This window comes from Paenibacillus sp. 2TAB19 (assembly GCF_052115185.1).
Lineage (GTDB): Bacteria > Bacillota > Bacilli > Paenibacillales > Paenibacillaceae > Pristimantibacillus.
Genome location: NZ_JBFRGE010000041.1, coordinates 1 through 53,598 on the forward strand (window position 1 = coordinate 1; position 53,598 = coordinate 53,598).

Annotated in this window: 39 protein-coding genes; 12 read left to right on the plus strand and 27 right to left on the minus strand. The window is 46.9% G+C overall.

Annotation, left to right across the window (positions count from 1 at the left end):
- Nucleotides 1–236: 236 nt before the first annotated feature.
- Nucleotides 237–521: a hypothetical protein gene (locus AB4Z33_RS18415; RefSeq protein ID WP_442051308.1), complete on the minus strand. Its 285-nt coding sequence runs from the start codon at nucleotides 519–521 to the stop codon at nucleotides 237–239.
- 787 nt (nucleotides 522–1,308) lie between these two features.
- Here AB4Z33_RS18415 and AB4Z33_RS18420 point away from each other — a divergent pair.
- The 3 genes from AB4Z33_RS18420 (at nucleotide 1,309) to AB4Z33_RS18430 (ending at nucleotide 5,379) form a co-directional block, all read left to right on the plus strand.
- On the plus strand, nucleotides 1,309–3,078 hold the full coding sequence (locus AB4Z33_RS18420; RefSeq protein ID WP_442051309.1) for a sensor histidine kinase: 1,770 nt from the start codon (nucleotides 1,309–1,311) through the stop codon (nucleotides 3,076–3,078).
- Nucleotides 3,053–3,814, plus strand: coding sequence for a response regulator transcription factor (locus AB4Z33_RS18425; RefSeq protein WP_442051310.1), 762 nt, complete (start codon nucleotides 3,053–3,055; stop codon nucleotides 3,812–3,814). Before AB4Z33_RS18420 ends, AB4Z33_RS18425 begins: the two co-directional genes overlap by 26 nt.
- Before the next feature lie 62 nt (nucleotides 3,815–3,876).
- Nucleotides 3,877–5,379 (plus strand): ABC transporter substrate-binding protein, encoded by a 1,503-nt coding sequence (locus AB4Z33_RS18430; protein ID WP_442051311.1) that lies wholly within the window; start codon nucleotides 3,877–3,879, stop codon nucleotides 5,377–5,379.
- Nucleotides 5,380–5,434: 55 nt separating this feature from the next.
- Here the strand turns inward: AB4Z33_RS18430 and AB4Z33_RS18435 are convergent, their stop codons facing one another.
- The 6 genes from AB4Z33_RS18435 to AB4Z33_RS18460 all read right to left on the minus strand — a co-directional run bounded on the left by AB4Z33_RS18435 (nucleotide 5,435) and on the right by AB4Z33_RS18460 (nucleotide 12,299).
- Nucleotides 5,435–7,069, minus strand: coding sequence for a response regulator transcription factor (locus tag AB4Z33_RS18435; protein WP_442051312.1), 1,635 nt, complete (start codon nucleotides 7,067–7,069; stop codon nucleotides 5,435–5,437).
- 7 nt (nucleotides 7,070–7,076) lie between these two features.
- Nucleotides 7,077–8,822, minus strand: a complete 1,746-nt coding sequence (locus AB4Z33_RS18440) for a histidine kinase (RefSeq protein ID WP_442051313.1) — start codon at nucleotides 8,820–8,822, stop codon at nucleotides 7,077–7,079.
- A 106-nt stretch (nucleotides 8,823–8,928) separates the two neighbouring features.
- Nucleotides 8,929–9,084 carry a DUF6903 family protein gene (locus tag AB4Z33_RS18445; RefSeq protein ID WP_442051314.1) on the minus strand — a complete coding sequence of 52 codons (156 nt, stop codon included), beginning with the start codon at nucleotides 9,082–9,084 and terminating at the stop codon, nucleotides 8,929–8,931.
- A gap of 9 nt (nucleotides 9,085–9,093) precedes the next feature.
- Nucleotides 9,094–9,963: a carbohydrate ABC transporter permease gene (locus AB4Z33_RS18450; protein ID WP_442051315.1), complete on the minus strand. Its 870-nt coding sequence runs from the start codon at nucleotides 9,961–9,963 to the stop codon at nucleotides 9,094–9,096.
- Between the two features lie 14 nt (nucleotides 9,964–9,977).
- Nucleotides 9,978–10,868, minus strand: a complete 891-nt coding sequence (locus AB4Z33_RS18455; RefSeq protein ID WP_442051316.1) for a carbohydrate ABC transporter permease — start codon at nucleotides 10,866–10,868, stop codon at nucleotides 9,978–9,980.
- An 81-nt stretch (nucleotides 10,869–10,949) separates the two neighbouring features.
- On the minus strand, nucleotides 10,950–12,299 hold the full coding sequence (locus AB4Z33_RS18460) for a carbohydrate ABC transporter substrate-binding protein (protein ID WP_442051317.1): 1,350 nt from the start codon (nucleotides 12,297–12,299) through the stop codon (nucleotides 10,950–10,952).
- A 340-nt stretch (nucleotides 12,300–12,639) separates the two neighbouring features.
- Here AB4Z33_RS18460 and AB4Z33_RS18465 point away from each other — a divergent pair, with 340 nt between their 5' ends.
- Entirely contained in the window at nucleotides 12,640–14,046 is a 1,407-nt protein-coding gene (locus AB4Z33_RS18465; RefSeq protein ID WP_442051318.1) for a carbohydrate ABC transporter substrate-binding protein, read from the plus strand.
- Here the strand turns inward: AB4Z33_RS18465 and AB4Z33_RS18470 are convergent.
- Nucleotides 14,043–14,936: a helix-turn-helix domain-containing protein gene (locus AB4Z33_RS18470; protein ID WP_442051319.1), complete on the minus strand. Its 894-nt coding sequence runs from the start codon at nucleotides 14,934–14,936 to the stop codon at nucleotides 14,043–14,045. The genes AB4Z33_RS18465 and AB4Z33_RS18470 overlap by 4 nt on opposite strands.
- 174 nt (nucleotides 14,937–15,110) lie before the next feature.
- Between AB4Z33_RS18470 and AB4Z33_RS18475 the strand changes: the two genes are divergently transcribed.
- On the plus strand, nucleotides 15,111–16,868 hold the full coding sequence (locus AB4Z33_RS18475) for a beta-galactosidase (RefSeq protein WP_442051320.1): 1,758 nt from the start codon (nucleotides 15,111–15,113) through the stop codon (nucleotides 16,866–16,868).
- 101 nt (nucleotides 16,869–16,969) lie between these two features.
- On the opposite strand, the gene AB4Z33_RS18480 is transcribed toward AB4Z33_RS18475, so the two are convergent.
- Nucleotides 16,970–20,242 carry an immunoglobulin-like domain-containing protein gene (locus AB4Z33_RS18480; RefSeq protein ID WP_442051344.1) on the minus strand — a complete coding sequence of 1,091 codons (3,273 nt, stop codon included), beginning with the start codon at nucleotides 20,240–20,242 and terminating at the stop codon, nucleotides 16,970–16,972.
- 391 nt (nucleotides 20,243–20,633) lie between these two features.
- Between AB4Z33_RS18480 and AB4Z33_RS18485 the strand changes: the two genes are divergently transcribed.
- Nucleotides 20,634–21,146, plus strand: coding sequence for a MerR family transcriptional regulator (locus AB4Z33_RS18485; RefSeq protein ID WP_442051321.1), 513 nt, complete (start codon nucleotides 20,634–20,636; stop codon nucleotides 21,144–21,146).
- Between the two features lie 4 nt (nucleotides 21,147–21,150).
- Nucleotides 21,151–22,062 carry an SRPBCC family protein gene (locus AB4Z33_RS18490; RefSeq protein ID WP_442051322.1) on the plus strand — a complete coding sequence of 304 codons (912 nt, stop codon included), beginning with the start codon at nucleotides 21,151–21,153 and terminating at the stop codon, nucleotides 22,060–22,062.
- A 249-nt stretch (nucleotides 22,063–22,311) separates the two neighbouring features.
- Here the strand turns inward: AB4Z33_RS18490 and AB4Z33_RS18495 are convergent, their stop codons facing one another.
- Nucleotides 22,312–22,944 (minus strand): TetR/AcrR family transcriptional regulator, encoded by a 633-nt coding sequence (locus AB4Z33_RS18495; RefSeq protein ID WP_442051323.1) that lies wholly within the window; start codon nucleotides 22,942–22,944, stop codon nucleotides 22,312–22,314.
- Nucleotides 22,945–23,058: 114 nt separating this feature from the next.
- On the opposite strand from AB4Z33_RS18495, the gene AB4Z33_RS18500 reads away from it, so the two are divergent.
- Nucleotides 23,059–23,997, plus strand: coding sequence for a COX15/CtaA family protein (locus tag AB4Z33_RS18500; RefSeq protein WP_442051324.1), 939 nt, complete (start codon nucleotides 23,059–23,061; stop codon nucleotides 23,995–23,997).
- A gap of 33 nt (nucleotides 23,998–24,030) precedes the next feature.
- Nucleotides 24,031–24,801, plus strand: coding sequence for an alpha/beta fold hydrolase (locus AB4Z33_RS18505; protein ID WP_442051325.1), 771 nt, complete (start codon nucleotides 24,031–24,033; stop codon nucleotides 24,799–24,801).
- A 310-nt stretch (nucleotides 24,802–25,111) separates the two neighbouring features.
- Here the strand turns inward: AB4Z33_RS18505 and glmS are convergent, their stop codons facing one another.
- The 8 genes from glmS to AB4Z33_RS18545 all read right to left on the minus strand — a co-directional run bounded on the left by glmS (nucleotide 25,112) and on the right by AB4Z33_RS18545 (nucleotide 35,143).
- Nucleotides 25,112–26,944: a glutamine--fructose-6-phosphate transaminase (isomerizing) gene (glmS, locus tag AB4Z33_RS18510; protein WP_442051326.1), complete on the minus strand. Its 1,833-nt coding sequence runs from the start codon at nucleotides 26,942–26,944 to the stop codon at nucleotides 25,112–25,114.
- Nucleotides 26,945–27,581: 637 nt separating this feature from the next.
- Nucleotides 27,582–28,922 (minus strand): phosphoglucosamine mutase, encoded by a 1,341-nt coding sequence (gene glmM / locus AB4Z33_RS18515; protein ID WP_442051327.1) that lies wholly within the window; start codon nucleotides 28,920–28,922, stop codon nucleotides 27,582–27,584.
- A 62-nt stretch (nucleotides 28,923–28,984) separates the two neighbouring features.
- Nucleotides 28,985–30,382 (minus strand): CdaR family protein, encoded by a 1,398-nt coding sequence (locus AB4Z33_RS18520; RefSeq protein ID WP_442051328.1) that lies wholly within the window; start codon nucleotides 30,380–30,382, stop codon nucleotides 28,985–28,987.
- Nucleotides 30,375–31,223: a diadenylate cyclase CdaA gene (cdaA, locus tag AB4Z33_RS18525; protein ID WP_442051329.1), complete on the minus strand. Its 849-nt coding sequence runs from the start codon at nucleotides 31,221–31,223 to the stop codon at nucleotides 30,375–30,377. Before cdaA ends, AB4Z33_RS18520 begins: the two co-directional genes overlap by 8 nt.
- Nucleotides 31,224–31,430: 207 nt before the next feature.
- A complete protein-coding gene (locus tag AB4Z33_RS18530; protein ID WP_442051330.1) occupies nucleotides 31,431–32,069 on the minus strand; it encodes an anti-sigma factor family protein in 639 nt (212 codons plus the stop codon).
- A gap of 228 nt (nucleotides 32,070–32,297) precedes the next feature.
- On the minus strand, nucleotides 32,298–32,855 hold the full coding sequence (sigW, locus tag AB4Z33_RS18535; RefSeq protein WP_442051345.1) for an RNA polymerase sigma factor SigW: 558 nt from the start codon (nucleotides 32,853–32,855) through the stop codon (nucleotides 32,298–32,300).
- An 11-nt stretch (nucleotides 32,856–32,866) separates the two neighbouring features.
- Nucleotides 32,867–33,790, minus strand: a complete 924-nt coding sequence (locus tag AB4Z33_RS18540) for an EamA family transporter (RefSeq protein ID WP_442051331.1) — start codon at nucleotides 33,788–33,790, stop codon at nucleotides 32,867–32,869.
- A gap of 186 nt (nucleotides 33,791–33,976) precedes the next feature.
- The gene (locus tag AB4Z33_RS18545; protein WP_442051332.1) at nucleotides 33,977–35,143 is read right to left on the minus strand and encodes a S1C family serine protease; all 1,167 of its coding nucleotides are present in this window, start codon (nucleotides 35,141–35,143) and stop codon (nucleotides 33,977–33,979) included.
- Nucleotides 35,144–35,331: 188 nt separating this feature from the next.
- Between AB4Z33_RS18545 and AB4Z33_RS18550 the strand changes: the two genes are divergently transcribed.
- The gene (locus tag AB4Z33_RS18550; RefSeq protein WP_442051333.1) at nucleotides 35,332–36,558 is read left to right on the plus strand and encodes a peptidase; all 1,227 of its coding nucleotides are present in this window, start codon (nucleotides 35,332–35,334) and stop codon (nucleotides 36,556–36,558) included.
- 88 nt (nucleotides 36,559–36,646) lie between these two features.
- Here AB4Z33_RS18550 and ppc read toward each other — a convergent pair whose 3' ends face one another.
- From ppc to AB4Z33_RS18595, 9 genes are all read right to left on the minus strand, one after another.
- On the minus strand, nucleotides 36,647–39,451 hold the full coding sequence (ppc, locus tag AB4Z33_RS18555) for a phosphoenolpyruvate carboxylase (protein ID WP_442051334.1): 2,805 nt from the start codon (nucleotides 39,449–39,451) through the stop codon (nucleotides 36,647–36,649).
- A gap of 339 nt (nucleotides 39,452–39,790) precedes the next feature.
- Nucleotides 39,791–40,504: a GDSL-type esterase/lipase family protein gene (locus AB4Z33_RS18560; protein ID WP_442051335.1), complete on the minus strand. Its 714-nt coding sequence runs from the start codon at nucleotides 40,502–40,504 to the stop codon at nucleotides 39,791–39,793.
- A 37-nt stretch (nucleotides 40,505–40,541) separates the two neighbouring features.
- Nucleotides 40,542–41,651, minus strand: coding sequence for a glycoside hydrolase family 88 protein (locus AB4Z33_RS18565; RefSeq protein ID WP_442051336.1), 1,110 nt, complete (start codon nucleotides 41,649–41,651; stop codon nucleotides 40,542–40,544).
- 30 nt (nucleotides 41,652–41,681) lie between these two features.
- Nucleotides 41,682–43,319 carry a response regulator transcription factor gene (locus AB4Z33_RS18570; RefSeq protein ID WP_442051337.1) on the minus strand — a complete coding sequence of 546 codons (1,638 nt, stop codon included), beginning with the start codon at nucleotides 43,317–43,319 and terminating at the stop codon, nucleotides 41,682–41,684.
- Nucleotides 43,320–43,326: 7 nt separating this feature from the next.
- Complete coding sequence (locus tag AB4Z33_RS18575; RefSeq protein WP_442051346.1) at nucleotides 43,327–45,048, minus strand: sensor histidine kinase; 1,722 nt, start codon at nucleotides 45,046–45,048, stop codon at nucleotides 43,327–43,329.
- A 55-nt stretch (nucleotides 45,049–45,103) separates the two neighbouring features.
- Nucleotides 45,104–45,982 carry a carbohydrate ABC transporter permease gene (locus tag AB4Z33_RS18580; RefSeq protein WP_442051338.1) on the minus strand — a complete coding sequence of 293 codons (879 nt, stop codon included), beginning with the start codon at nucleotides 45,980–45,982 and terminating at the stop codon, nucleotides 45,104–45,106.
- 14 nt (nucleotides 45,983–45,996) lie between these two features.
- On the minus strand, nucleotides 45,997–46,896 hold the full coding sequence (locus AB4Z33_RS18585; RefSeq protein ID WP_442051339.1) for an ABC transporter permease: 900 nt from the start codon (nucleotides 46,894–46,896) through the stop codon (nucleotides 45,997–45,999).
- A gap of 96 nt (nucleotides 46,897–46,992) precedes the next feature.
- Entirely contained in the window at nucleotides 46,993–48,732 is a 1,740-nt protein-coding gene (locus AB4Z33_RS18590) for an extracellular solute-binding protein (protein ID WP_442051340.1), read from the minus strand.
- Between the two features lie 182 nt (nucleotides 48,733–48,914).
- On the minus strand, nucleotides 48,915–51,134 hold the full coding sequence (locus AB4Z33_RS18595) for a GH92 family glycosyl hydrolase (protein ID WP_442051341.1): 2,220 nt from the start codon (nucleotides 51,132–51,134) through the stop codon (nucleotides 48,915–48,917).
- A 150-nt stretch (nucleotides 51,135–51,284) separates the two neighbouring features.
- Between AB4Z33_RS18595 and AB4Z33_RS18600 the strand changes: the two genes are divergently transcribed.
- Complete coding sequence (locus tag AB4Z33_RS18600) at nucleotides 51,285–52,142, plus strand: helix-turn-helix domain-containing protein (RefSeq protein ID WP_442051342.1); 858 nt, start codon at nucleotides 51,285–51,287, stop codon at nucleotides 52,140–52,142.
- A 992-nt stretch (nucleotides 52,143–53,134) separates the two neighbouring features.
- The gene (locus tag AB4Z33_RS18605; RefSeq protein WP_442051343.1) at nucleotides 53,135–53,395 is read left to right on the plus strand and encodes a translation initiation factor 2; all 261 of its coding nucleotides are present in this window, start codon (nucleotides 53,135–53,137) and stop codon (nucleotides 53,393–53,395) included.
- Nucleotides 53,396–53,598 lie beyond the last annotated feature (203 nt).

The window sequence follows — 53,598 nt, forward strand, 5'->3', positions numbered from 1 at the left end:
ATGGTTATACAACTTACTGAAATAATTAAAGCAATCAATAGCAGTCTTCTTTTGATGATGTTCCAATATCGTTTTAATTCCAAATCTTTTCCTCCGTTACTTGTTCAGTCTATGGGCTTGCAAGTAATGATTCATAACGAGAATATAATGGATACATTATTCAAAACGAGAACTTTTCGCCGTGAGGAATTGTTGATGCATCCCGCGTCATCAATTCTCGGTTCTTATATGGCCTTTTATCTCCCCATCTTCATAAAATCATCCACTGTACCGCCGTTTATGACATGCTGCATCATATCCTCTGAGCCTGCTTCAATTTCATTTTTCTTTAACAGAAGCGATACGAGCTCCGCCATGTCGATCAGCTCGTCCTTCGGATTATAGCCGGTTAATACAAGCAGTTCGGCCAATGATCCCCCATATCTCGTCATATTCTGATTGGCTATCGAAGGATCATCGGATAATCTTTTCAAAAACTGCTTTAGCCGTAACCGTTTTTGCTCCTGATTCAAATCGTCCATTTCAATGAAATCCTCCATTTCCAAGCTTACTCGTTCTTATTCGTAAGTTCAGATTGCTACAGATCGACATATTACACAACATTAATTAGGAGGTTCTAATATTAGTAATATCTAATTTTTGGTTTGTTTCGTAAAGTCTTTGAAACTAGTATGGCACAGATTATACAAATTCTTGAGGGAATAAAGACATGTTGTGCTTTAGACATTCCTTCTCATTTTGATATTAATTCTCATAAGGACTTACTCCTATTTTATCCAATTTTCCGATCTTATACCTTTGCATTTCATTGAAAAAAAATAGAAAATTATCGAATGAAAGCGCTTTATGGTTTTCATGTTCATTCCGATTAAAGACTCATTTCAGTATAGTTTTAAACTGACCGAATCCCTTGTGGAATAAAGATTGTAATCTACTTCCATTTGTATTCAACCGCCCTTTTTCCATAAAAAAAGGCCATGATTTCAACGCTGACCCAGGACTTACGTCCAGTGTCCTATAAAAACCTGACATGGAAATGCATTCGACAATATTTGCAAACGATATTTTTAGATTGTTATAAAAAATGAAAGCGATTTTTTGTCTAAAAAAAAGAATAAAAGGAGCTGTTTCACTCCAAATGAGTATGCTCAATCTCTTAAAACATCGATATTTGATAAAAGATGACATTTATTAAATCACATTTTCGATTGACTCTTATTTCTTGCTACCTATGAAGCTTTGCCTAATCATGATAAAGTAGTGTGGTAAATACGTACTTATGATGAGCTGCTGCAATCGAGGTGTCCGATGAGCTCTTTTCTGCAAATTAAAATTTATCGTTATAAGTTTATTGCCTACGTCGTCTTCGTCGTGACCATCGGTCTCGCGCTTGGCACGCTGACCTGTGCCATGCTCCTGAACCAATGGATTGGCGATGCCCGTCTAGAGGCTGCTAATGCTTTCGCGGGCGTAGAGAACGAGCTTCAGTATGATGCCGACCGGATTGAGGCCTATATGCAGCGCATCTACTCCAATCATAGTTTGATGGATGATGCTCGCAGCTTTCTAAGCAGCAGTGCCGAAGGATACTTAACCGATAGTTTGCAAAACAGCCAATTCTCTAAGCCGCTCGTATCTTTTCCGGAGGATATTAAAACCTACCTGTACAGCTGGGCGCAAGGCGGAATAACGCAGGTTAGTCTGCATACCGGCCAATACGGCAATGTCGTACGCTTTAACGATAACGGAATTGCAAGCTTCCTATTCGGTCTTCCTAATACAGACGAAGCATTCCACGATACGATTCTCAAGGGTTTCGTATATCGCAAGAAACTATCGGATCTGGCGCTGGGCTCGGGCTCTAAGGAATTAGGGGAGCTCCGCTTCTTGGTCAGCAGTGATCAAATCTTTGAATCTATCCAAAATTATCGCTTGGGCAAGGCCGCTGCAATCAGCGCTTCCGGGGAGATCTATCTGATCGGTAACGAACAGGATCAAGTCTTGAAGGAAATAGCCCTTCAAGCGGCGGCGAACGGACAAAGTCACGGTTATATTTCGAATGGATTTTTTGAGCATAGCTTCTATATTACGTTCCCGTCCACGAAGTTCAATTTCAAATTCGTAAGCATCGTTGATTTATCCATGCTCATTCGACAGCATGCCAACATGCTGATCACCATCTTTCTGATCGTTATAACGACTATGATTAGCGTTCTGCTGCTCATTGTGTACAACCTGCGGGATGATTCCCGGTTCCTGCACCGTATCATTCAATCAATTGGACGCGTGAAAACAGCCAACTTCACCCCTAATCGCCCTGCCCGTTATCGCCGTAATGAATACGGCATGATCGCTCGGGAATTAGACGATATGATTCAACAGTTGGATAAGCATATCCGCAATGAATATTTGCTAAAACTCAAACAACAAGAGACTGAAATGAAAGCGCTTCAAAACCAAATCAACCCTCATTTTCTCTATAATACGTTAGAGGTTATCCGCTCCACTGCCCTTGTTAATCAGGACCGGGACACCGCTGATGCCATTGCTACGCTGGGAGCGCTCTATCGCGAAATCGTCAAAAAAGAAAATATTATTACGATCGCAAGCGAGCTGGAATTGCTGCAGAAGTACCTGGAGATTATGGAATTCAAGTATCCGGAACGTTTCTTTTACCAACTTAATGTAGACCCGGCAATACTCTCGATCCCCACCGTGAAATTTTGGATGCAGCCTTTGGCGGAAAATTTTTTCATCCATGGCTTTAACCCCAGCAGCGAGTTTAACTTGTATGTCGTGAATGGCTGGGAAGCCGAACAGCATTATGTAATGGAATTCGTGGATAATGGGCGCGGTATCCATGCCGACCGTTTGCAAGCGGTACGAAGCACGCTGTCGAGCCATGACGATCCTTCTTCCGGAAGTATCGGTTTGCGCAACGTATACACAAGGCTTCACTTCTTTTACGGAAAAGGCTTTTCTATAGAAATTGGGAATAACGAGGAAGCTGGCGTTAAGATTTCTGTACGAATTTCAAAAGAGGTGATTGAACATGTACAAACTGTTGATTATCGATGACGAGCCTCAAATTTTGGAGGGAATGAAGCGAATTCTGGACTGGAAGCAATACGGTTTCAGTCGGATCGATACGTGCGAATCTACGGACGCGGCCATGTCCATGGTTGTAGATCTGCAGCCGGATGTCGCCATATTTGATGTGTGTATTGGCAAAAATCTCGGCTATGAAGCGATCTACAGACTCAATGAGCTCCACATCCCTACCAAATATGTGATCATGAGCGGTTACAGTGAATTCAAATATGCCCAAGAAGCCATTCGTTGCGGTGTCAAAGACTATTTGCTCAAGCCTGTTGACCGTACAAAGCTGCAGCAAGTGATCGAGAAAATCATAGTTGAAGATCTGGGTGGTACGATCGGCAATACAAGCTGCGAGAGTATGAACAAAGATCCTGTACTTGGCGTAAGCTACGACCGCTTATCCAAGCTGGCCAACCGCATTCTGCTCATGATCAAGACGGAGTATGCTCAGAATATTACCTTGAAATCAGTCGCAGAGCGCTTCCAGATGAACAGCACTTATCTTGGACAACTATTTCTCAAGGAATCCGGAATGAAGTTTTCGGAATACCTCATGGCTTACCGCATGTTCCTGGCGCAAGAACGAATTCAAACGTCGGACGAAAAGATTTCTTCGATCGCGCTTTCCGTCGGCTATAACAATCTTAATTATTTCTATACCCACTTCCATACCTATTTCGGAAAATCCCCCTCCGATCTGAGGGGAAAAGGGTAGCAACAAGCTTGGCGGAAAGGAGGATATCGATGCTAAAGTACCCTAGACTCAGATATATCTTCATGGCAATCGGTATTATACTGCTGCTCACAGCGTATACGACCGGTTGCTCCCGGCAGCCTGGCAGAAATAACGACGATGTGTACGAAGGCGATACTGTCAATTTGATTTATTATACGATCGGAGAGCCGGACAAGGATCTGAAGCTCGTCAATGATAAAATCAATGAAATGCTGGCTCGCAAAATCGGCGTGACGATCACCTATATCAAGATTGGCTGGCAGGAGTACGAGGATCGGCTGAACACGCTTATATCCGCCGGTACTCCCTTCGACATTGCTTTTGCCCCCAACTATGCAGCTACCACTACGCGCGGCGCTTGGCTGAGACTTGATGACTATCTGACTAGTCTGGGCAAGGATATGTACGACGCCATTGACCCGACCTTCTGGCAGGGGGTGCAAATGAATGACGGAGCCATCTATGGCGTGCCGACCAATAAAGAACTGGCCGTGCGCGATCATTGGATGTACCCTGCTTCCATTGTCAGCAAGTACAATATCGACATTTCCAATTATAATACGCTGGAATCGCTAGAACCTTTGCTTCGGATGATTCAAGAGAATGAGCCTGCCTATGTACCCATGGAGCTAGATCGAGATTCACACAATTTCTTCGCACTCTATGGCTACGAATATATCGTGAACCATAAGGTTCCCTTAATGGTGAAATCACTGGACCCTGACGCCAAGGTCGTCAATATTTTCGAAACCAAAGAAGCACGGCAAGTATTAGACACTCTGCGGCGTTATTATAAGGAAGGCTTCATTAACAAAGACGCGGCGCTCCGTGAGCCAGGAGGACTTAAGCGCGGAGATAAAGTGTTCTGGAAGTCGTCCGGCGGCGGACCGCTCTCGGAGACGACTTGGAGCAAGGATCGCGGCTACAAGGTTGTATCGAATCCGGTAACCCCTAGCGTCGTGACTACGGAATCGGTCCGCGGCGGAATCATGGCTGTCAATGCCAACACCAAGCATCCCATTGAAAGCATGAAGTTTCTGAATCTGCTCAATACCGACCCGGAAATTCGAAACCTATTCAATTATGGTATCGAAGGGGTGCATTATACGCTGAATGACCAAGGACAAACGACCCCCATTCCAGGCAAAGACAGCCACGGCAACCCGATTCCGGACGAGCCGGCGAGCTATGCAGGCGTCCAATATACACAGGGCAATTGGTTTATTCTGAGAACCATGGGCGGCGATACCCCTGAACCCCTCGATAAATGGGAGCTGTTCCGCGAATATAATGCGGAGTCGATCAAGTCCGCCGTTCTCGGCTTTACTCCCGATTTATCCAAGCTGACCGCTCAAATCGATAACATTGAGATGGTTTGGAGGAAATATTATGCAAGCCTCATGACCGGTACCGTCGATGTTGACTCGATCCTCCCCAAGTTTAACGAGGAGCTGGGGCAAGCAGGCATTGAGGAGGTAGTTAAGGAAGTTCAGAAGCAGCTGGATGCGTGGCGGGATGAGGCGGGTGCTGTAACGGGTCGTTAACATCAAATGGGCTGTCTGGGACAGCCCATTCATCCGATCGTTTTCACTTGATCTCTTACGACGATTGATATTTTTGTTTCTTTTGCTGGCTTGCTTGCGTGACATGGCTTTTATAATCGGTAGGCGAGACGCCGAACTGTTTTTTGAACATCCTACTAAAATAAAATTGGTCGCTAATTCCTACTAGCGCAGATATCTCCTTGATGTAAGTGTGGCCTTTCATAATTAATTCTGCCGCTTTGTTCATCCGTACATTGTTTATATATTGAATGAGGCTGAGTCCCATTTGATCCCTAAATACGCGGCATAAATAGTTTTCGCTGAAATTAACGTGGTCGGCAATCATTTCCAACGTGATCTTATCCCGATAATGTAACCCAATATAGGTTATGACATCGGCTATTTCTTTCCTGGTCACAGCCGAATCAAGAGAACTTGGAACATCCGTCCAGAAGCTCAAATCTTCTAAAGCTTCCATAGCAATAGCTAATAAAGCACCCGAGCTTTTACAATCCCAAACCTTGTTTTTATTCCCCTCATATTGCTCGGCATTCGTCACTGTTATTTTATTGTCGCATAACGGGATATAATCCAAGCATTTATTGATAAATGTTTGGAGCGCCAAAGGGTGAATCCTATTCTGATGGGCTTGTTCTGTAAAGGTTTTTAGCATCAACATAATTGAAGCGCTATCATCCTTATATAAATAGTGCAAAATGGATTTGGAGAAATCCACATAGTTAACAAAATCCATGTCATGTTTGAGGTCTATATCATGATAAAAAATAACGGAATGTGCCTCGTAAAAATTAATATGGATAGCATCTTTGCAAGCTTGATACATTTGTCTAGCCTCTGGATAACCTGCTATTTCCGACGAATATACAATAACAGGCTCCAGCGTCATGTACATTTGTATGAGTGATTGTATCCGGTGCACAAAGGTCAACGGCTCAAATTGACATTGAAGCAGCCGTTCCTTAGCTATCAGAACAATAATTGCATTGGCCTCTACTTGAAAGACCTCTACATCCTGTTCGGATTCCATTAAATCAAGAATCATGTTCTCGATGAATGACATCGAAATATTAAATTTCTGCCCTTCTTTGGCTGTAGACCTATCTAAATGGATATAAAATTGGTAGCACGTTTTGCTTGATAAATGCAATTGAACCGCATTGTTTTGTAAAAGATGCTCCATGTCATGATAACTATTTGTAAAATACTCTTTTAACATCGTGTTTTTGACGCTCTTCAAATTGCTGCGCAACTCTTGCTCTCTCGTTACTTGCTCTTGTAAAGTAAGCTGTTGATCTTGAAGGAGCTTTGCCGTCTTCTGAAGCTGCTCGATCAGCGCTTCCGTCTTGATGCTAATTTTCAACATATAATCGACCGCGCCAAGAAGCAAGGCTTCGCGCACAAGCTCATATTCGCCGAAATTACTGGCTACAATGATTTTCCCCTTATAGCCGAGCTCATTCAGTTCTCTTATGAGCTGAAGCCCATTCAAATTCGGCATTTTCAAATCTGTAATAATGATATCCGGATTTAGTTCTTTCACTAAAACCAATGCTTCATTTCCGTCTGAGGCTGTACCGCAGATAGGAAACCCAAGGCCATCCCAATCAATCATCGTACGCAGAGCAATTTTTACAATAGGCTCATCATCTACAAGCAATACATGGAACATATAAAAATTAACCCCCTTCAGACATTTGAATAGGAATAATCATTCTGCAACAAGTACCCTCGCCTACCACGCTTGAAATGAATAAACCATATTGATCTCCGTAATGGAGTTTAATTCGTTCATTCACATTGTTTACTCCAATGCCTGACAGCTTATCCGAATGATCGGCAGCACGGTCTAAATTCGTATCAAACCCTTTACCGTTATCCGTAATATCTATGTGAAGCTGATTATCGACCTGCTGAACTTTAATGCTAATATCGATGGACTTGCCATTTTCGGAAATACCGTGAATAATGGCATTTTCAGCAACGGGCTGCAAGATTAATTTCGGAATGAGCAATGGGAGCAGCTCGTCATCGATCTCATAGTTAACCTGGAACCGGTCCGCATAACGGATTTTTTGAATTTCAAAATAATGCGCTAAGTTTTGAAGCTCCTGTTCAATGGTAACCTCTTCGTTATTATCGAGAATCGTACTGCGCAATAGCTCGGATAGCGAGCTTATTCCATTATTGAGTACGGGCACCTGATTAATGACTGCTAGCCAGCGAAGCGTATTTAAGGTGTTAAACAAAAAATGCGGATTGATTTGCGACTGAAGCATTTGGAGCTCCAGCTCCCGCTTTCGTTTGTCATCAAGCTTTTGATTATCCATCAATCGCTCAATCTCGCTGACCATGCTATTTATTTTACGGGAAAGCGCACTCATCTCATCGTCATTCTCGTCGTGAATACGATTCGATAAATCACCGTTCGAGATTTGATTGCTGAAAGCTATAATGCCTTTTATAGGTTTAACAATACTATTGTACATAAAATAAATAATGATAATGCAGGTGATAACAATCATGAATACAATAACAATCATACTAAGCGTGATTTGACTTATTTCAGAGTTTATATAGGAATAGGGCATCAACGATATAAGATACCAGCCAATTTGCTCGTTATAAATATATGAAATTTGCTGGTCGGCATTATTCACCAGCCCAGAAAAGGAAGTACGATTGTTACTCTGTTGCTCCTTAATCATACGAAACAGCGTGGAATCGGAGTATTGCTCCCCTAACTTCGTCTCTTTATCGCTTGATGAGAAAACCGTCCCGTCCCGACCCATAATAATGAGCTCCGACCCTGTCCCCAGATCAACGCTTGATAGTATATTTTTCGAGAATAAGTCTGTGCTGACGTAAACGAAAGCATATCCGATCTGCTCTGAGCTGTCATGCTCTGCATGAATCTTTCTTCCTACGGCGATCGTGTCGTAAGATCGGGTCGTTCTTACATAAGTAAGTCCGTCATACGGCGCATTTTTATTGACATCGGATATTGCCTTTTCCAAATATTCATTGCTGATTGCTTCGTATCCAAGCTCGTAGAAGGGCTCGTGATTCGTATCATAAATGCTAACGGTTACAACATGTGACGGGAATATCGTCCGAAATATAGCATCCATAGCCGATTCTTTGGACGTTTCGGTAACCGCTGGTTGCGAACGATCGTTAGATAAGTGGGCTTGCACGAATTCATTCGTAGAAATCGATCCGTTAAGAAATTGATAATTTTGAAGCTCCGTAAGCATATTTTTATTAACCAAAGTTATCKCTTGAAAGGTAGATGCGCTAAGCTTATCGCTGATCGAATCCGAATATAGCTTATAGGCATAGTATCCGAGAAAAAGGATAGGAATAACCGATACGATTAAAAAGGTTCCAATTAATCGATGCTGAATCTTAAATTTCCGCAGCATAGCATTACCCCTTGATGATGATCTGTTTATAGTAACATAATGTGCACCTTAAAACATTTAAAAGAAGATGATCCTCATCTATTGGAGACATCATCTTCTTTGGATTTCATTTGAATTTTCTGTTGTACAGCCATAAGAAACTGATAAGCATAGCAAGTCCAAGCAGCATCGTTAACAGTCCTGATGGACCAATCGATTGATGACCGAATACGGTAAGCAGCATGCCTATAATGAACAGGATTAAGTAGAGTAGTTTGTCCATACTAGTATATCATCCTTTCAAACCGCCCATAGTCATACCCTGGGTTAATTTCTTCTGTACCAAAATATATATAAGCAATGTTGGCAGCATAACTATAACGAGACCCGCATATAGTTGTCCATACTCAACAGCGGATTTTTGCGCAGCCAGCAAATTCATTAACCCAACCGGAAGCGTCTTATATTCCGGCTTCGTTAGCAAGGTCATCGAAATTATGTATTCGTTCCAGAACGATAGGAAGTTGAACAAAATAATCGTAATGATCGCAGGTCTTGCCATTGGCATAATAACTTGAACCATGGTTCTAAAGTATCCTGCTCCATCGACCGAAGCAGCCTCTTCATATTCTTTCGATAGCGATTTGAAATAACCTGACAGCAAATATACGGTAAATGGCAGCGCCATAGCTGTATACACTAGCGCCAATATAAAAATGTTATTCAATAAGAATGGTTGGCCAAACATGCTTCGCGCAACTTTGTCACCATTATTCAACATGAGAAAAATAGGAACGATGATATAGTTAACATTAATGAATAACCCAGCCATAAACATCGTGTTCCATAACACGCTTCCTCTGAAACGATAACGGGCAAGCACGTAAGCTGCCGGAAGTGCTATGACGAGCAATAATGCGATGGACAATGCCGTTACAAGCACGGAGTTGAACATATAATCGCCCATATTTGCCTTCAGCCAAGCATCTGCAAAGTTCTGAAGGTATACGCCTTGAGGTAACGCCCACGGACTGCCGTAAAATTCAGCATCTTCTTTAATAGAAGCGGTAAACGCCCACAATACCGGAATAATGATAATGACTGTTAATAAAATCAACAGAAAATAGGATAGAGTCTTGAATACGATTGCTTTGCTTGTCATCCTTTCTTCCCTCCTTAATACTCTAGATGATCACGCTTGGTAACAGCATTAAGAATGCCAGCTAAAGCAAACGAGAACAAGAACACAACGACGCCAATCGCCATGCCGTAACCATAAGAAGAATTCGTATAGGCTTCTTTGTACATGTAGCTTAAGAACACTTCAGTCGCTCCATCAGGACCTCCGCTTGTCATGGCAGTAACGAAGAGGAAGCTCATATTGATCGTACTAATAATAAAGAAGGTAAGCGTCGTACGAATATTCGTCCAGATAAGCGGTATCGTGATTGTAAAAAACTGATGGATAGGCGAAGCGCCTTCAAGATTGGCGGATTCGTATAAGCTTTCCGGAATGTTAGCCATGCTTGCCATATACATAACCATGTAATAACCAACGGCTTGCCAAATCATTGCGCCAGCAAGACTGTAAATAACGATTTTCTGATCTCCAAGCCATAGGATAGGTTCGTCTGCGACACGGAACAAATGAAGCACCGAATTTAGAAGTCCATTGTTCGGATCATAAATGGCAGAAAATATCGCGCTAATAACGACTACGGACAAAATATTAGGAATGTAAAAAACAGTACGATATAAATTACGCCCTTTGAGGTTGCCTCGCGTAAGTACCCCCGCGAATAGGAGCGCTATCGCGAACGTAACAATCGTTACAACAATAATTAACAAAATACTGTTTTGAAATACTTGATAGAATTTATCGCTTTGGAACAGCTTGCCGAAATTATCGAATCCGACAAACGTCTTCGTATCGGTATATCCTCCCCATTTGTATAGGGACATACGAAACACGTCAATGCTTGGAATTAACAAGAAGACAATAAATAGGATGACGGCCGGAGCCAGACAAAAAAATATAAAACGGGATTTCCCCCTGTTAGACGGCATTACTCGTTCTCCTTCCTGCTTGTAACGTAACTGTGGCCAGTTTTCACTGGCCACAGCACCTTTTACTATGTTGAAACCTATCTATTTCTGAGCCGCACGAAGAGCATCGCTTGCTTTCGTAATCGCATCTACCCACTCTTGTTGCGATTTCGCACCGGTAACCAAGGAATCGACCGTTCCGAATACGGTATCAGAAATGTTTACTCCTTCAACCGGAGCCGTAGAAGTGAATGCGCCCATCGCTGCTTTTGCGCCAGTATCATAAATACTGTAGAACAACTTGTTATCGCCATCTAGTTTATCCGACATCCCTTTAATCGGTTGCACGGCGCCTGCCTTAGCAAAAATCGCTGCAGCTTCATCCGAATAGAGATAAGCGATGAACTGCTTCGCTAGATCCGGATTTTCGGCTTTAGCCGGAACCCAAATTTGCTCGAAGAAGGTATAGGAATAACGATCTCCGCCATCGGCTACAGCTGGAAGAGCGGTAAAGCCCCATCCGAATCCTTCTGCACGAGGCGCACTCGCCATTTCATTGACAACCCATGTACCATTAGGCATAAATAATGCTTTGTTGTCCAAAATGAGCTGTTGGTTTTTTGTAAAGTTATCTTTATTGCCGTTAGCCGGAACTGTTTTCTCTGTGTAAGAAGCTAACTTTGTCATAATATCAAATGCTTGTTTTGCCTCCGCCGATTGCCAGATTCCTTCCGAATAGCTAATCGCTTTCGTGAAGAATTCAGGTCCGCCAACTTCATTGAGCAAAGCGTAGAAGAATGAATCGAAGTAACCGGTTGTCGGATAAGCAAATAGCGCAATACCCTCTGCTTTCGCTTTATCTCCCAATGCCCACATTTCATCCCAAGTTGTTGGTACTTCCCACCCTTTTTGCTCGAACAAACCCGCGTTATAGAACAAGCCTGTAGGGCTGTAGAACATTGGCATCAGATATGATTTGCCGTCATTATATGGATTAGTAATCGTCGTTTCTGTAAAGCCGGGAATGATTTTCTCGCTGACAGCTACGTCTTCACCAGGTACCTTCATGGACAGAACATCGGTAAGATCGGTCATGTTGTTATCTTTTACGAATGTTTCTGTAAGCCCTTTCGGTTGACCGACGGCTAAATGTATAACATCAGGGAAATCACCGGATTTCATGGTTGGTCCAATAACATCCTCGATGTTTTTCTCAATCGTCATTTCGACTTTCACGCCAGGAACCGTCTGCTCGAATGCGGCTGCAACGGTTTGCCACACCGTTTTTCCATAAGCCGTTTCCAGCGCGGCGAATTTCAGCGTGCGAACTTCGCCAGATGAAGCATCAGAGTTCGTTGCACCGTTTTCCTCCGTCTTGTTGTTGGATGAACCACAAGCGGCTAGCGTAAATACTAATAGGACCGCGAGTGCCAAGGTTGCCATTTTTCTCATCTTCTTACCCCTCCTCGATTTCTTTGAATAACGAACATCATTCGTTATTCTAAATAATAAGAATGTTTCCACTCATTCAATTAACCAATAAAATTCAAACTGTTCAATAGCATTTGCTGAAGTAGATAGGATCGCTCATCGGTTTGCAAAATTATCTATCCGCTGATGTTTCAATTGATTTTCCGCATAAAATCAAAAGCTACTAATGATAATTCCACAACTAGTTTTAGTTAAAATTGTTMATACATTGCGCAGGAATATTCATGTACTTCTGCGTGGATAATGTTCATAATCAATCTGTTAAGGGTCTATTTATGATAAAAATGTTGGAGTGATTAGCATGCAAAGATATTCAAGCATCATCTTAGTAGCGGTAGCATTGCTAGGAATCATAGCTATTTCAACAATAACGGTTATGAAAGATCGAACGTCTCCCTCTGACAAACCTGCAGCTAATAACAAAGAATTGCATATCGCCGTATTTCAAGGCGGATACGGTCTGGAATACTGGAAAGAAATAACGGAGAAATTCGAGGTTGCTTATCCGGGAGTGCAAGTGCATCTGACAATCAGTCCTCGGATMGGCGATGTAATTAGACCTCAAATTGTCGCAGGAAATCCACCCGATTTTCTAGCGATTTCGGATACCGACCAAAGCGGGATTATGACCTCATTAGTGAAGGAAAAAGGGTTAATGGATATAACCGACGTGTTTGAAGACGTAGCATTAGATCATGTGCAGCAATTAAAGGACATGATTCTCCCCGGCATCCTTGAAAGCAAAAGATTTACTCCTTATGAAGACGGGAAAATTTATATGGCTCCGTCTAATGCTGCGCCAATGGGGTTAATCTACAACAAAAAATTGTTCAAGGACAAAGGTTGGAAGCTGCCTGAAACATGGGGTGAATTTTTCGCGTTAGACGAGGAATTAAAGAAAAAGGAGAATTATGTAGCCGATGAGAATGGAAATAAAATAAAGCGCGCGTTATTTACTTATCAGGGAATCTATCCGGAATACTTGGAAGAAATTTTGTACCCTTCACTTGCGAATGCTGCTGGAATTGCACAATTAAAAAAAATATTTTCATATGAACCAGGTTCTTTTAAGACGGAGCCTGTAAAACAGGTATTAGATACATTAGCTAAGCTTGGAAGCGGCGGTTATTTGATGGAGGGGACAGTCGGACTTAATCACACCCAGTCACAAACCGATATGATGCTGGGCAAAGCGATATTTATCGTGAATGGTTCGTGGATGGAGAATGAAATGAAAGATTCTCCAAGAGAGGACGGTTTCGAATTCGGCATGATTCCCGTTCCCGTGTTCAATAAAGGCGATGAACGTTATATTCTTTCTAGCTATGAACAATTTTCTATTCCGCTCAAGGCCAAAAACCCTGAGCTTGCAAAAGAGTTTTTGAAGTTTCTATATACCGAGGAATCCGTCCTCTTATTTGCTAAGAAAGCGAACGGTACTTTTGCACTCAAAGGAGCCCAAGAGCTTTCGAGAAACTACTTAACCCCGGGCGTATATGAAATGTTCAGCGCTTATGAAGGGGCAACGGCCATTACGCAAGAATGGAATATTATTCCGAAGCAATCCAAAGAAGATATAAGAAATCAATTGTTCAAAAAAGCCATCACTCCGATTATGACGGGAAAAATGACCACCGAGGAATGGATGAATCAAGTAGAAAACGCGTTTGCAGATATTCAAGCCAATATGAACGCACAACAATACTAGCCTTCTTCATTTCTTTGAGAGCGAACAAATTTCGGTCGAAATGCACTCGGCGCCATGCCTGTCCACCTGCGGAATTGTCTAGAGAAATGGCTTGCGGACTGAAATCCAAGCTGTTCGGCTAATTCCTCCATCGAATAGGTCGAATGCACAAGCAGATGCTTCGCCTGGTTAAGAACCATTTTACTCCTATATTGTCGCGGCGATTGCCCGTAAACCTTCGTAAATATATGCGTGCAACGACCGCGGCTGATCCCTAATGAGGCTGCAATTCCAGCTATTGCCCCATGATTTTCATTGCGTAGTTTTTCTTCAATCGCATGAGCCAGCTCCGTTTCAAATACGGAGGCGTTCTGCATACTCTCGTTACTCATCGGAATCGGACTGCGTGCTTTTTCGCTGTACTTTATAAACTCACTAATGATTCCCAGGGTGTGAGATTGGATAATAAGGCGATCTAAGGCTTTGTCGTCTTCAACGGTATCGACGCGAATATTGTGCAAAAACGCCTCTTCAATAGCGCTAAAATGTGTCGGTAACGATAGCCCCGCAGCCTCTTCTGCCTTAATGATCACGTAATCGGCCTTGCATAACCTCTCACGTATGATGGGATCATCCAGATCGAAATGCAAATTAAAGAAACGATAAACGGAAGTTGGACCATTCTCAGTAGCATGTGAAATACCGGACTTTATTAACAGCCAATCCCCGCTGCTAATCGTAAATACATGATCGCCTATCGTTTGCCTTATCTCCCCTTGTTTACAATGCAATAGTTCAAAAAGGTAATGATGATGCCGAGGAAAAGACCAATTAGGATGAAAATCCCCCAAATGACAGCCGATAATCTGCAGCGTACTCGTTAGGTTAGGGAGTGAATAATGAATATCCATGTTACATGGACCTCCTATTGTTCAATAGTCTAGACATCTATTCTAGCGTAACGCGATTCCATACAAAAGGTCAAATTTACTCTTCTTTTGTCCATTTGTTTACCTATTCTTTCCGCTTAATATATTAAGTATCATGATTGACGCATAACCATATTGCATTGGAGGTCACTTTGGATGACTGTATTATCGGTACAAAACGATCATTTTTATTTCGATAACAAACCTATTCGCTTGCTTTCCGGAGCGATCCATTATTTTAGAGTCGTACCTGAATACTGGCAGGATCGTTTATCAAAGCTGAAAGCATGCGGATTTAATACGGTAGAAACTTACATTCCATGGAATTTCCATGAGCCTGCACCTGGCAAATTCAATTTTGAAGGTATGGCAGACATTGAACGGTTTGTTCAATTAGCAGGCGAACTAGGCTTGCATGTCATCGTGCGCCCGAGTCCCTACATTTGTGCAGAATGGGAATTCGGAGGTTTGCCTGCATGGCTGCTTGCAGATCGGGAGATCCAGCTTCGCTGTATGAACCGCCCCTATCTGGATAAAGTAGATGCCTATTACGATGAGCTATTGCGTAGACTGAAGCCTCTGCTTTCCACAAACGGCGGCCCTATTATTGCCATGCAAATCGAGAATGAATATGGAAGCTATGGCAACGATACAGCCTATCTTCAATATTTGGAGCAAGCCATGATAAGTCGTGGCATTGACGTGCTATTATTCACTTCCGATGGACCAGAGAATCATATGCTTMAAGGAGGTATGGTTCCAAACGTATTAGAAACGGCAAACTTCGGTTCAAGAGCGGAGGAAGCTTTCGAGGTGCTTCGCCGTTATCAACCGCAAGGCCCGCTGATGTGTATGGAATACTGGAATGGCTGGTTTGATCACTGGGGTGAAGAACATCACGTTCGTAACGGTGATGAAGTTGCTCAAGTGTTTGAGGATATGCTTTCACTAGGCGCCTCTGTGAACTTTTATATGTTCCATGGCGGCACCAATTTCGGTTTCACCAGCGGCGCGAATGGCTTAGAACGAGATCACTACGAGCCTACYGTTACAAGCTATGACTATAATGCACCATTGAATGAAGCAGGCGATCCTACAGAAAAGTATTTTGCGATACGCGATATTATTGCTAAATATACAGATCTTCCCGAGATGGAAGTTCCTAAAGCTTTGCCCAAACAGGCATATGGAACAGTGCTTGCAACTAGCCATGCCATGTTGTTAGATCAATTGCACCAATTGTCCGAGCCCATACATGCTGTCACTCCGGAGCCGATGGAGCGTTACGGACAGAACAACGGATTTATCGTGTATGAAACCTTTATTTCCGGACCGCGCGAAGAAAAGGAACTCATTATTCAAGATTGCCATGACCGGGCGCTCGTTTACTTGAACGGTGAGTTTAAAGGGATCATCGAAAGATGGGATTCTAGCAAAAAAGTCCATTTTGAAGTGCCTACTGGCGGAGCGCGTCTAACCATTCTCGTTGAAAATATGGGGCGCATCAACTACGGACCATACCTAGCCGATCGTAAAGGGATTACCGAAGGCGTTCGCCATGGCAATCAATTCCTATATGGATGGACCATATGGACATTGCCGCTCGATAACTTGAACCCTTTATCCTTTGCAGCGATAGAGAAAGAAACAGCAACTGGTCCAGCATTCTATCGTGCGGAATTGAACATCGAAAATGCACCGGCAGACACGTTCTTGAAGCTGGAAGGATGGTCTAAAGGAGTCGTTTACGTCAACGGATTCAATTTGGGGAGATATTGGAGAGTTGGTCCGCAGCAGACTCTTTACGTTCCTGCACCGCTCCTGCGTCAAGGCAGCAATGAAATCATCGTCTTCGATATTGACGGAACAGAAAGCTTAGAATTACAGTTTGTAGACCAACCTCAATTAGGGTAATAGCTTTAAGATCCGCTTCAGCTTTTGGGCTTTTATCTATGTTTTCACTGCCCCCGTTACACGGAAGTGCTGGCGTCTGTTTTATACAGACGCCAGCATTTTTACATAAAACCAAGCTCGCCAAGCAGTCGGCTCAGCATAATCGCCATTTCGGCACGGGTTGCGGTTTGATGCGGCTTGAAATTGCCAGCTTGATCGCCTTTAATGATGCCGTAAGCGATCATTTCCTGCACAGCCTGGATAGCCCATATCGACACCTCGCTGGAATCATTCAGCAGCTCCGATCCGTTATCCGTAGCATTGGAAGCGGACCCTCTGACGTATTTGATCGCTCTAGCAAGGATGACCGCCAGCTCTTCCCTTGTAACAAAATCATTCGGGTGGAAGCTTCCATCTTGGTATCCGGTCACCAATCCAGCTGCTGCCGCGGATGAAATCGCCGTTTCGTACCATCGACCTGCAATATCGGTTAAAGTCCCTGGCTGATCCGCCGCCGGGATGCCTAGCGCTCTGACCAGCAGCGCCGCTGTCTCCGCTCGCGTTAAGCCGGCCTTCGGATCGAAGCTGTTTTCTCCTTTCCCTTCAAAGATGAGCATCGATGCAAGCTTCTCCGCTTCATTTCTAGCCCAATGATCTTGCATATCGGCAAAAGCTTTCCGATTAACAATATTCACGTACAAGCCATCGCTGCTAACTGGCAGCAGTGCATACGTATGTCCTCCGATATTCTCATATCGTACCGGAACATATTGCAGCTGTTGAAGCCGTTCGTTCCATACCGCTATAATCGTATCTTCGTTCCTATTGGAAACCGCAATACGCCTTTCTACTCTGCTGCCTAGATAATCTAAGGTCACATCAGACCCATCACCAATGCTCATTACAATCTTAAATTGAATAGGACCGGATAATAATGCTGCACCACGGGCTTGCAGTTCCGCCAATAAAGGAGCAGCAGCCTCGCTCTTGGCGGCATAAATCGCAAAACTCAGTTTATCTCCATCTTTGCCTGCATACTGCGTATCTGCTGCAGCAATCAGTTCAGAGAAAGGCATGCTCATACTGCCGCCGGACATTGTTACTTGAATCGTAAACAAAGGATTTAACTTGAGCAACTGGCGTACCGTTACTCCGCTTAGTTCGAAATGTCCATTTGCCGTACCCCTATCAACCTTAATTAGTCCAGATTCTACTTCGGATTGTGATAGTTTAATGGTTTCCTTCTGATTATTTCCAGCGATGAAATCGATATAATATTCGGATTGAGGCTGCTCGGGTTCGTTCGTTTCTCCAACCGTTTGATTATTCCTTAAGACGATCACTTGAAACGGTCTGCTGTCCGATTTCAGTCCATTGGTTACCGTTGCCGTAAGCGTAACCTTTTGGTCTCCTTTTTCATATGACGGCCGTGAAACTGAACCTTTAACAGGGTTAATCAGCTCCGTTCGGCTAGAGGTCCAAGAAATGACGGAGCCGTTAGCTCCTGTAACTGGAAGCGTCAATCCATTACGCACATGCTTTTCGTCATCTCCGGCTGCGTAACCGATCGCGAGCAGCATCAAGTCTTGGGCTACTTTCTCTTCATCCGTCATGTCGGCTTTGGTAATTGTTACACTATAAAGGACGGAATAAGTTGTCTGATTCGCATCCACCGCTGCTTCCAATGTGACGGCTGAGTCCCCCTCCGAGTAAGACGGACGATGCACAGCACCCGTTGTTTCATCAAGCAGGCTGTTGTCCGAAGACGTCCAGCGAATCGTACGGCCAGCAGCATCCCTGCTTGGCAGCCCAACATTCGATTTCACTGCAGCAGCAGTCTCTCCAGTGGCAAACACCGGCTCAGGAGCAGCATAGACGGTTAGCTGGCCAATGTTCGGGATCACCTCATAATTCGACAGACGGTTCAACGGATCGAGAAGCTGTGCAGTAATATCATAAGCGCCTTCATCGCTCTCTTCCGTCGCTTCCGTTGTATACGCTGCCGTAATGGAGTCGCCCGAGACAACGCCTGTAAGATTGCCGCTTAACTGCGGATTCGTATTTCTTATCCATCGCGATAGCGGATCCGTTATAACGAGAAGTTCGGCTTTCGTAACCGTCAACTCGCCTTCCTCAAGGATCACATGATAGTTATTCAGCGTATCTTCCGGATCCGTGATGGCGGGTACGATTGGATACGATCCTACTCGACTTGATAAAGTTGCTGCTGTCGAATAAGATGCCTGGATCGTATCACCATTCATAAGACCGGTGATCGAAYCCGTCAGAGACGGATTGCTTTGCCCATAGGCTCGGGTTTGATTCGAAGCAGCAACCGTTAAGGGGGCTTGTGTCACAGTTAAAGTCCCAGGCATATATACAATTTCATACTTCGTGGATGTCAAACCACTGGCTGTAATGGAATACTCTCCAATTGGGCTGGCTGCGTCAGCGGATGTCGAGAATAACGGCTGCCCAAGCGAGTTAGCTGCGTCCCATGTCATCAGTCCGTCCAAGCTTATTGTCATACTGCCATTAGACGTTCCATATGGTCTGCTCGCATCATTAGGCGTAACCGTAAGCGGGGCTTTGTTAACCGTAAGCGTCGTCGTTTGCTCCGCCGCGGGATAAGGGAACGAAGCAGCAGTCGATAATTTCAGTTCATAACTCCCCGCAGCTAGTCTAAGTGAATAGCTGCCACTAGCATTACCGTCTGAATTCGTCGTTACGTACCCTATAGAGCTTCCATTAACGAAGACATTAATTGCCCGATTGGCTAGCGGCCCATCCGGAGTTGTCAGTGTTCCCGAAATTATTACTGTTTGTCCGTATGTACCTGTTACCGGAGATGTGCTGAGCGTAGTCGTAAAATCCCTAGGAGCATCTCCAACGTAAGTGGCAAATCCAAAATCATATTCGTCAGACCAATAGGGATAGGTAGAGGTATAAGCTTTTCCTCCTGCATATACGTTGGTAGTGTGAGTCATCCACGCTGTTTGCGGCGTCTCGCCGATCGAAGCGGTTAAGCTCATCGTATACTGTTGTCCAGCCTGTATCTGTGCCGGTTGTTCAAACAATACGGATACCGGGCCAGGCGTACTAGTTGGAACGTTCCTGCTCCCAAAAGTCGATGAAGCAAGCACCGTTCCTGACACGCTTTGTCCTGCATAAATACTGAGTGTAAACACAATTCCCGAACTCCCGTAATCGATCATATGCAAATCAATTTGATTCAGATAGCCGGACTCCCCCGCCGTAAAGCTTTGAGCACGTCCGCCCGCTCGGAACGAGCCAGCCGGCACATCTCCGGTTGATTGGTCAATCGAATCGGCTGCGACTGCCACCGACCCGGGAATCGCCGCCAATATCGGTATAATTGTAAGGATCAAGGCCATCAAAAGGCGGACCATCCAAGATGTCGTCCTTGCGTTAATAGATCTGTTCTTATCCAAACCAATAGACCATCCTTTCATCCCAATCTAAGTTATTTAACAAAGCAGTRCTTGCCTAATATATCTAACTGTATCATTCTATTTAATTTAGTACTATTAACGAAAGTTAACTTCTCCCCGAAAAACAGCATAGTTCGACAGTTAACGACGACTTTCTCAGAAGTCGAGAAGCCTTTGTCGATTGTCCGAAAATTACATTGCAGTAGTCAATCACATCGAACTCTTTAATCCTTTTTTTAAAAAGATTCAACAAATCGCTTGCACCTTACGTAACGTAACGTTTTATAATGAGGCTACYGGTGATCAAGCTAGCGACAAAGATCGGAGATGATTAATGAAACGATATTGGAAGGTCGGGGATCTGGCCAAGTTGACGGGTCTAACGGTGCGAACGCTGCGCTTCTACGACCAGATCGGGCTGCTCTCGCCGACGAATGTCACGGAATCGGGACATCGGCTATATGACGACGAGGATTTGTCGCGACTCTATCGAATTGTATCGCTGAAGGAGTTGGGCCTCTCGCTCGAAGAGGTAAAAGCGGCCCTGACGGGGCGCGGAATCGATCCGCTCGAGGTCGTCAGCCTTCAGATCGAGCGCGTGCAGGAGCAAATCAGGCGGCAGCAGAAGCTGCTGGATCAATTGAGGCACGTATCTAAGCTGATGAAAGGAAAGGAGCAGGTGACGGTCGACGATTTCACCACCCTGCTGCAAGCGATGAAAAATGACTACGAGAAGCCGATTCTGGATCGTCAACATAGCTGGGAGCAGCGTTTTGGCCTGCTGGGGATGTTCTTAGCGGGCGGGGATGACAACAAACATAAAAAACAAAAAAACAAGGAGGATTAAGATCATGAAACAACCATATGTAAGCCATGGAACGTTCGTAATTGAAAAAACGTATCCGGCATCCAGGGAGCAAGTGTACGAAGCAATGGCTGTCGCTGAAGCCAAAGCACGCTGGTTCACGAAGCCGGAAGTGTTCGAATTCCGGGTAGGCGGACGGGAATTCAGCAGCGGCGAGGCACCGGACGGCGGCTTGTTCACTTTCGACGCTACTTATCAGGAGATTGTGCCGCTCGAGCGTATCGTTTACACATACGTGTTGGACCTTAACGGCGTGCGGTTCTCGGTATCCATTACGACGATCGAGCTTACAGACGCGGATGGCGGAACGAAACTGACCTTTACGGAGCAAGGCGCCTTCTTCGACGGACACGATGCGGTGGAGAATCGGGAACACGGCTCGAAGGAATTGCTGGAGCTGCTTGGCAATTCGCTTGCACAGAGCGGAGAACCCGTTGCGACGGAGGACGATGCCGAGCTGGTGCCTGGGGAATTGGAATATGCCCATGCGCGCTGGTACGACTTCCCGAAGGAAGAGGTTTACCGGGCGTGGGCGCAGCCGGAGCTGTTGACGCATTGGTGGGGACCTAACGGCTTCACGAGTACGTTCCACGAATTCGACTTCCGCGAAGGCGGCTTCTGGCGCTTTACCTTTCATGGACCGGACGGCAAGAATTATCCGAACGAGATCAAGTTCATCGAGATCGAGGCGGGAGAACGCATCGTACTGGAGCATCATGACGCTCCCGAGTTCCGGTTGACGGCGACATTTGCCGAGAAGGACGGTCGTACGCGCGTGACGTTCAGACAGCAGTTCAAAGACGAGAAGGTATTCGAGCAAGTGAAATCATTTTGCCCAGACAGCAATGAGCAGAACTTGGACCGTCTTCAGGCTGTGCTAGAGGGGCATCGTTTATAGAAACCGCGGGGCAGTAAAGCATGCCGCGTAAAAGCATCGGCCTAAGAACGTTGGAACGTTCTTAGGCCGATGCTTTTGTCGTGTTTTCCGGAAACCTGCAGCCTACTCTAAACCTTTAATATTCTTCTGCCCCCATGCAACAACAAAGGCCGTGAGAAAATCAGGTGCGGATACTTGATTTTCTCTCGCGGCTTTTTGTAATTGAAAAAAACCTTGCTAGATACAAGGTCCTTTAGTCAGCATATTTTTTTAAAGCAGAGTGCYGCTTAAAAACATGTCTACGACTTTTTTTGCTGGTTCGTTGCGGGTAGCATATTTTTGCATTAAATCTGATCTGTTACTAATCAGAAGCAGTGATGAAAAGGCGTGTGCAAGAAACAGCGGATCCTCCGTTCTCAGAATCTCCTTGTCCATCCAGTCTTTAAAGTAATCCGACAACACTTGATAGATTTGTTGTTCAGTTATTCTTATTTCATGGATTTGCTCATCGCTTAATGAGCTCCCCGCCTCTTTTATAATCGTCTCCACTTCTGAGTGAGGATTTGCTATTCTTGCTTCTGCAACGCGCAGCAACCCTGCTTCAAGAGTGTCCGATTCCTTAAGTAAACGCGACACGTTGTTGTGCACATTATTCAACATCGTAGTGATGGCGATCTTGAATAGTTCAGACTTGCTGGTGAAATGGTAGTAAATAGATGGTTTTGAGACGTTACATTCATTAGCGATTTGCTGAAGCGTCACAGGTTCGTAGCCGTTTTCCATAAATAATTGGGACGCGGTATGAATGATCGTTTCATGTATGGATAATTCATCTTGTGCTTGCTTTGGTCTACCAGGCGACCGTTGGGTTTGKTTATTAATAATTATCACCTTCTTGAACATTGTATGACAACTACCTTCATTTATCAATGTGGCCTTGTAATTATATTTACCGGTAAATATAATTAAATAATCATAAGGCTTTCACAAAAGACAAAAAGAGAAGGTGATTAGAATTTGGAGCGAATTGCGTTATTGAAGCGAGTTAGTTATTTAACAACCATTTTTATGTTCTTGGCCACTTTTGGCGGAGGAATCGTTACTCGCACCGAGTCTGGGCTGGGATGTGGGAATGAATGGCCGTTATGTCATGGAAAATTCGTTCCCGCTCATACCATAGCCTCTGTAATTGAATACACGCACCGCTTGGTTAGCACGACAGCAGGAATTTTGGCGGTCGTTACACTCATTCTATTTTTTGTTTATTGCAAAAAACGCAGAGACTTACAATTCTTCTCTGTATTAACGTTCGTATTTGTAAGTATTCAAGGGGCGATGGGAGCGCTGGCAGTCGTATTCTCCCAGTCTCCGCCTGTCATGGCGCTTCATTTAGGGTTTGCTTTTATATCCCTTGCCAGCTCTTTAATGACGAGTTTCGGAGCAAGGCAGGAGCAAATTTTAGGCGGGCTCACTGTGTTTAATCGGATGCCGAGAACGAGCCCGAGATTTCGTCGTTTCGTATGGTTTCTAACGATTTATTGTTACGCGGTTGTCTACACAGGAGCCTTTGTTAGCCATACTAGCTCCGCGGGGGCATGCTCCGGGTTTCCTCTTTGCAATGGGGCGATAGTGCCAGACTTATCAGGCGGTGTTGGAATCGCGTTTATACATCGCATAGCTGGTTTTCTTCTTGTTGCTTTGATTATTGTACTTTTTATGTGGATAAACCTAACTTATAAGAACGCTCGCGAGCTTAGCATTTTAGGTGTGATTTCTGTGATTCTGATTCTGTTCCAAGTCTTTAGCGGTGCTGGTCTCATGCTGACGGTGGATCGTCCAGAAGTATATATGTTTGTAGTGCTTGCTCATATGACCAGTATTGCAGTTCTTTTCGGTCTGCTTTCATACATGAGTTATATCGTCTGGAAATTGGCGAAGCCAGCTTCATCATCTTAGAAACAATAAAAAAATAGAAGGCGGTTTTTACTTTTGGACAAAACAGTGAAAAAAAAGAAATGGACCAAAATAGCAGTTATCGGGTGTATAGTGGCAGCTATCCTAGCCGTTTCATTATTTTTCTATATACAATCCATCACTTATACTCCCTCAGATCGTGCCCAGTCGGCTGTTAAAAGCGATAGCCAGGTTAAAGTAACAGTGATAAAAGAAGGCTATAAATTTGAACCAACTGGCGGCAACGTCATTCAGCCTAATATCATTTTTTATCCAGGTGGCTTGGTAGAACCCAAAAGCTACTCGCCGTTAGCTAGGGAACTAGCTGAGTTGGGGCATCGGGTTTATATTGCGGATATGCCGCTAAACTTAGCCATCTTCGGCCAAAATAAAGCCGATTCTTTTCTCAATGAACACCCAGATGAATCATTTATTATTGGGGGGCACTCCTTGGGAGGTTCATTTGCTGCAAGATACGCATCTCAACATAGCAATGCGCTTAAGGGGGTATTCTTCTTAGCCTCCTATGCGGATGAGAAAGGCGCTATAAAAGATACGGAGCTATCCGTTTTGCAAATTACGGGAACGGATGACGGAGTGATGAACGAAGAAGATTGGGAGAACAGTAAAACTAACCTACCGGATGATACCATTTATGTGGGGATAGAAGGCGGTAATCACGGCCAATTCGGCTCCTACGGGAAGCAAAAGGGAGACAATGACGCCGCCATTGAAGAAGAGAAGCAGTTGGAGATTGTCGTTAATTCATTGCAGGATTGGTTCGCGGAGATGAATCTGACTCCATAACGTCGAAGAACACCTCTCCTCTGCTGCCGGTCAAAAAGTAGAGTTTTCTGGAGGAAGCATCTTTGGCAAGACGAGTTCTGATTATTCTTAAGTATCTTTCTTATTCTCTTGATTCTTTCACTAATTGTGGACAAGTCAACCTCTCCCTAACATCTTAGAGATAAAATAAGTCCCGATGACGTTAGGCTCATCGGGACTAAAATTAGTAGTTCCATTCGTTTCAAAAGACAAATTTAAAATCGAAAACAAGCTTTATTGTTTAGAACAACACTTTATTCTATTGAAGCAAATAATGCCGAGAAAGGCTTTTCTATTCAACCGTTACACTTTTTGCTAAATTTCGTGGCTTATCAACATCATGGCCTAGAGCCAGCGAAGCGTAGTAGGAAATCAACTGAAGCGGCACGACCGACAGAGCTGGCGTTAGAACCGGCAGCGTCTTCGGAATGGTGAACAGCTCGTCGACGGATTTTGCAGCTTCCGCTTCAAAACCAGCGTTAGCGATACCGAGTACATGTGCGCCGCGCGCTTTCACTTCTTTGATGTTGCTAAGCGTTTTCTCATACAGCGCTTCTTGCGTAACGAGCGCGATAACCGGAATGCCGTCCTCGATCAGCGCGAGCGTACCGTGCTTCAGCTCGCCTGCCGCGTAAGCTTCGGAGTGAATGTACGAAATTTCTTTCAGCTTCAGCGAGCCTTCTTGTGCAACAGCATAGTCTACGCCGCGGCCAATGAAGAACAGGCTCTTGTGATGCGAGATCGACTCTGCGACTTGTTTCAGCACATTGGATTGCTCAAGAATGCTTTCCACTTGCTCAGGAAGCTTATGCAAACCTGCAATCAGTTCCTCAACAGCGGATTGCTCTTGCGTGCCAAGCACGCCTGCCAGATGCAAGCCGAACAGGTAGAACGCGATCAATTGCGAAGTGTAAGCTTTCGTCGACGCGACCGCGATTTCCGGTCCAGCCCAAGTTACGAGCACATCGTCCGCTTCACGGGCAACCGAACTGCCGACTACGTTCGTAATTGCCAGGACGCGAGCTCCGTTGCGCTTCGCTTCACGCAATGCCGCCAGCGTATCTGCTGTTTCGCCGGATTGGCTTACGACGACAACAAGCGTGTCAGGCGTAATAATTGGCGAACGGTAGCGATACTCGGATGCGACATCGTTCTCTACCGGAATGCGGGCTAACGACTCGATGACCGTTTTGCCGACAAGACCTGCGTGGTACGCCGTACCGCAAGCTACGATATGCACTTTGCGAATCGATTTGATATATTCATCTGTCATTGTTAGTTCTTTCAAGTACACCGATTTGTTGTCATCGGCAATACGACCAAGCATGGTGTCGCGGTATGCCTTCGGCTGCTCGTAAATTTCCTTGAGCATGAAGTGATCGAACCCGGCTTTCTCCGCCGTTACTAGATCCCAATCGACATGAAATATTTCCTTGGAAATAGTTTCGCCTTCTGTCGTCATCAGTTCGACACCATTACGTGTCAACACGGCCATTTCGCCGTCGTCCAAAATGTAGACGTTGCGAGTATGCTCGAGGATCGCCGGAATGTCGGATCCGATGAAGTTCTCGCCTTCGCCGATACCGATAACAAGCGGGCTTGCAAAGCGTACAGCGACTAAGCGCTCAGGCTCATACTCTGTCAAAACGCCCAGTGCGTAAGCTCCGCGCATACGTTTCACGGCGCGTTGCACCGCTTCGACAATGTTGCCGTCGTATTCTTCAGCGATCAAGTGCGAGATGATTTCCGTATCCGTCTCCGATACGAATACGTGACCTTTCGCAGCCAGCTCATCCTTCAAATCCAAATAATTTTCGATAATGCCGTTATGCACGACGGAGAACTTCGCCGAGTTGTCCGTATGCGGATGCGAGTTCACGTCAGATGGTTTGCCATGCGTTGCCCAACGTGTATGGCCGATGCCTACCGAACCTTCCAGTGGATCTCCTTTTAGCTTATCTTCAAGATTAGCCAAACGTCCTTTGGACTTCGTAATTTCCAAGCCGTTTTTCGTGAAGACAGCGATACCTGCGGAATCATAACCGCGGTATTCCAGCTTCTTCAATCCTTCAATCAAAATGTCCTGCGAATCCCGTTTACCAATATATCCAACAATTCCACACATAATTTAATAAGCCTCCGTAAGGTGTATTTCCCGCCTTCGTACGGATGCAGCCTTGCCAATGTGCGGCACAGACAATATGAAGTTGTCACAGATTAATCCCTTATGTTGCATTAAAATGTAACCCTTCTGCCCGTGCTCGCCCCGCAGGCAGCATCTTGGACATACGGGATCAATATCAGCCTGCTGCAATTTTGTAAGACGGGTCGCCCGGTCTCTTTGATTTGCAGCTTTCGGTTGGCTTGTCGTACCGGAAGGTCCCCGCCGAATGTTTCGAACACCTTCACCTCGTCAGCTTTCCGCATGGATAACGACTCTATTCAGCCGCTGTCCCATCGCGCAAGCTCTGGCGCTTATCTTGCTTATTTAACCTCTATCCTCGCTTTCCTTCTTGAATCATACTACCTATCATATTCAATCTAGATACAATCTGCAACCTGTTTTCTGAAAATGGACAACTTACCAGCCGCCAAGTATGACATTTACATGTCCATAATGGGCATTCGCCTGCAAAAATTCGGACCAACCGGGTTACCCACCCAGCTGGTCCGTACTCTAAAAAGCTTCGATCCTATTCTAAAACTCTATAGAAAAGACACCTGATTAGGCCGCTCGTTCCATAGAATAACAGCCTTTACCATTAACCCAGCTCATTTTTAACGACGTCCACGATCTGAGCCACGTAAGCTTCAACTTGATCCTTATCCGGACCTTCCGCCATAACGCGAATCAGCGACTCTGTACCGGATGGACGAACAAGTACGCGGCCGTTATCGCCAAGCTCGCTCTCAACTTGCTTTACAGCTTCCTCGATGGCAGCGTTGCCTTGGTACAGGCTCTTGTCTTCAACGCGAACGTTGACGAGCACTTGCGGGAACTTACGCATAAGTCCTTTGAGCTCGCTTAGCTTCTTGCCCGATGCAGCCAGCGTGTCGACCAGTTGCAGAGCAGTCAGGATGCCGTCTYCCGTCGTAATATAATCGAGGAAGATGACATGGCCGGATTGCTCGCCGCCGAGGTTGTAGCCGCCGCGACGCATTTCTTCCATGACATAACGGTCGCCGACCGAAGTCTGAGCCGTTTTTAAGCCGATATTCTCTGTACCTTTGAAAAAGCCGATATTCGCCATTACCGTTGTTACGACGGTATCATGCTTCAGCTTGCCCGCACGCTTCATCGCATCGCCGATGATGCACAGAATGAAGTCGCCGTCGACTTCCTCGCCCTTCTCGTCGATCGCGATCAAGCGATCAGCGTCGCCGTCGAAGGAAAGGCCGAGATGCGCGCCGTGCTTCAGCACTTCCTCGCGCAAGTATTCCGGATGCGTCGAACCGACGCCCGCATTAATGTTAAGGCCGTCTGGCTCCGCGCCTACGGTAATAATGTCCGCGCCAAGCTCGCGGAACACAGTCGGAGCAAGCTCGTATGCTGCGCCGTTCGCGCAATCTAGAACGATCTTCAGGCCGATGAAATCGCCTTTGATCGTTGTTTTCAAATAATCCAAGTACTGCTGCTTCGCTCCGTCATAGATGGATACGGCGCCAATCTCGCCGCCCTCAGGACGCGGTAGCTCATCGACTTCCGCATCGATAAGCGCTTCGATCTCAAGCTCCGTGTCATCCGACAGCTTGAAGCCGTCGCCGCCGAAGAACTTGATGCCGTTATCCTCAACCGGATTATGCGAAGCGGAGATCATAACGCCCGCATCCGCCTTAAGCTCGCGCGTAATATAAGCGACTGCTGGCGTGGATACAACGCCTAGACGCACGACGTTCGCGCCAATCGACAGCAGGCCGGCAATAAGCGCGGATTCCAGCATAGGGCCGGAAATTCGCGTATCAAGACCGATCACGACGACCGGGCTCTCCGCTTTTCTTGTCAATACATAACCGCCGCAACGGCCGATCTTATAGGCTAGCTCAGGCGTCAACTCTCTATTTGCAACGCCGCGTACTCCGTCAGTTCCGAAATATTTCCCCATTCTCATTTTGCCCCTTTGTTCAACATGTTATCGATTACTTGTAGCCTCATTCATCCCACCAGCTACTCGCTGCTATTCGCAGCATTTCCGCCGGCATTGCCGTTCCCGCTTCCCGGGTCAGGCGTTGCGGACGGCGTAACGCTAGGTGTCGTACCCGTCTCATCCGGCGGCGTCTCAACCCCCGTACCTGCTCCAATCGATCCATCATCCACAATTTCAATGGTCACGGATAGCGGCTGTCCGTCCGCAGCTACCGTCTGCACATAAGCAGGCAGAACTACATCTAACGGAACCGTGTGCACGCCAGGCCCAAGCCCCGCGAGACTCGCCGTAATAGTTATCTGATTCGCTTCCACCTTGGAGAGGATCGATTCCGCTCCGCTAACCGTTAAGTCGTATTTGCCCGACACAGGCGCTCGCACGACGGCCGTCAGCCCTTCCGCAAGCCCCTCCATATTAATTGCCATGCCAGTAAAGGTCCGCGTTACCGTCGGATCGACAAATACGCTAATCGAAATCTCGCTCGGATCGACGGACTTAATGCCGTCAATAAGCTGCGTCTTCACCTTGAACGTTCCCGATGCCTTCACCTTCGACAAGTCGAAGACGACTCCGTCGAACACCGTCAGCGCATCGATCGTTTTCTGATCGCCATAGACGGTAACCTCTTCGATCTCCGGCTTAATCGATTCAATGCTGACGCCTTCAGGAAGCGTGCCTGTGTATCGAACCTGCAGCGGCACTTTCTTGAATGGCGGCGTCACCTTAACCTCAACCATGACCGTGCTTGGATCGACGATGGCATTCGTCATCTCTAAGCCGTCCGTATCGTAAACGACAACCTTCGCTTTCTTATCCGTAACCGTCTTATCCGCGCCTTCAATATTGACTGACGCAACGACGCTTCCTACGCGCTGCATATCGTCCTTCGGCAGCGTTACCTCAATACCTGGTCCGGCAGCTTCCGTCGAGAGCGTTACCGCGGCCGGCTCGCCAGCGACAAAGCCTTCCGCAGGCTTACCTTCCGCAACGACCTGCAGATCAAACGTTTTCGTTACGATTTCCTCCAATTGCACCGTTACCGTACGCGGCGACATTGCCACGAGCTGAATGCCCTTAGGTAATTTTACAACGAGGGGCAATTCCTGTATGCCTGGTTTTACGTCTTTCACATCCACTATTACTTTATAATCATCAATGGAGGAAGCCGACAGCAAATCGGTGAGCTTACCCTGCACATCGATTCGCACAACGGTCGGCTCCATTGCCGTCAGGGCGAACTTATCCTCATCGAGTCCCTCGATGTTAATCTTCGCCGCTTCAATCGTCTTTGTGTCGATCGACGACGTAACGGTCTGCGGCGACGAATCGGTATCGATATGTACGACCGCCCATAACAATAAAGCAAGCACTACCGATAAAATCTTCATTGCAGTCGGATGACTTAGCCACTTATCCACGGCCTCCTCCTTTCCGCTTGAAGAGCGACGAGATCGACAGAGTCGACTTCTCCTTACTCTTCGGGCTTGTCTTCGGCGTCAGCTCCTCGAACAGCTTAGAGATGAGCGACTCCTCATTAATGTCACGCACGATCATACCGTTCAACGACAACGATACTTGCCCMGTCTCCTCGGAGACGACGACCGATATCGCATCGCTCACTTCGCTTACCCCGATGGCAGCGCGATGGCGCGTCCCAAGCTCCTTGCTAATAAACGGATTTTCCGAGAGCGGCAAATAACAGCCTGCGGCCATAATTTGATTGCCGCGAATAATGACCGCTCCGTCATGCAGCGGCGCATTCGGCGTAAAAATATTAATGAGCAGCTCCGAAGTAATCCGCGATTCCATCTGAATACCGGATTCAATCAGTTCGCTCACGCCCGTGCTCCGCTCGAATACGATCAAAGCGCCGATCTTGCGGCTGGCCATATGCTGAACCGCTTTGATAACGCCGTCCACCTGCTCGCTTACGGCATCCCGCTCCAAAGAATACGTCCGCGAGAACAGCTTGCCCCGTCCGAGCTGCTCAAGAACCCGGCGCAATTCCGGCTGGAATATAATAAGTACCGAAACGACCCCGAACGTGAACATCTGATTCATCAGCCACTTGAGGGTGTACAAATTGAACCAGGTGCTAATCGCCCAAGTACCGACCAGGACGAAGATACCCTTAAGCAATTGCACAGCCCTTGTGCCACGAACGAGCAGAATCATTTTATAAATAATATAGCTGACTATGCCTACATCGATGATGTCCTTCAACCAATCATGCCAAGTTAAATCCGAGAAATAGCTCATATGCCAACCCCCAACAGCCGATAACCTTGTTTTTCACAACCTGATCCGATACTATGCCTTACGCTTCGGCTTCCTATCGATTATGATCGGAATTCAACTTTATTATTTTCTATAATTGGGATTGGAAATCCTTTATTTTGATAAAAGTTTACTTCGCACGGATACGGTACACAAAAATACCTCCCTGCACGAGGGAGGTATGACGCTTTAATCGGCGATTCCGCCAAACGTCTGCGTTACCTTGAACCAGAACCAATCAAGCGCCTGATCGATTGTGCGGCTCTGCCCTGCAATATGCCCCGTCGATGCGAGGTTCAGCGTCCCGTCGATGACCGTTACGTTTCCGTCGATCTCGCCAAGCACCTCAGCCCGCCCGTTCTCCACGGTCAGATTGCCAGTTAGATGTGCGCCTTCCGGGACGATTACGGTATTTCCTTCTATTATAACAGATTGAAGGTCCTCACCCGCAACGACCAGCTTTGTATCTTCCTCCCACAATGTGAAGAAGCTGCCAAGCATGACGAGCAGAAATACGGCTGCAGCCGTAACACCGGGATATCGGTAAATAAACCGAACGAAACCGTTCCGTGTCTTCGCTTTCTTTAACGGGAGCTGCTGCATGATTTTGTTCGTTAATTGCTCAGAGGCTTGCTTGTCGTAGCCGGTTTGCGGCGCTGCCGCCGACAGAGAGTGGAATGCTGCTGATTCCGTGTTCTCCAATTGCTCAAAGCGGCTACGGCAAGCAGGACATGAAAGCAAATGCTTCTTCAGCTCTGTAATATCTTCACGCGGCAGCTCGCCGTCCAAATAGTCATGCATCCATACGATGGCGACGTTGCAATTCATAGCAGCCAGTCCTTTCTTTCCATTGCTTCCGCAGTAGTTCGTAATTGATGAGTGAAAAAACGTCAAGTGTAAACAGCTAACGTCGTTATTATGTCATGAAAAAACAGCCACGATCATCTATCATCGGCATGGCTCGTTTAAGCTTGCTATAGGATACGTTGCGAATCACAGGATGTTTCACTTTTTTATGCTGCTTTTTTTTCCATAGGCAAATGCCCGTAACGAAGCCTACAGCTTGTGCTCCAGCTTCTTGCGCAGAAATTCCCGGCCGCGGTGAACGCGCGTCTTAATCGTAGTAACCGGCATGTCCATAATATCGCCAATTTCCTGCAAGGACAAATCCTGCATGTACCGGAGCGTCATAACCGTCTTGTACTTCGGAGGAAGCGTCTCGATCGCTTGATGGATGATGCGCTGCGTGTCCGATAGCAACATCTCCGTCTCCGGTGTCCGGTCGTCGCTTGGAATCATCGAGTAGCCGTCGAGTCCCTCGTGCTCCGAAGATTCCGCATCGAGCGAATAAACCGGCTTACGCTTCCTTAACCGATCGATGCATAAATTAGTAGCAATTCTATATATCCACGTAGAAAATTTCAAAGTCTCGTCGTACCTGTCCAAGTTTTTGTATACGCGAAGAAACGTATCCTGAACAACGTCCTCCGACTCCTGACGATTGTTCAGCATTCGGTATGCCATATGAAACAGCTTATCCTGATACAGGCTCACAAGCTCGGCGAACGCTCCCTGGTCGCCTTTCAGCGACAGGCGCGCCAAGCGTGCCTCCATTACATTCACCTTTACTCCTCCAGACGTTCCGTGCGTACAACCGCTCGCCTTGCTGATTGCTCGGCGATGGCGATCCCAATCAATATAAGGACGATGCCTATTATTTTGCCTGTGCTTAATTTCTCATTAATGATGAGCCATGCGCTGACTACAGCGACCGGCAGCTCCATTGCTCCGAGCAGCGAGGCTAGCCCGCTTCCGATCTTCGGAATGCCTGCATTGAAGCAGATCGCCGGCATCACACTGCCAAGCAGCGCGAGCGCCGTTCCCCATCCGAGCATTTCCCATTCCGCAGCGCCGGCCCATGACCCTGCTCCGTAGAGCAAAGCGATGACTATGAAGCCGAAAGACATCATCATCGCGGACTTCATGACCGGATCATGATCGGTCTCGATCAGTCCCGTCAGGAACAGAAACAAACTATACGTAACAGCGGAGGCTAAGCCGTAGCCTACTCCGATGATATCGATCCGTGCAAAACCCGCTTCCTCGAACAAACCTGCCGCGAGCAAAGTGCCCGCCATTGCGACGGCAATCGCCGCCAGCGCAAGCTTCCTCGGAAACCTTCGAACGCGTATACATTCTAGCAAAATCGTAATCCACATGAACTGAAAAAGCAAGACAATTGAGAAAGATGCTTCCAGCCGCTGTAGAGCCATATTATAAAACACCGTAGTGAGGCATAAGCCGAATATGCCGACGATAGCCAGCATCAGCCACTTTCCTCTGCGAAAAGGGTTCCGCCACAGTTTCGGACGAAGCAGCACGAGCAGCCACAGCAGGACAACGCTTATGCCGATTTGGTGCACCGTTATTTGCTCGAAGCTGAAGCCCGCATCATAAGCAAGCTTGACGATTGGCGATAATATGCCGTAGCAAGCAGCACCGATTAACACGACAATAACCGAAAACCAATAAGATGATGACTGCTTCACCCTTCGTTCCTCCTGCACCTGCTTGCCAATCATTCTGATTATTATAAACGTTATAGAATGGCTCGGCAATCGACCTAGGTCGGGGATTGGACAATTATGCTTGACCTACAATCGACAAATAAAACAAGCAGCAGCCAGGATCATTACGTTCCTGACAGCTGCTCTCTATAGAATTGCCCGCTGTGCTTACAGCATATTCGTCTTCAATTGATCCAGCACGTTCATTATGGTAGTCGTCGGAATTGCGAAGCCAATGCCTTGCGCCTCGGCGTTAACCGCCGTATTAATACCGATGACTTCGCCTTTCTCGTTAAGAAGCGGCCCGCCGGAGTTGCCCGGATTGATCGATGCGTCCGTCTGCAGCAGATGCTCGTACTCGTGATCGCCCTGCTCGTCCGCAATCGTAATCGGGCGCTCCTTCGCGCTAAGCACACCCATCGTCATCGTCTGATCGAAGCCGTACGGGTTGCCGATTGCGATAACCCAATCGCCGATTCGAGTCTCGTCGGAGTTGCCAAGCTCAAGCGACGGGAATGCCTTGCCGTCCGGGCTTGTCACTTTCAGTACGGCAAGATCAAGCTCATAGCTTGTACCCATTACCTGCGCCGTAAGCGGCTCGTCATAACCTTGAACGGTAACCTTCACTTCCTTCGCTCCGGATACGACATGCTCATTGGTCAGTATATAACCGTCGGATTCGAAAAAGAATCCTGTACCCGAGCCGCTAAGCTCGAGCTCGCTGCTGCTCTGCTCATCGGACGGCTGCTGCTCCTGCTCTTGCTGCTGCTCCTGCTGGCTTTGACCGCCTCTTCCCCCTCCGCCGAAAAACTGGCGGAACAGAGGGTCGTCCATCATCGTGCTTTGCCTGCTTGGCTCGGTATAGGTTTCGATCTTCACGACTGCAGGGCTAGTCGCCTCATAGATTTGCGCTACGGTAGCGTTCGTCCCTAGCGATGCAGTCGTAAGCCCCGCATCCTGCTGAGCTGCGCCGCTTGCGATAGAAGTTGTTCCCGTGCCGGCCGCCGTGCTGCCGCCGCTGAATAGGTTGTTTCGATCGGCTGCATATGCGAATCCGCCAACGACCATGGCGCCGATAAGGAATGATGCCAGCATCGTTCGGGTCGAATTCCGGCTGCTGCGCTTCGAGCGATTACTGCCGCCCATGTTCATGAGGTCCATATGGATTCCGAGCTCCTTCTCATAAGAAGCTTGCAGCTCCGACGGCTTCCTCTGTCCTTGCGCCTGCGAGTCGTAAGTATAAGTCGTGCTAGGCTTCGTACCTGCTTCGTTCTGTGAATGCATATTCGAATTCGTTGTTCCGTTATGGGAAGTATATTTGTCCTGTTCGTTCATGTTTATCATCCTCCTGCGTTTGTTCTCTTTGCTATGTTTCTATCATGCAGGATGCACCTTAAATCAAACTTAAGCAGATTATAATTGAACATAAGAAAAATGATTTTCAAAGACAACATGCAACATTCCAATCATTCCCTCGTCTATGAGTAGGTAAAATACTCGCTTACTAACAGGAGGAACGACAGATGAACAAAATGTACAAAGTATTAGCAACCGCATCCATTATGGCACTTGCTGCCGTACCGTTGACTGCTAGCGCGCAGGATATCCCGCCGGCATCCATTCATACGGGACAAGGGCAGATCTTGAATCAAGCCAATGTCGTACCGGCCGTTTGGGGCCAGATTACGGACTTCATCAACGACTCTTCAGGTAAATTCATCACGGTCAAAGGTCGCGGGCTCGCGATTAACGATCAAAGTGAAATGATCCTTAACATTACGAAAGATACGAAAATTTATAATGCTAAAGGCAAGACCGTCGCTCTAAAAACAATCATCGATAATAAAATGGTCGTTAAGGCGTTCTACGGCCCTAATATTACGAAGAGCCTTCCCGCTCGCGGAACGGCGTTGACGCTTGTCGTTCAAGACAACAGCTTCACCGGTATCGAAGGAACGGTTGGCGAAATGAGAGATAACGGCATTGTCGTAACGGGAACCAATATTTACTCGGCATCCGAAGAAACGGTTGTGCTTCATTTTGCAGACAATGTCCAAATCTTCGATCAGAACGGACAGGCGATTAAGGCAGAGGTGATCCAGCCCGGCATGTCGGTCAAATCCATCTATGGCCCGGCAATGACGAAGAGCATTCCACCGCAATCAACGACCAAATACGTCGTAGTGAACACCGTGATCGAGGAGCAGACACCTCCCGGTACGGATGGCATCATTACGAATATTACAGGCAAGCAAGTGACGGTGATGGGTAATTCGCTGGAGCAAGGCGGCGTCAATTATGTCATTCTGACAGTCGACGAACAGACGGAGATCGTGAACGAGAAGGGCGAGAAGCTGACGGCTGATGCGCTCAAGCAGGATGCGCGCGTAGAGGCGTATTACGGCGAAGTGATGACGATGATCTACCCTGCTCAGACTCATGCCGACAAGCTTGTCGTGAAGGCAGCTCAAACGCATAAAGTAGAGGGCACAATCGCGGCATCCGATCGTGTAGGCAAAGATCAAGTATACGTGAATGTAGGTTCCGATGATTCTACAGCTAACGATATTATCCTGAATATTGGCGAAGCAACGAGAGTGATCTACCCTGTCGGTATCGACACAGGCCTTATTGCGGGCAGCAAAATCGTCGCTTACCATGCGGCAGAGATGACGGACTCCCTTCCAGGCATGACGAATGCGGAACTTGTCATTGTGACGAGCGACATCGCTGAAGATGAATCAGAATAATAATGGCTCGATAGATATTATCTAGATACACAACAAAAGAGGCGGTACAGGATGTAATATCCTGTACCGCCTCTTCTTAAGTGGTGCATTAGCCCGTATTGCGAAGGCCTGCTGCAATTCCGTTGATTGTAAGGAGCACCTCGCGGAGCAGCTCCGGATCGTCTTGATCGTCAGCGCGCAATGCGCGAAGCTCCGTCAGCAATTGTACTTGCATGTAGCTGAGCGGATCGACGTACGGGTTGCGCAGACGGATCGATTCTTGGATGACAGGTACGTTATCCAAAATTTCCGTTTGCCCCGTAATGGCGAGAATCAGCTCGGAAGTCAGCTTGTATTCTTGCTCGATTTGGGCGAAGATACGGTCGCGAATCGTTTGGTCGGAGATCATATCCGCGTATTCCTTCGCGATGACAAGATCTGCTTTGGCAAGCGCCATCTGCAAATTGTCGATCAGCGTACGGAAGAACGGGAACTTCTCGTACATCGTGCCGAGTGTCTTCAGCTTCTCTTTGTCGTCGCCTGTGTATTGCTTCAGCGCAGTACCCGCTGCATACCATGCCGGCAGCAAGTAGCGGCTTTGCGTCCATGCGAATACCCATGGAATCGCACGCAAGTCCTCAAAGCGATCGCTGTTCTTCCGTTTCGACGGACGGGAACCGATGTTCAGCTCGCCAACCTCAGGCAGCGGCGTTGATTCCTTGAAGTAAGTTAAGAAGTCCGGATCGCGGAAGATCAGATCTTGATACTTCGTAAGTGCCGTCTCGGAGATCGAGCGGGCGATATCATCCCACTCCGGTTCCGTTTGCAGCCCCTGCTCTGGATATTTCGCAAGACGCGCCGCTGTAATAAGCGCCCACGTTGCTTGCTCCAAGCTGCGGTAAGCAATGCCTTGCATCGAGTAACGCGAGGACAGAACCTCGCCTTGCTCGGTAATCTTGATGCCGCCGCCAACCGTGTGCGGAGGCTGTGCAAGAATGCTGCGGTTCAGCGGCATGCCGCCGCGACCGAGTGCGCCGCCGCGTCCATGGAAGAACTTCAGCTTCACATCGTATTCTTTGCCGGCAGCCGTAATGTCGTTCAGCGCAACGCGAAGCTCCCAGTTCGCTGTAACAACACCGCCGTCTTTGTTACTGTCAGAGTAACCAAGCATAATCTCATGCAGGTTGCCGCGCGCTTCTACCGCTTGGCGGTAGATCGGCATCTCGAACAGCTGCTTCATAATGCCAGGAGCTGCGTGAAGGTCGTCAATCGTCTCGAACAACGGAACGGATTGCAATGTGCAACGAACCGTACCGTCCGATTCTTGACGGAACAAGCCAACTTCCTTCGCGAATACCATAACCTCAAGCATGTCGCTTGCTGCTTCTGTCATACTGATCAGGTAGCTGGAAATACAGTTCACGCCGAATTCCTGTTGTGCGCGGTAGATCGTATGGTACACGTCTAAGCACTCGCGCGTCGAAGCCGAGTAGTCCAGATGGCTGGACGTCAGCGGACGCGGATCGTTCAGCAAACGATGCAGCAGGTCCGACTTCTCTTCCTCAGGGAGCGAAGCGTAATCGGAGACCACGTTCATTTTCGCCAAAATCTCGCTCATTGCGTTCTCATGCTCTTGGCTGTGCTGACGCACGTCAAGCGCCATCAGATGGAAGCCGAACAGCTCCACTTGGCGAATAAGCGTAGCCACATTCGTATCAGCCACATAATCGGCGAAGTGTTGACGAAGGCTGCGGTCAATGACAAGCAAGTCCTCGAGCAGCTCATTCGGATGATTATAGCGCATCGCCGAGCCCTTCAGCGACTCGTCGCGCGTATTCGCAAGCTTCTCCAGCATAAAGCCAAGCTTAATGCGGTAAGGCTCCTTCGTATTTCTCCACAGATCTACGCATTTCAGCTCAACATGCTCGCGGTCCAGTCTGATCGATTCAACCAGCTCATCGGACACTTGAACAAGATTCGTGCTGAAGCTTAGAATATCCATCAAGCCGTTCAGCTTCTCTTCGTACTTGCGGATGGCAAGCTGGCGATGAAGCGTCAACGTCTCCCATGTTACCTTCGCGGTTACGGACGGATTACCGTCACGGTCGCCGCCGATCCAGGAACCGAAGCGCAGGTAGTCAGGCACATGCCACTTCTCGTCCGGATAATATTTGCCGAGGCAACGCTCAAGCTCTTCGTAGACGCTTGGCAATACCTCGAATAAGGTTTCGTCAAAATAGTACAGACCGTTGCGCACTTCATCGATAACCGTAGGTTTGCGATCGCGCAGCTCGTCCGTTTGCCATAAAATAAGCACTTCGTTCGTTAGCTTCTCATGCAGCTTTCCGCGCTCGCGGTACGTAAGCGTAGGGTTGTCCAGCTCCATAACGTCATTGGCGATACGTTTATGGATATCCAGCACCGCACGGCGTGTTGCTTCCGTCGGATGCGCCGTCATAACGAGCTCCAGCGAAATGCCGCCCAAAATTTCTTGCACGTCTTCGATCGCGATACCGCGTTCCTTCAACTCTGAAACCGCGCTTTCGATCGAACCGCGTTGAACCGTCTCGCCCGCCGATACCTCGTAGTCGCGTTTCCGTCTAATACGATGATTTTGCTCGGCAATGTTGACAAGCTGGAAGTAAATCGCGAACGCACGAATAACTTGATGCCGAATTTCCGGACTCAAGGACGAGATCGTTCCTTTGAATTGTTCGAATAACTCCGGTACGAATTCCGCGCGGAGCGCTTTGCTCGTCTCGCGGATTTGCTCCACGATCTCAAGCAGCTCTCGTCCGCCTTGGTGCACAAGTACTTCGCCAAGTATATTGCCTAGAAAACGGACATCTCGGCGCAGCAGATTGTTCGATTGCGGCCGATTGCCCGTCAATGTAGATGCTGATTGATCCGACATACTGTGTTCCTCCTTAAGTTTTGCGAATGCAAAACTCTCTTCGTAAGCGTAAACTTGTTTTGCGAATACAAAACCAACCTCATATGCATAATGTTCGTTTTGCGCACGCAAATGAATACCCTTTTTGACTCGAATTTAAACTTCTCCTATCATACTACAAAACGGAACAGGGTTGAAGCCCCTAACACAATCGGTTCTTGCCTGTATGCTGGTAATGTTCGGTGTTTAACAGCATGATAGCGATACCATGACCAGAGTTCTGGATAACTGTCCCAATCTACCCATCAAAATAAAAGAAGCCCTGCTCAGCAAGGCTTCCCGGTATTGTATTCGCTCTTATTAACCTGCGACGAGAATACCTTTCCGTTCCAAGGTTTCAATCAACGACTTCGCCATGATGTCGTAGCCTAGCAAATGCGGGTGAAGTCCGTCATCGGCAAGCTCTTCACGCAGCCGGGCGCCATCTTCTTGCGTCATAAGCGAGTGGTAGTCTACGTAGACAGCTGCTTCCTCGTCGGCTACTAATTGCAGCATATCATTCACTTTAATGATGCTCGCATTCCTTATATCGTTATTTCCCGATTGCGGCAAGTTCGTTGGAAGCAAGGAGCATACGATCGGCGTAATGCCGTTCGCATTCGCCTTTCGCACCATTTCGCGAATATCATCGACTAATCCCGGAATAATTTGCTCCGCCGTTTTCCGATCGTGGACCGTCCAGCCATCCAGTCCCCAGAAGTTGTTCACGCCGATCTTAATGACGACGTGCTTCGGCTTCAGTTGAATGACGTCCGCATCGAATCTTCTTAATACGTGGCTGCTGATATCGCCGCCGATTCCACGATTGACGACAAATTGACCGCCCCGGCCGAAGTAGGCATTCAACTCCCACATATGGGTAATCGAATCTCCGATAAACACAAAGTCAACGGGCACGTTATGCGCGATTATTATTTCGTTGCCAATATCGAATTCGCCTCTTCGGCCATCCGCTGCAGCTGCTGTGGCGAAGAAGCCGGGTTTCACGATATCGATTCGTTTCGTATTAGTCATTTATAAGTCCCTCTCCATCTGAATTATATTTTGAATATTACAACTTCTTGAGCTTCAGCAAGGCTTCCACAAAATAATAATCCCCGTAAATAAGCGGTGCGTCCACATACACATCCGCCGCATAATAACCCGTAGCATGCAGCAGCAAAGCTTCCTCCTCCGCTTCCCAAGCGCCGTAATGGTTGTAGAGGGAATTAAGGATCGCTTCAGCCTGCTGCTGATACTCCTTAGCTTCCTCTCCCTGCACCGCAGCTGCTAAATCCAGCAGCCCTGAAGCGGCAATCGCTGCAGCCGAGGAATCCCGAGGCATGTCCTTGCCGAAGGTTGGCAGTCGGAAATCCCAATAAGGCACTTTGTCTTCAGGCAGATGATCGAGAAAAAATCGCGCGACGCTCTCGGCAGCCTTCAAGTACTTCTCCTTCCCCGTGTATGAATAACTTAGCGTAAATCCATACAATGCCCACGCTGCCCCTCTTGCCCAAGCCGAATCCGCGGCATGGCCTTGTCCAGCTAATGCCCCGATCCGCTTGCCGGTTTCCGGGTCGAAGCTTACGATATGGTGTACGGAGCCGTCATCCAGCACAAATTCTCGAAGCACGGTATCCGCATGAAGCTCGGCGATATGTCGATATCTTGGATCGTCTATTTCCCGGGAGGCCCAGTAAAGAAGCGGCAAATTCATCATACAATCGATAATGGCCCAGCCGCTGTGATCCTCCCCGCCCCAATTCGGCCATGCGCGAATGAACCCCCCTACCGGATTAAATCTTCCGGCGAGCAAGCTTGCAGCCATTAGTGCGTGCCGCTTCGCTTCCTCATCTTGCAGGTGCTTATATTGATTCACGCTGCTTAAGCCGAACATAAAGCCGACATCATGATGCAACTGCTCGAATTCCCAAAGCGTCCGGCTGATCTGCCGCTCGCATTCAACGGCCAGCTCCTTCAGACGATCATTACTCGTTTCCTCATAGGCTAACCACAGCAATCCCGGCCAGAATCCGGATACCCAATCATAAGCGGGACTCTTCTCGTAACGGCCTTGTGCGGAGCCGTTCGGAAATGATGCCCCAATGGACAAGCTCGTCCGCTCTATTTTATCGATCGTTTTCCTGCAAGCTTCATCTACCCAATTCGCCCTCGCAATCATCTGGACCCTCCCTAATCTTTCCGCAACGAATCATCTTTTCCGATAAATTTCAGGCGTCACCCCGTAGTACTTCTTAAAGGTTCTAATGAAGTGCTGCGGACTCTGATAACCGATCATTTCTGTAATTTCATAAATCTTAGAGCCCGATTTCTCCAATAAAGCCTTTGCTTTCTCCATGCGCGCACGCAATATATATTCGCTTAAGTTCTCTCCCGTGATTTCCTTGTAAATTTGCGATAAGTAAATGCCGTTCAAATAAACGGAATCTCCGATGGATTGCAGCGTTACGTTTTTCCCAAGATTCTGCTCGATATAGGAATGGATTTTGTGTACGAGCTGCTGATGATTCTCGCCGATATGCATAGGTTGCAAGATCTCATTCTCGAGCAAGGCTTCCAGAATAATATGGCTCCAGGTTTTTAAGAGCTTAGCAGAGTGAATAACGTTATGTTCGGCGCGGCTAGAGGCTGTTCCGACGATATCCTCCAGCACTTTGCCCTTCTTATGCGCAAGATACGTGAAGCTGCTTAACAAATGCAAGTACGCCTCGCGCAAATGCGCCTGTGAATCCTTATGCGAACTCTCCAGCTCACCAAAAATGTCCGATAGCTTAGCGTTCAGCTTGTCTCCATTCCCGATATCCATAAGTTGAATCAACGTGGGAGATTGATAAAGAGAGTGCATTGGCTTCATTTTCATTTCCCGATCTGTGCTCTCCCGAGTAGCCGACACGATCATTCCCTGCTGATTCGACCTCATCAATATAGAAGCGATAGAAGAATAAGTAGAATAAACATCGTCTGGGAATTGCGTTAGATTCGAAATACAAATGGCGATATTTCCCCGCAAATAATGATCGACATTTTCAGTGAGCCTATTGGCCAAAGAAACCAGCAGGTTTTCCTGCGCGGAATTCCAATCTCGGGAGAGATTCTCTTCCTCGGATTTGGGCAGAAGCAGCAAAGCCAGATTGCCTTGCGGAGCCTTGCAGGACCAAATATGAAATTGCGCCGAGAATAGCTCCTCCGCCATATTCAGGACGGCAAACTCAAAAAGCTTCATATCTTCCAATCCATAAGCTTCGTAGAAATAAGGCTCGAATTTAATCGCCGCCATTTTGACCTGATCGCCTGAGGCAAATGGAATTCGGTACATGCCGAGCTTATCCGCTAATTGACTTTTGGAAAAGCTTTTCTCTTGCAACAGTTCAAGCAACAGATTTTCTCGCAATAACGGTAAATTCCGATGCACGACGGAAGTCGAATATTCGAGAATTTGATACCGCTGACGCTCATTGTTGCGTTTATCTACGATTTTACCAACCGCTGCCAGAAGCACGTCATCTCGGACCGGCTTAATGAAGTAATCGATGGCATTTAATTCGATCGCTTTTTTGGCATATTCGAATTCAGCATATCCCGTGAGCAGAATGCAGTCTATTTTCATCTGATGATCGTTGACGTATTGAATAAGTTCTAGGCCAGACATTCCCGGCATGCGAATATCCGTAATAAGAATATCGATAGGATGGTCTCGAATGATCTCTAACGCGCTTTGGCCATTGTACGCTTTATGAATCGCAGAGATATCGAACTGATCCCACGGCATAGTCGTAGCCAGAGAATCCACCTGATGTTTATGGTCGTCAACGATTAATAATGAAAACATCTGCCGCTCACTCCTTGTCGACTATTTCCCAATACAGCTCAATTCGCAATCCGCCAAGTGTCGAGTGATCGATATGGACGCCGGAATGATCGCCGAAATAATATTTCAGACGATGATTCACGTTCCACAAGCCCGTTCGTTTGGAGATATTGACTTCTTGTCCGGTCGTCACCCTCAGCATATGCATGGCATCCGAGGACAAGCCCGAACCGTTATCCTCGATGACAAGCTTGCAGTTATTCGCTTCTACGATTCCCGTGATCGTAATAAGTCCCTCTTCCTCCCGCTCCTCCAAGCCGTGCACGATCGCATTCTCGATCATCGGTTGAATGAGAAGTCTCGGGATCTTGAGCTCCAACATGCTTTCCGGAATCGCAATGGTGTAATGGAGCTTCTCCAACTGGGAATTCATAATATCCATGTAGCTAACCGCTAAATCCATTTCCATCCGAATCGTAGAGACAAGCGATTCATTTCGCGTTGTGTATTTGTAATAGTCTCCTAAATTGTGAGCCATCGCGATGACCAATTGATTTTTGTTCATTTTCGCCATGTTCACGATATAAGCAAGACAATTGTACAGAAAATGCGGATTGATCTGCGATTGCAGCTGCTTCATGATCGCTTCTCTGGAACGGACTTCCTCCGTATATACCCGCTTCAGCAATTGATCGATTTCTACCGCCATGCCGTTAAACGAATCAAACAACGATTGGAACTCGTTTTTACGGCGGCTTTTGATTTGATAGGCGAAATTTTTATTTTTCAGTTGCTCGACGCCGCGAATCAATATCCGAATCGGTACTTGAATGTGCGAGTAGAGCAAGAAGGCTGACACGATACCGAACAGGAATAGCAGCACTAACATCACATAAAACAAATTCCGGCTATGAACGACCGGTTGAAGAATTTCGTCCAACGGCTCGATATCCACCATGCTCCAATCCATCTTGCTTGACGCGAGCGTATAGAGCAGATATTTTTTGCCGTCGATCTTGACAATAGTGCGATATTTGGAATTAGCCGTGAATTGATCCAGCGGATAATCCTTCATCACTTGCCTGATCAGCCCTATGTTCGCTTTGCTGCTGTACACGACCTGATCCGAGCCATGGTAGAAGAAGGCATCGCTATTCCCGTTTAACGTAAATCCATCCAGAAGATTCGATATATTCTTGGTCAGAAAATCGACGCGAATAATCATCTCGGAGCTCATAAGGTTCATAGAATCCACTTGAGAGGGAGTAACGAAGTACCTAGAAAAGGCATCCATTTGCACCCCGTTGACATCCACTTTATTCAACTTCCAGGTAGGCGTATAGTGATCGATAAACTCCTTTGGATCGGATAGGGCAGAAGATACGGTCGATATCGAAAGATCGCTTCTCGGAAAATAGATCGATATCATATTCATCAMTTGATTCGTAATGCTGAATAAAGCCAGCTTGTCTTGAATCGATTGAATGACGTTTTGACGGTCATAACCGGACTCGGGCAAATTGCCGAAGCCTACGTTTCGAATCTCGGGATCTTTGGTCGCGAGTGCGGCATACATCATATTCTGATCCAACAAGCTTTCCAGCTGAGTCAGAAAATACGATAGTTTTTCCTCGTTTCTTGTGTTGATCTGTTCCTCGATGACATCGACGCTTTGCTTGTTCGTATATGCGTACAATCCGATAATCGGCGTTAGAATTAAGACAATCAGAAGAATCACCTTCGTGATCACGTTCAAGGCCTTCTCCTCCTTATACCATTTCCTACTATTCTAGCATAAGGATCGCTTATTCTTTGACCGAACCTAACGTCATTCCTTTGACAAAATATTTTTGCAAAAAAGGATAGACGACCAAGATCGGCAACGTACCGACGAAGATCAGCGCCGCTTTCAAGGAGCGCTCGGACAGATTCTCCAGATCGGCCGGGTTGAGTCCAATCTGCGTATAATCGAATCCGGTTATTAAAGCCTGAAGGAAAGTCGCAWGCGGAATCTTGTTCGCTTCGTTCATATAAATCATCCCGTCGAACCAGGAGTTCCAATGGTACACCATCGTGAATAAAGACAGTGTCGCAATGGAGGGCAAGGAAATCGGGATAAATATCGTGAATAAGGTGCGGAAATGTCCGGCACCGTCAATCGCCGCCGCCTCTTCGAGCTCCTTAGGAATTCCCCTGAAGAAGTTCATCATGAGGACCACATTAAATACATTGACGGCCACGGGCAGAATCAATGCCAAGAGCGAATTGGTCAACCCAGTCTTCTGTACGACCAAGTAAGTCGGAATGAGTCCTCCGTGAAAGAGCATCGTGAATACGAAGAACCAAGCGTATACCGTTCTCCCTTGGAATTTACGATTATCCTTGGACATGGAGTAGGCAGCCAGCATCGTCAACAGCATCGAGAAAGCCGTTCCAAGTACCGTTCTTAGAGCGCTTACCCGGAAAGCAACCAGAAAATTGTTGCTGTTTAACGCCTTCCCATACGCGTCCAGATTAAAACCAATGGGCCAGAGCTTGACCAGGAATGAAGTCGTTGCATAGTTGTTGCTCAACGATACAGCCAGAACATGGACCATCGGAAGGATGCACAACAAGGCAACCGCCGATAGAAAGATATGATTCGAATATCGAAACAGCCGGTTAGAGAATGTAAGTTTGTGCATCGCGTTATATCCTCTCAGAATATCCTGTAATTCGCGTATTTGGAAGCTAATCGATACGTAGTGGCGATTAATATAAACCCGATAACCGATTTGAAAAATCCAACCGCCGTAGCCAGACTGAACGAGCCTTGCAGCAGCCCTACGCGATAGACGTAAGTATCGATAATATCGCCTTTTTCATAGACTAGCGGATTGTACATATTATAGACTTGGTCGAATCCTGCGTTCAGGACATTGCCTAAGGACAAAGTCGTAATGACGATCGCGATCGGGATCACCGACGGAATCGTAACATGGATGGCCTTCTTGAAATTGTTGGCGCCATCGATGTCGGCGGCTTCATATAGGCTTGGATTGATTCCCGTCATGGCGGCCATATAAATGATCGTTCCAAAGCCGAATTCCTTCCACACGTCGCTTGTGACCAATGTAAAACGGAACCATTCCCCGCTCCCCAGGAAGAAAATGCGGTTAAGGCCTAATGCCTCCAACATCTGATTGATCAAGCCRTTGGTCGCTAATAAATCCGTCAATATGCCTCCGAGAATAACCCAATTCAGAAAATGCGGCAAATAGATAAGCGATTGAATCGCTCTCTTGAATAACATGACCCGTACTTCGTTCAAGAGCAAAGAAAATACAAAGGGCACGACTGACCCGACCACAATCTTAAACACGGCAATGAATAACGTATTCCAAATGACCTGAATCGCCTTGGGATCGTTAAACATAAACTCGAAATGCTTCAGCCCGACGAATGGTGAATGAAAGATGCCTAGCCAAGGCTTAAAATCCTGGAAACCGATCAGGAACCCCGCCATCGGAATATAGTTGTATACGATCAACAACAGGACGGACGGCAACAAAAACAAATGCAACGGCCATGTTTTATATATATACTGTTTCAGTGTCATCCCAGTATGCTCCTATCGATGCGAGATATCGAAGCAGCAAATGCGGAGCGAGATGGATGGTACTGCACTCCGCATTTCCTTCTTCATTATTGAGGTTTACTTCATGCTCTTAACCGTTTCATTCACTTCTTTGGTGATTTGAGCGCCGCCTTGGTCACTCCATTGCTTAACGAAAGTATCGAAATATTCGGGCGGCTGTTTGCCGTAAATGATTTGCAGGAAAGCCTGTTCTTCCAAGGTCGATAGTTGATCCCACTTTTCTTTCATGGTCGCCGTATTCGCGCCGCTGAATCCATTCGGCACGTCGCTCGGCAGTTGTTCGTTGGCGACCGCAAAACCTTCAATCGTCAGTTTCCCGTTGCTCGCAGCTAATTTCTGCTCAAAAACATTGTTCGTTTGCCCCGCTGCGACGCGCTGATAAATGCTCGGGCCTTCCATTACGTTCATTGGAGCCGTTCCCGATGAAGGAGACAGCAGCAGATAAGCGTTCAGACTGACAACGCCGTCCGGAACATTCGTCCAATCCGGCTTGCCATCCTTCATCACATAGTCGTATCCTTCGCCGTATCCTTTGTCGAACGGACATTCGGAATCTTCAATCGCGCAGCCGTACAGCGTATCCCAATATTTGAATATGGCCTCCATATTGTCGAAGCCTTCGCGGAACACGTAAATGCCGTAGGATAACAAGGACGCTTGACGCCCGACCTCGCCGTTCACGCCTGCAGGAAGCGGATACGGTTTAATATTAACCGTTTGATTTTTGCCTTCCGCCTCCGCAACCGCGGTCCCAATTGGCCAACCGCCGGACCATCCGGGAGCAAAGGCGATTCCCGCTTTTCCCGAAGTGAACTCCGCCATCGCTTTAGCTGCATCCTGCGTTCCGAAATCAGGACTTAGATATTGTTTCTTATACCAATCCTGCAGCTTCGCAAGCCCGTCTTTAACGCCTGGAAGAGTAGAACCGTATTGCATGCTGCCGTCTTCGCCCTTAATCCATAAGTAAGGCTGATCCTGTCCGAAGATAAATGAAGTATCCGCCATATAGTTGCTTGTCGGATGGTAATATCCCGTGTTTCCTCCTATTGCCAACCCGTACGTATCATTTTTGTTATTACCGTCCGGATCTTGATTCGTGAACGCATCCAGCACGGCTTCGAATTCTTCTATCGTGGTCGGAGCTTTCAAGTTCAACTTATCCAACCAATCCTGCCTGATCCACATGACCGTCGCGCCGACGATTCCGTTGGAAATACCCGACAAGCCATAAATCTTGCCGTCTCGTTTGACCAGGTTCCATATTTCAGGATTTTTGACGTAGGAATCTTTAACTCTCGCGGTAGCGTACTTCTCGAAAGCCTCATCGATAGATTGAATTTTGCCGGAATCGACCAAATCCTCGAACAAGGTTCCCGAAGTATACAGAACGTCGGGCAATTCCTCTCCGCTTGTCATCGCGAGCCGCACTTTGGTTTCCAACGAATCTGTTACGACCCATTTGTATTTCGTGACGATTCCCAGGTTATCCTTAAACCAACGAGAGACCGGATTATCCTCCGGAGTATCGCCATTCCGCAGCTTATCAGAAGGCTTTAAGGCAAGAGCTGCTGTAATCGTAACCGGCGGATCGAATTTAGTGCGATCATTCGGCTGCGGTTCCGGATGAGCGGAAGGACTTTCTTCGTTTGAGCTCGGGCTTGCGCTCTCGGACGGCTGAGTGCTGCTTTCGTCCGAAGACTGGGATGGCTTGTTGCTCCCGTTCGAACATGCGGTGAACATGCTTATACACAGGATGATACTCATAATGACTGCAAATGATTTCCGATAGCCTTTCATTTGTAATCCCCCTCGTTTATGGTCCTTGCATACTCAATTATTCCATGATCTCCTGATCATTGAAATGATCGTATATCAAGATCATGAACTTTCATTAGTACGTTCGCAGAAACATATGAACGTATGCAAAGAGCCGTCAGAATCTCTGACGGCTCTTCGTTCGCTGCTCGTAAATAGATCTTTTAATCCATGCGCTGAATAGACATGGAGAATGGCAAATCTTGATCGTCAACATAAGTGTGACTAGCAGTATCGGTTAGCTCAAAGCGGATGAGCGCACCGTTCATAAGTTGATCATGCGTGAAATACAGTTGCCGATGCCGCTCATTGTTTAAATGAACGCTCTGGACGTAAGGTTTGCCTTCCGTCTGCGATCCCGCTTCTACGACAATTCGATTGCCGTTCTCCAATTGAATGGACATTCGCTCAAACATCGGGCTGCCGATCACATATTCGGGAACGCCGGGACATAGCGGATACATCCCCATGCTTGCGAAAATATACCAAGCGCACAGGCTTCCGTTATCCTCATCGCCCGGCAAGCCTTCAGGCGATGAGCTGAACAGCTCCTCCGCCGTTTTTCTAACCCAATACTGCGTATGAGACGGAGCTCCGACCGCCGCGAAGAGATAGGGGATATGGAAGCTAGGTTGATTGCTAATCGCGAATTGTCCGAACGGAATAGAAGCCATCTCCGACATTTCATGAATCTCGAAACCATAGCTGCCAACCTTAAACTTGGGATCCGCAGTCATAAGTTCGATCATCTTGGCCAAGAAAGCTTCCCGGCCTCCTAAGCCATTTGCCAATCCCATCACATCGTGTTGAACGGCCCAACTGCACTGCCAAGCGCTTCCTTCGCAATACGCGCCGCCCCACTCTATCGGATCGAAGCCTTCAACCCAGATGCCGTCTGCTTGTTTCCCCCTCATAAACCCTACCGAAGAGTCTAGCAAATGCATGTAGTTGCCAGCTCGATTCATTAACGAGCGGAAATCATCCAGCCTCCCGAGTCCTTTCGCAATCTGCGCAACGCAGAAGTCTCCATAGACATAGTCTAACGTATTGCTGACGCTCTCATGAAACTGGTCTGCCGGCAAATACCCGTATCGGTTGTAGGCATCCGAGCCTTTCCTGCCGAAACGCGGGTCCTCCGCAGCTTCAAGCACATGCTTGAATAAACCTTCGTACGCCGTGTTCACCTCGTAGCCTTCAATGCCTTTGACAAATGCGTCAGCAAAAACGGCATCGATTAACGTTCCAGGCATGGCGCTGCGTTCTCCGGGGGAAGACCACTTGGGCATCCATCCCCCTTCCTTGTACGCATTAACATAACCTTCCAAAATCTCGCCCAAGCGAGCAGGAAACAAAATACTGAATAATGGGTACGAGGTGCGGTACGTATCCCAAAACCCGTTATCGCAATACATGGCTCCGTCAACAACCTGGCCATTATAAGGGCTGTAATGAATTTTGCGTCCATCCTCCGTATATTCATGCCACATCCTAGGAAACAAACAAGTCCGGTACAAGCAGGTATAGAAGGTTCTCAGCTTGTCCTCGTTACGATCCTCGACCTGTATTCGACCTAATGTTTCTTCCCAGCTTGCTGCGGCTTCCGTTCTTATTTGTTCGAATGACCTAAAACCTACTTCTTGATTAAGATTCGTTTGTGCTTGCTCGATGCTGATAAAGGAAGTACCCATTCTTAACACGGCCACGCCTGATTCAGGCAACCTCAACCCGATGAACGCGCCTGTACGATCACCTTCCTCATGCAATCGGAACGATTCCTGAAATTCCTTATCGAATATGCCGCAAGCAGGCACATCGAATTCGCAATCGATTTCGATCACGAAGTACATCGCATAATTGTCGGGAACTCCGCCTGAATTCGCGCGGGTGTAACCCGTCAACCTTCTGCGTTCAGGGTCTATGGTCATGGATGATTCTCCGGCGAACGGAGACACAATCACTCTTGCCTCTTCCCGCTCGTCAAAAGTCATGCGCATGACTGCGCATCGTTCGGTCGGACTCAGTTCCATCACGGCCCGGTAACGTTGCAGGCGAATCCTGAAATAGTCCGGCTTAACCTCCATCTCTTCGCTTCGAAATGAGGACGAACGCTTTGCGGAGGATAAAGCAAGAGCGCCCGTTTGCGGCAATAGGGTCAGGTGTCCGTAATCTTCAATCCATGGGCTTGGTTGATGGGTCAAACGCAGCCCTTCAAAGCGACGGTGCGAAGGGTGAAAGAACCAGCCCTTCCCCGCTTCATCGGTTTGCGCGCTCCATGCTGCCATCCCGAACGGAAGCGCAACTAACGGAAGCGTATTTCCATTGGAAAACGTAAACGTAGAAGCCGTTCCTTGCAAGGGATTGACATATTGTAATATACTCTTCATCAATTGCAGCAACCTTTCCAACTCGATCTTTTGCTCTTCATTGTAGTTGGAATGCCGCCTTGCTTCTTATCATAATTATAATCTTTCTCTCAATTTTTAAGAATTTCGGCTATCATAGCGAGATAACCCACATTTAAAGCGAGTGATTCGATGATTCCCTTCAATCTGCCCGGCGATCAGGAGCTTCACGGAAGCTTTCCCTTTACCTTCAAAATTCACAAGCTGACTGCCGGTGTCCCCCCGCACACCCACAATTTCATAGAATATACGTATGTCTTTTACGGTAAGGGTATCGAGATCGTCAATGGAACCGAGCGTCCTATTCAAGCTGGCACCTTCACGCTTTTGTTGCCGCATCAGGTTCATCAAATTAGGATTGACCCAGGTGAAGAGCTTCATCTATATATCGGCGCCATCGGACTGCAAGCCTTGTTCGGCTCTGATGATTCCGCCGCCGCTTTGAACGCGTTGCTTCTTCAAGGAGGTACGCAAGGGGATCCCTCCTATCCGTTAGAAGACAAGCTCTCGGCCGCGCTGCTCCCCATCTTCGCCGCCATGCACGAGGAAATGCGGAGCGCTCACTCCTGGAATCAATTAATGTTCAAAACGAAATTGATCGAAGCTTTGATTTTGTTGGATCGCCATTGCTTCCGCGTTAAAGAGCTTGAGGCTCCACGAACACCTATCCACAAAAAGGGGAAAATAGCGGATATCATACTYTACGTTTATCAAAACTATCGCGAGGATATTAAGCTCGTCACTTTGGCGGAGCGCTTCTATTTAAGCGTGCCTCACATAAGCGCTTCTTTTAAGCAGTATAGCGGAGATCACTTTCATAACTTCCTGGAGAAGATCAGAATCTCGCATGCCTGCAGCCTGTTGGCCTCGAGTAATGAATCAGTAACTTCAATCTGCTTCGAGGTCGGATTCACTTCCTACTCCACCTTTTGTCGCGTATTCCAGGAGCGGCTTCATATGTCGCCTACGGCTTATCGGAAGCTTTATTAGATGGTGAGAATTGTGATTAGGATAGGAAATCTCGCTTATAGCAAGCATTCAAGGAAATGAAGTAGCGTTTGGATGGGGAATACATCTTATACCGTCGGGGTAACCCAGTAAGATGTTCAGTTTGCTTCATCGTTGTAGTTTTAGGATGAAAAATCTCGCTTAAGGCGAGTACTTCGATTCATTTGACTAGAATAGGATGGAAAATTAATCTTACTGAAGAGAACGCCTTGAATCAAACCTTGACGGCTTGCTTCGTTTAACGTTAAGTCTTAAACCGTGAGAGAATTCTTTTCTTATCTACCCTCCATACCACAAAAAAATACCTCTTCAGGTTCTTGTCGTTCGGCATCCACCACAACTGCGGCAAGCTGCTGGCGAACATCTTCGTTGTTATCAACCAGCTTATAGCCGTCTACACCAAGGAAAATTATTACTCTTGTATTTGCTTATTCAAACAACAATCGCGCAGATCATGCTATAATTCCAACAAGGGGTGATATCATTGGGTTTCTTCATCGTTGTCATTATTTTCTTAGTACTATTTGGTTTTTTCAAAAACAAGAAGAAGTAATTCAGTATCCTCTCAGTTGTCACCTTAGTATTAAACCTTAATTTGCACCCTTAATTACGGTTTTGATAAACTAGAATCAATCATCTAAAGAAAGGAGTTCCTTCATGCTAATATTCAAATTAAAGCCTGTTTTCCAATTGGTCGCTCTCGGTCTTACTGTCTTTGGATGCTGGACTATTTTCAAATTGCTATTATAATGATCCTCGATATTCATCCCTCTTCATCTTCCACCATAACCGGGTCCCTTTTTACACTACTTGAAGGGCACACCAGATCATCTTCAACCTTCCCAAGTTCCTCAATATCCAATTCACATGTGTACGCGCGTATTTAATATTTCTGAATTCCCCAACATGAATGCCCTCTTATCGCAAAGCATATATTGTTTATATATTTCTAGTAAAAGAGGTGTTGGCGTTCAATGGATCAGAATAATAGCGAGAAACTGGCGCAAATAAGGGAAATTCAAATTGCTAGGATAGCCTTTATCGGGGCATCCATTGCAACAATCGGCGATGGAATAGCTGCACTTGCTGCTGGCCTTGCTCTAGAAGTATTAGAGAATAATTATGAACAAACATCACGAAGCTATCCCAATGATCCTAATCAATTAATAAACGCTCAAAGGAATTTGGATCATTACATCAATGAACTGATACAACTTCGTAAATCAATAAAATAAAAAAATTTATATAACCATATGAACACCGCGCGCAGAAAGTATCGTTCATTTGTATGTGTGCTTCGCTTAGCCTTATCGTCGGTCGAACCCACGCTTATAGCGTGCGGGAATTCTCTCCCATCCAAAGCTCCATAACACAAAAAAAGAACCTCTTCAGGTTCTTGTCGTTTCGTTATGGAGCGGGTGATGGGAATACTCAACTT

Bases quoted from the DNA above. Each gene is read 5' to 3' on its own strand.
- AB4Z33_RS18430 (WP_442051311.1), top strand. From the start codon at position 3,877: ATGGCAATCGGTATTATACTGCTGCTCACAGCGTATACGACCGGTTGC.
- AB4Z33_RS18435 (WP_442051312.1), bottom strand. From the start codon at position 7,069: ATGTTCCATGTATTGCTTGTAGATGATGAGCCTATTGTAAAAATTGCT.
- sigW (WP_442051345.1), bottom strand. From the start codon at position 32,855: ATGGAGGCACGCTTGGCGCGCCTGTCGCTGAAAGGCGACCAGGGAGCG.
- glmS (WP_442051326.1), bottom strand. From the start codon at position 26,944: ATGTGTGGAATTGTTGGATATATTGGTAAACGGGATTCGCAGGACATT.
- AB4Z33_RS18590 (WP_442051340.1), bottom strand. From the start codon at position 48,732: ATGAAAGGCTATCGGAAATCATTTGCAGTCATTATGAGTATCATCCTG.
- AB4Z33_RS18455 (WP_442051316.1), bottom strand. From the start codon at position 10,868: ATGCCGTCTAACAGGGGGAAATCCCGTTTTATATTTTTTTGTCTGGCT.
- AB4Z33_RS18545 (WP_442051332.1), bottom strand. From the start codon at position 35,143: ATGAACGAACAGGACAAATATACTTCCCATAACGGAACAACGAATTCG.
- AB4Z33_RS18420 (WP_442051309.1), top strand. From the start codon at position 1,309: ATGAGCTCTTTTCTGCAAATTAAAATTTATCGTTATAAGTTTATTGCC.
- AB4Z33_RS18470 (WP_442051319.1), bottom strand. From the start codon at position 14,936: ATGGATATTCATTATTCACTCCCTAACCTAACGAGTACGCTGCAGATT.
- AB4Z33_RS18450 (WP_442051315.1), bottom strand. From the start codon at position 9,963: ATGACAAGCAAAGCAATCGTATTCAAGACTCTATCCTATTTTCTGTTG.
- AB4Z33_RS18485 (WP_442051321.1), top strand. From the start codon at position 20,634: ATGAAACGATATTGGAAGGTCGGGGATCTGGCCAAGTTGACGGGTCTA.
- AB4Z33_RS18445 (WP_442051314.1), bottom strand. From the start codon at position 9,084: ATGGACAAACTACTCTACTTAATCCTGTTCATTATAGGCATGCTGCTT.
- AB4Z33_RS18460 (WP_442051317.1), bottom strand. From the start codon at position 12,299: ATGAGAAAAATGGCAACCTTGGCACTCGCGGTCCTATTAGTATTTACG.
- AB4Z33_RS18415 (WP_442051308.1), bottom strand. From the start codon at position 521: ATGGACGATTTGAATCAGGAGCAAAAACGGTTACGGCTAAAGCAGTTT.
- AB4Z33_RS18550 (WP_442051333.1), top strand. From the start codon at position 35,332: ATGAACAAAATGTACAAAGTATTAGCAACCGCATCCATTATGGCACTT.
- AB4Z33_RS18565 (WP_442051336.1), bottom strand. From the start codon at position 41,651: ATGATTGCGAGGGCGAATTGGGTAGATGAAGCTTGCAGGAAAACGATC.
- ppc (WP_442051334.1), bottom strand. From the start codon at position 39,451: ATGTCGGATCAATCAGCATCTACATTGACGGGCAATCGGCCGCAATCG.
- AB4Z33_RS18595 (WP_442051341.1), bottom strand. From the start codon at position 51,134: ATGAAGAGTATATTACAATATGTCAATCCCTTGCAAGGAACGGCTTCT.
- AB4Z33_RS18530 (WP_442051330.1), bottom strand. From the start codon at position 32,069: ATGAATTGCAACGTCGCCATCGTATGGATGCATGACTATTTGGACGGC.
- AB4Z33_RS18570 (WP_442051337.1), bottom strand. From the start codon at position 43,319: ATGTTTTCATTATTAATCGTTGACGACCATAAACATCAGGTGGATTCT.
- AB4Z33_RS18560 (WP_442051335.1), bottom strand. From the start codon at position 40,504: ATGACTAATACGAAACGAATCGATATCGTGAAACCCGGCTTCTTCGCC.
- AB4Z33_RS18490 (WP_442051322.1), top strand. From the start codon at position 21,151: ATGAAACAACCATATGTAAGCCATGGAACGTTCGTAATTGAAAAAACG.
- AB4Z33_RS18605 (WP_442051343.1), top strand. From the start codon at position 53,135: ATGGATCAGAATAATAGCGAGAAACTGGCGCAAATAAGGGAAATTCAA.
- AB4Z33_RS18425 (WP_442051310.1), top strand. From the start codon at position 3,053: ATGTACAAACTGTTGATTATCGATGACGAGCCTCAAATTTTGGAGGGA.